At 73.3% G+C, this 55,018-nt stretch carries 58 protein-coding genes and 2 pseudogenes (1 of these 60 only partly in view); 34 read left to right on the top strand and 26 right to left on the bottom strand.

Going from position 1 to position 55,018, the window contains the following annotated elements:
- The 4 genes in view from IE245_RS15495 to IE245_RS15480 are tightly spaced (at most 48 nt apart) and all read left to right on the top strand, a layout consistent with a single transcriptional unit that may run on beyond the window.
- A protein-coding gene (locus IE245_RS15495; protein ID WP_189947716.1) for a universal stress protein crosses the window boundary here: on the top strand, window positions 1-743 show its 3' portion. The gene continues 157 nt to the left of window position 1, outside the view; the window shows 743 of its 900 coding nt (coding positions 158-900); the start codon falls outside the window, past its left edge; the stop codon is at window positions 741-743.
- Entirely contained in the window at window positions 740-1,600 is an 861-nt protein-coding gene (locus IE245_RS15490) for a universal stress protein (RefSeq protein ID WP_189947714.1), read from the top strand. The genes IE245_RS15495 and IE245_RS15490 overlap by 4 nt, the downstream gene beginning before the upstream one ends.
- A 9-nt stretch (window positions 1,601-1,609) precedes the next feature.
- Window positions 1,610-4,228, top strand: a complete 2,619-nt coding sequence (locus tag IE245_RS15485; protein ID WP_189947711.1) for a cation-translocating P-type ATPase — start codon at window positions 1,610-1,612, stop codon at window positions 4,226-4,228.
- 48 nt (window positions 4,229-4,276) lie between these two features.
- Window positions 4,277-6,022: a sensor histidine kinase gene (locus IE245_RS15480; protein ID WP_189947709.1), complete on the top strand. Its 1,746-nt coding sequence runs from the start codon at window positions 4,277-4,279 to the stop codon at window positions 6,020-6,022.
- Here IE245_RS15480 and IE245_RS15475 read toward each other — a convergent pair.
- On the bottom strand, window positions 6,019-6,708 hold the full coding sequence (locus IE245_RS15475) for a response regulator (RefSeq protein WP_189947707.1): 690 nt from the start codon (window positions 6,706-6,708) through the stop codon (window positions 6,019-6,021). The genes IE245_RS15480 and IE245_RS15475 overlap by 4 nt on opposite strands.
- A 64-nt stretch (window positions 6,709-6,772) precedes the next feature.
- Window positions 6,773-6,910, bottom strand: a pseudogene (locus IE245_RS38055) (BON domain-containing protein); the annotation flags it as partial.
- A 642-nt stretch (window positions 6,911-7,552) separates the two neighbouring features.
- Between IE245_RS38055 and IE245_RS38050 the strand changes: the two are divergent.
- The 3 genes from IE245_RS38050 to IE245_RS15460 all read left to right on the top strand — a co-directional run bounded on the left by IE245_RS38050 (window position 7,553) and on the right by IE245_RS15460 (window position 8,826).
- Window positions 7,553-7,951 carry an STAS domain-containing protein gene (locus tag IE245_RS38050; protein ID WP_189947705.1) on the top strand — a complete coding sequence of 133 codons (399 nt, stop codon included), beginning with the start codon at window positions 7,553-7,555 and terminating at the stop codon, window positions 7,949-7,951.
- 140 nt (window positions 7,952-8,091) lie between these two features.
- The gene (locus tag IE245_RS15465) at window positions 8,092-8,367 is read left to right on the top strand and encodes an isoamylase early set domain-containing protein (protein WP_189947703.1); all 276 of its coding nucleotides are present in this window, start codon (window positions 8,092-8,094) and stop codon (window positions 8,365-8,367) included.
- 246 nt (window positions 8,368-8,613) lie between these two features.
- Complete coding sequence (locus IE245_RS15460) at window positions 8,614-8,826, top strand: hypothetical protein (protein ID WP_189947701.1); 213 nt, start codon at window positions 8,614-8,616, stop codon at window positions 8,824-8,826.
- Window positions 8,827-8,942: 116 nt separating this feature from the next.
- On the opposite strand, the gene IE245_RS15455 is transcribed toward IE245_RS15460, so the two are convergent.
- Window positions 8,943-9,320 (bottom strand): STAS domain-containing protein, encoded by a 378-nt coding sequence (locus tag IE245_RS15455; protein ID WP_229851318.1) that lies wholly within the window; start codon window positions 9,318-9,320, stop codon window positions 8,943-8,945.
- Window positions 9,321-9,740: 420 nt separating this feature from the next.
- Between IE245_RS15455 and IE245_RS15450 the strand changes: the two genes are divergently transcribed.
- Genes IE245_RS15450 through IE245_RS15440 form a run of 3 tightly spaced genes read left to right on the top strand, consistent with a single transcriptional unit; the run spans window position 9,741 to window position 11,648 of the window.
- Window positions 9,741-10,424: a DUF4142 domain-containing protein gene (locus IE245_RS15450; RefSeq protein ID WP_229851302.1), complete on the top strand. Its 684-nt coding sequence runs from the start codon at window positions 9,741-9,743 to the stop codon at window positions 10,422-10,424.
- Between the two features lie 5 nt (window positions 10,425-10,429).
- Entirely contained in the window at window positions 10,430-11,038 is a 609-nt protein-coding gene (locus IE245_RS15445; protein ID WP_189947697.1) for a class F sortase, read from the top strand.
- Window positions 11,039-11,084: 46 nt separating this feature from the next.
- Entirely contained in the window at window positions 11,085-11,648 is a 564-nt protein-coding gene (locus IE245_RS15440) for a hemerythrin domain-containing protein (RefSeq protein WP_189947694.1), read from the top strand.
- Between the two features lie 279 nt (window positions 11,649-11,927).
- On the opposite strand, the gene IE245_RS15435 is transcribed toward IE245_RS15440, so the two are convergent.
- Window positions 11,928-12,338, bottom strand: coding sequence for a four-helix bundle copper-binding protein (locus tag IE245_RS15435; RefSeq protein WP_189947692.1), 411 nt, complete (start codon window positions 12,336-12,338; stop codon window positions 11,928-11,930).
- 268 nt (window positions 12,339-12,606) lie between these two features.
- On the opposite strand from IE245_RS15435, the gene IE245_RS15430 reads away from it, so the two are divergent.
- The 5 genes from IE245_RS15430 (at window position 12,607) to IE245_RS15410 (ending at window position 17,680) form a co-directional block, all read left to right on the top strand.
- Window positions 12,607-12,909: a PadR family transcriptional regulator gene (locus IE245_RS15430; RefSeq protein WP_308436612.1), complete on the top strand. Its 303-nt coding sequence runs from the start codon at window positions 12,607-12,609 to the stop codon at window positions 12,907-12,909.
- Window positions 12,910-13,587: 678 nt separating this feature from the next.
- Window positions 13,588-13,959: a hypothetical protein gene (locus IE245_RS15425; RefSeq protein WP_189947690.1), complete on the top strand. Its 372-nt coding sequence runs from the start codon at window positions 13,588-13,590 to the stop codon at window positions 13,957-13,959.
- A 70-nt stretch (window positions 13,960-14,029) separates the two neighbouring features.
- Window positions 14,030-16,537, top strand: coding sequence for a molybdopterin oxidoreductase family protein (locus tag IE245_RS15420; protein ID WP_189947688.1), 2,508 nt, complete (start codon window positions 14,030-14,032; stop codon window positions 16,535-16,537).
- Window positions 16,534-17,025, top strand: a complete 492-nt coding sequence (locus IE245_RS15415) for a hypothetical protein (RefSeq protein WP_189947686.1) — start codon at window positions 16,534-16,536, stop codon at window positions 17,023-17,025. Before IE245_RS15420 ends, IE245_RS15415 begins: the two co-directional genes overlap by 4 nt.
- A 349-nt stretch (window positions 17,026-17,374) precedes the next feature.
- Window positions 17,375-17,680 (top strand): hypothetical protein, encoded by a 306-nt coding sequence (locus tag IE245_RS15410; protein ID WP_189947684.1) that lies wholly within the window; start codon window positions 17,375-17,377, stop codon window positions 17,678-17,680.
- 596 nt (window positions 17,681-18,276) lie between these two features.
- Here IE245_RS15410 and IE245_RS15405 read toward each other — a convergent pair.
- The 4 genes and pseudogenes from IE245_RS15405 to IE245_RS15390 all read right to left on the bottom strand — a co-directional run.
- Complete coding sequence (locus IE245_RS15405; protein WP_189947682.1) at window positions 18,277-18,753, bottom strand: DUF5709 domain-containing protein; 477 nt, start codon at window positions 18,751-18,753, stop codon at window positions 18,277-18,279.
- A gap of 50 nt (window positions 18,754-18,803) precedes the next feature.
- On the bottom strand, window positions 18,804-19,055 hold the full coding sequence (locus tag IE245_RS15400) for a hypothetical protein (protein WP_189947680.1): 252 nt from the start codon (window positions 19,053-19,055) through the stop codon (window positions 18,804-18,806).
- Window positions 19,056-19,069: 14 nt separating this feature from the next.
- Window positions 19,070-19,321, bottom strand: a complete 252-nt coding sequence (locus IE245_RS15395) for a hypothetical protein (RefSeq protein WP_189947678.1) — start codon at window positions 19,319-19,321, stop codon at window positions 19,070-19,072.
- Between the two features lie 145 nt (window positions 19,322-19,466).
- Window positions 19,467-19,811 (bottom strand): annotated as a pseudogene (locus IE245_RS15390) (hemerythrin domain-containing protein); the annotation flags it as partial.
- Window positions 19,812-19,972: 161 nt separating this feature from the next.
- On the opposite strand from IE245_RS15390, the gene IE245_RS15385 reads away from it, so the two are divergent.
- Window positions 19,973-20,455, top strand: coding sequence for a hypothetical protein (locus tag IE245_RS15385; RefSeq protein ID WP_189947674.1), 483 nt, complete (start codon window positions 19,973-19,975; stop codon window positions 20,453-20,455).
- Window positions 20,456-20,829: 374 nt separating this feature from the next.
- On the opposite strand, the gene IE245_RS15380 is transcribed toward IE245_RS15385, so the two are convergent.
- From IE245_RS15380 to IE245_RS15370, 3 genes are all read right to left on the bottom strand, one after another.
- Window positions 20,830-21,012, bottom strand: coding sequence for a hypothetical protein (locus IE245_RS15380; RefSeq protein WP_189947672.1), 183 nt, complete (start codon window positions 21,010-21,012; stop codon window positions 20,830-20,832).
- A 138-nt stretch (window positions 21,013-21,150) separates the two neighbouring features.
- Window positions 21,151-22,248: a glycosyltransferase family 9 protein gene (locus IE245_RS15375; protein WP_373305332.1), complete on the bottom strand. Its 1,098-nt coding sequence runs from the start codon at window positions 22,246-22,248 to the stop codon at window positions 21,151-21,153.
- An 86-nt stretch (window positions 22,249-22,334) separates the two neighbouring features.
- Complete coding sequence (locus tag IE245_RS15370; protein WP_189947669.1) at window positions 22,335-23,081, bottom strand: SDR family oxidoreductase; 747 nt, start codon at window positions 23,079-23,081, stop codon at window positions 22,335-22,337.
- Window positions 23,082-23,527: 446 nt separating this feature from the next.
- Between IE245_RS15370 and IE245_RS15365 the strand changes: the two genes are divergently transcribed.
- Complete coding sequence (locus tag IE245_RS15365) at window positions 23,528-24,790, top strand: MFS transporter (protein ID WP_229851316.1); 1,263 nt, start codon at window positions 23,528-23,530, stop codon at window positions 24,788-24,790.
- 85 nt (window positions 24,791-24,875) lie between these two features.
- Here IE245_RS15365 and rfaE2 read toward each other — a convergent pair whose 3' ends face one another.
- The 9 genes from rfaE2 to IE245_RS15320 all read right to left on the bottom strand — a co-directional run bounded on the left by rfaE2 (window position 24,876) and on the right by IE245_RS15320 (window position 34,961).
- Entirely contained in the window at window positions 24,876-26,273 is a 1,398-nt protein-coding gene (gene rfaE2, locus IE245_RS15360) for a D-glycero-beta-D-manno-heptose 1-phosphate adenylyltransferase (RefSeq protein ID WP_229851300.1), read from the bottom strand.
- Window positions 26,270-26,929, bottom strand: a complete 660-nt coding sequence (locus tag IE245_RS15355) for a D-sedoheptulose-7-phosphate isomerase (RefSeq protein WP_189947665.1) — start codon at window positions 26,927-26,929, stop codon at window positions 26,270-26,272. Before IE245_RS15355 ends, rfaE2 begins: the two co-directional genes overlap by 4 nt.
- Window positions 26,930-27,047: 118 nt before the next feature.
- The gene (locus IE245_RS15350) at window positions 27,048-28,319 is read right to left on the bottom strand and encodes a glycosyltransferase (RefSeq protein ID WP_189947663.1); all 1,272 of its coding nucleotides are present in this window, start codon (window positions 28,317-28,319) and stop codon (window positions 27,048-27,050) included.
- Window positions 28,316-29,278 (bottom strand): glycosyltransferase, encoded by a 963-nt coding sequence (locus IE245_RS15345; protein WP_189947661.1) that lies wholly within the window; start codon window positions 29,276-29,278, stop codon window positions 28,316-28,318. Before IE245_RS15345 ends, IE245_RS15350 begins: the two co-directional genes overlap by 4 nt.
- The gene (locus IE245_RS15340) at window positions 29,275-30,441 is read right to left on the bottom strand and encodes a glycosyltransferase family 9 protein (protein ID WP_189947659.1); all 1,167 of its coding nucleotides are present in this window, start codon (window positions 30,439-30,441) and stop codon (window positions 29,275-29,277) included. The genes IE245_RS15345 and IE245_RS15340 overlap by 4 nt, the downstream gene beginning before the upstream one ends.
- On the bottom strand, window positions 30,438-31,103 hold the full coding sequence (locus tag IE245_RS15335) for a D-glycero-alpha-D-manno-heptose-1,7-bisphosphate 7-phosphatase (protein ID WP_189947657.1): 666 nt from the start codon (window positions 31,101-31,103) through the stop codon (window positions 30,438-30,440). The genes IE245_RS15340 and IE245_RS15335 overlap by 4 nt, the downstream gene beginning before the upstream one ends.
- Window positions 31,100-32,194 carry a glycosyltransferase family 2 protein gene (locus tag IE245_RS15330; protein ID WP_229851299.1) on the bottom strand — a complete coding sequence of 365 codons (1,095 nt, stop codon included), beginning with the start codon at window positions 32,192-32,194 and terminating at the stop codon, window positions 31,100-31,102. The genes IE245_RS15335 and IE245_RS15330 overlap by 4 nt, the downstream gene beginning before the upstream one ends.
- Before the next feature lie 4 nt (window positions 32,195-32,198).
- Window positions 32,199-33,854 (bottom strand): carbamoyltransferase family protein, encoded by a 1,656-nt coding sequence (locus IE245_RS15325; RefSeq protein ID WP_189947655.1) that lies wholly within the window; start codon window positions 33,852-33,854, stop codon window positions 32,199-32,201.
- Window positions 33,855-33,998: 144 nt separating this feature from the next.
- Window positions 33,999-34,961 carry an NAD-dependent epimerase/dehydratase family protein gene (locus IE245_RS15320; RefSeq protein ID WP_189947653.1) on the bottom strand — a complete coding sequence of 321 codons (963 nt, stop codon included), beginning with the start codon at window positions 34,959-34,961 and terminating at the stop codon, window positions 33,999-34,001.
- A gap of 342 nt (window positions 34,962-35,303) precedes the next feature.
- On the opposite strand from IE245_RS15320, the gene IE245_RS15315 reads away from it, so the two are divergent.
- From IE245_RS15315 to IE245_RS15285, 7 genes are all read left to right on the top strand, one after another.
- Window positions 35,304-35,549, top strand: coding sequence for a hypothetical protein (locus IE245_RS15315; RefSeq protein ID WP_189947651.1), 246 nt, complete (start codon window positions 35,304-35,306; stop codon window positions 35,547-35,549).
- 7 nt (window positions 35,550-35,556) lie between these two features.
- Window positions 35,557-36,855, top strand: coding sequence for a zinc-dependent alcohol dehydrogenase (locus IE245_RS15310; RefSeq protein WP_189947649.1), 1,299 nt, complete (start codon window positions 35,557-35,559; stop codon window positions 36,853-36,855).
- A 111-nt stretch (window positions 36,856-36,966) separates the two neighbouring features.
- Entirely contained in the window at window positions 36,967-37,167 is a 201-nt protein-coding gene (locus IE245_RS15305; protein ID WP_189947641.1) for a hypothetical protein, read from the top strand.
- 178 nt (window positions 37,168-37,345) lie between these two features.
- Window positions 37,346-38,503 (top strand): baeRF2 domain-containing protein, encoded by a 1,158-nt coding sequence (locus tag IE245_RS15300; protein ID WP_189947639.1) that lies wholly within the window; start codon window positions 37,346-37,348, stop codon window positions 38,501-38,503.
- Between the two features lie 19 nt (window positions 38,504-38,522).
- Window positions 38,523-38,873 (top strand): DUF2795 domain-containing protein, encoded by a 351-nt coding sequence (locus tag IE245_RS15295; protein WP_189947637.1) that lies wholly within the window; start codon window positions 38,523-38,525, stop codon window positions 38,871-38,873.
- A 21-nt stretch (window positions 38,874-38,894) separates the two neighbouring features.
- Entirely contained in the window at window positions 38,895-39,242 is a 348-nt protein-coding gene (locus IE245_RS15290; protein ID WP_189947635.1) for a DUF3140 domain-containing protein, read from the top strand.
- A gap of 280 nt (window positions 39,243-39,522) precedes the next feature.
- Entirely contained in the window at window positions 39,523-39,801 is a 279-nt protein-coding gene (locus IE245_RS15285; RefSeq protein WP_189947632.1) for a hypothetical protein, read from the top strand.
- 474 nt (window positions 39,802-40,275) lie between these two features.
- Here the strand turns inward: IE245_RS15285 and IE245_RS15280 are convergent, their stop codons facing one another.
- The gene (locus IE245_RS15280) at window positions 40,276-40,602 is read right to left on the bottom strand and encodes a plasmid stabilization protein (RefSeq protein WP_189947630.1); all 327 of its coding nucleotides are present in this window, start codon (window positions 40,600-40,602) and stop codon (window positions 40,276-40,278) included.
- Window positions 40,603-40,975: 373 nt separating this feature from the next.
- On the opposite strand from IE245_RS15280, the gene IE245_RS15275 reads away from it, so the two are divergent.
- From IE245_RS15275 to IE245_RS15255, 5 genes are all read left to right on the top strand, one after another.
- Complete coding sequence (locus IE245_RS15275) at window positions 40,976-41,431, top strand: DUF6328 family protein (protein ID WP_373305331.1); 456 nt, start codon at window positions 40,976-40,978, stop codon at window positions 41,429-41,431.
- A 257-nt stretch (window positions 41,432-41,688) separates the two neighbouring features.
- A complete protein-coding gene (locus IE245_RS15270; RefSeq protein ID WP_189947628.1) occupies window positions 41,689-42,117 on the top strand; it encodes a hypothetical protein in 429 nt (142 codons plus the stop codon).
- Window positions 42,114-43,343 (top strand): NRAMP family divalent metal transporter, encoded by a 1,230-nt coding sequence (locus IE245_RS15265; protein ID WP_189947626.1) that lies wholly within the window; start codon window positions 42,114-42,116, stop codon window positions 43,341-43,343. Before IE245_RS15270 ends, IE245_RS15265 begins: the two co-directional genes overlap by 4 nt.
- Window positions 43,343-43,789, top strand: coding sequence for a hypothetical protein (locus IE245_RS15260; RefSeq protein ID WP_189947618.1), 447 nt, complete (start codon window positions 43,343-43,345; stop codon window positions 43,787-43,789). Before IE245_RS15265 ends, IE245_RS15260 begins: the two co-directional genes overlap by 1 nt.
- Window positions 43,776-44,183: a hypothetical protein gene (locus IE245_RS15255; protein ID WP_189947616.1), complete on the top strand. Its 408-nt coding sequence runs from the start codon at window positions 43,776-43,778 to the stop codon at window positions 44,181-44,183. The genes IE245_RS15260 and IE245_RS15255 overlap by 14 nt, the downstream gene beginning before the upstream one ends.
- Before the next feature lie 460 nt (window positions 44,184-44,643).
- Here the strand turns inward: IE245_RS15255 and IE245_RS15250 are convergent, their stop codons facing one another.
- Window positions 44,644-44,802 carry a hypothetical protein gene (locus IE245_RS15250; protein WP_189947614.1) on the bottom strand — a complete coding sequence of 53 codons (159 nt, stop codon included), beginning with the start codon at window positions 44,800-44,802 and terminating at the stop codon, window positions 44,644-44,646.
- Window positions 44,803-45,081: 279 nt separating this feature from the next.
- Between IE245_RS15250 and IE245_RS15245 the strand changes: the two genes are divergently transcribed.
- The 4 genes from IE245_RS15245 to IE245_RS15230 all read left to right on the top strand — a co-directional run bounded on the left by IE245_RS15245 (window position 45,082) and on the right by IE245_RS15230 (window position 50,710).
- Window positions 45,082-45,534, top strand: coding sequence for a tyrosine-type recombinase/integrase (locus IE245_RS15245; protein WP_189947612.1), 453 nt, complete (start codon window positions 45,082-45,084; stop codon window positions 45,532-45,534).
- Window positions 45,535-45,952: 418 nt separating this feature from the next.
- Complete coding sequence (locus tag IE245_RS15240; RefSeq protein ID WP_189947610.1) at window positions 45,953-47,338, top strand: MFS transporter; 1,386 nt, start codon at window positions 45,953-45,955, stop codon at window positions 47,336-47,338.
- A gap of 91 nt (window positions 47,339-47,429) precedes the next feature.
- Window positions 47,430-49,430, top strand: a complete 2,001-nt coding sequence (locus tag IE245_RS15235; RefSeq protein ID WP_189947608.1) for a helix-turn-helix domain-containing protein — start codon at window positions 47,430-47,432, stop codon at window positions 49,428-49,430.
- Window positions 49,431-49,549: 119 nt separating this feature from the next.
- A complete protein-coding gene (locus tag IE245_RS15230; protein WP_189947606.1) occupies window positions 49,550-50,710 on the top strand; it encodes a S1 family peptidase in 1,161 nt (386 codons plus the stop codon).
- Between the two features lie 569 nt (window positions 50,711-51,279).
- Here the strand turns inward: IE245_RS15230 and IE245_RS15225 are convergent.
- The 4 genes from IE245_RS15225 to IE245_RS15210 form a co-directional block, all read right to left on the bottom strand.
- Window positions 51,280-51,642, bottom strand: a complete 363-nt coding sequence (locus IE245_RS15225) for a hypothetical protein (RefSeq protein WP_189947604.1) — start codon at window positions 51,640-51,642, stop codon at window positions 51,280-51,282.
- A gap of 56 nt (window positions 51,643-51,698) precedes the next feature.
- Window positions 51,699-51,983, bottom strand: coding sequence for a pyrimidine/purine nucleoside phosphorylase (ppnP, locus tag IE245_RS15220; protein WP_189947602.1), 285 nt, complete (start codon window positions 51,981-51,983; stop codon window positions 51,699-51,701).
- A gap of 78 nt (window positions 51,984-52,061) precedes the next feature.
- The gene (locus IE245_RS37720; RefSeq protein ID WP_189947600.1) at window positions 52,062-52,895 is read right to left on the bottom strand and encodes a tetratricopeptide repeat protein; all 834 of its coding nucleotides are present in this window, start codon (window positions 52,893-52,895) and stop codon (window positions 52,062-52,064) included.
- A 269-nt stretch (window positions 52,896-53,164) separates the two neighbouring features.
- Window positions 53,165-53,725 carry a TetR/AcrR family transcriptional regulator gene (locus IE245_RS15210; protein WP_189947598.1) on the bottom strand — a complete coding sequence of 187 codons (561 nt, stop codon included), beginning with the start codon at window positions 53,723-53,725 and terminating at the stop codon, window positions 53,165-53,167.
- An 82-nt stretch (window positions 53,726-53,807) separates the two neighbouring features.
- Between IE245_RS15210 and IE245_RS15205 the strand changes: the two genes are divergently transcribed.
- Window positions 53,808-54,968 carry an FAD-dependent monooxygenase gene (locus IE245_RS15205; protein ID WP_189947596.1) on the top strand — a complete coding sequence of 387 codons (1,161 nt, stop codon included), beginning with the start codon at window positions 53,808-53,810 and terminating at the stop codon, window positions 54,966-54,968.
- Window positions 54,969-55,018 lie beyond the last annotated feature (50 nt).

Here is a 55,018-nt window from a genome sequence, read left to right as displayed (position 1 = left end):
GGTCCCTCTTCCAGGCCGAGATCGACGAGAGCCGCAGGACCGGTCGCGAACTCCTCGACGTCACGGCTGCGACCGTCTCCGCACGCCACCCCGACGTGCCCGTCGTCAAGGAATTCGGCGACCGGCCGCCCTCCGAGGCGCTGCGGCACACCGCCGCCCTGAGCGGCACGATCGTCGTCGGCCACCGGGGCCGCGGCGGGTTCGCCGCGCTCCTCCTCGGGTCGGTCGGCCTGCGAACGGCGGCGACCGTGGACAGGCCGGTGGTCGTGGTGCGGGGGCACAGCGTGCCCGGACGCCCGGGCGCCGTGCTCGCCGCCGTACGGGACGATCACGACCTCGGCTGCGCGCGGGCGGCCGCCCGCGAGGCCCTGCTGCGACAGCGGACGCTCCGGCTCCTGCACGGGTGGCGAGCCGTCTGGGCACGGCGCGGACGGACCGCCTCGCGCTACCACCCCTGCGACCAGGCCGCCGACCACGTGCTCGCGCGGTCCCGGATGGAGGGCCTCCTCCGTGACGAGTTCCCGGGCCTGAAGACCGAGATCGAGGGCGTGAGGAATCCCAGCGTGGCCGGAGCCCTCGTCGAAGCGAGCCGCGACGCCTGTCTCCTGGTCGTCGGCGGCCACCGGGGCCCCGGATGCCTGGGGCCGACACCGGGCCGGACCACGCTCGCCCTGCTGCAACACGCCCGCTGCCCGGTGGAGCTCATCCCCCGGCACGGACCCGGACACGGGAGTACGTCATGACCACCACCCCGGGACGGCGCGAACTCGTCGTCGGCATCGACCCCGTCCGCGAAGGACACCTCGCCCTGGCCTGGGCGGCCGACGAGGCCCACCGCCGAGGGCTCGCCCTCCGCCTCGTCGTCGCCGTACCACCCGCGCACGACACCCAGCACGTCGACGACACGCCCCGGCACCAGGCCCGGACGCAGCGGGGCAAGGACGCCCTGCGCGCGGCGGCCGACTGGGCCCGGACCCGCCGGCCGGACGTGCCCGTCACCGCCACCCTGGCCGAGGGTCCCCCCGCCGCCGTGATGGCCGGCCTCGCCCAGGAGGCCGTCATGACCGTCCTCGGCTCCCGCCACCTGAGCCGCACCGAGGAGTTCCTCAGCGCCGGTTCCCTCGTCGTGCCCGTCACCGCGCGGGCCCGCTGCCCCGTCGTCGTGGTCGGCGACGCCGAGCACACCACCCAGGACCCGGCGTACCTCGTCGTCGGCGTCGACGGCAGCGAGTCCTCCCGGGCGGCCCTCGCCTTCGCCTTCGAGGAGGCCGACCTCAGGCACTGCGCCCTGCGGGCCGTCGCGGTCTGGCAGCCACCTGTCTTCACCCTCCACACCGGGGACACCCTGTTCCACGCCGAGCGCCGCCTGCTCTCGGAGACCACCGCGGGCTGGGCGGAGAAGTACCCGGACGTACGCCTCACCCACGAAGTGCTCATCGGCTCGCCCGTCGAACTGCTCGCGGACGCCGCCGAGCACGCTCTGGCCGTCGTCGTCGGCCGCCGGGGCCGGGGTGGCTACACCGGCATGCGGGTCGGCTCGGTCGTCCACGGGCTCCTGCACCGCGCCCACTGCCCCGTGATCACCGTCCCCACGGGGTGAGCACGCGCCATGACGACACCGACCGACGCCCGGGCCGCCCCGACCGCCCGGGCGGCAGGACTCACCGCGACGGAGGCGGCCGGCCGCCTCGCCGCCGACGGGCCCAACGAGGTGGCCGCCCGCCGACCCGTACGGCTGCACAGCCGGGTCCTCGCCCAGCTGCGCGACCCACTGATCATGGTGCTGCTCGGCGCCGTCGCGCTGACCCTGGCCATCGGCGACCATCCCGACAGCATCGTCATCGCCCTGGTCATCGTCGTGAACACCACCGTCGGCGTCGTCCAGGAAGTCCGCGCCGACAACGCCGTCGCCGCCCTCTCGGCCCTCAGTGCCCCGCACGCGCGCGTGCGGCGGGAGGGTGCCGTCCGCGACCTCCCGGCCGCGGAGGTCGTCACCGGGGACGTCCTGGTGCTCGGAGAGGGCGACATCGTCGCCGCCGACGCCCGCCTCGACGAGGCGTCCGCCCTCCTCCTGGACGAATCCATGCTCACCGGGGAATCCGTGCCGGTGGACAAGGACGCCGACGGCACCCTGAGCGCGGGCACGGTCGTCGTACGGGGCCGGGCCGTCGCCACCGTCACCGCGACCGGCCCGAGGAGCGCCCTCGGCCGCATCGCCGCCCTTCTCGACGACCGGCGCGAGGCGACCCCGCTCCAGCGCCGGCTCGCGGCACTGGGCCGGGTCCTCGCCGCGGTGACGCTGACCCTGTGCGTGCTGGTCTTCGCCCTGGGCCTCGTACGCGGTCTTCCGCCCGGGACGATGGCGGTGACCGCGATCAGCCTGGCGGTGGCGGCGGTCCCGGAGTCCCTGCCGGCCGTGGTCACCCTCGCCCTCGCCCTCGGGGCGCGGCGCATGGCCGCCCGGCACGCGCTGGTGCGCCGGCTGCCCGCGGTGGAGACGCTCGGTTCGGTGTCCGTCCTCGCCACCGACAAGACGGGCACCCTCACGGAGGGACGCATGGTCGTGCGGGAGGTCTGGACGCCCGAGGCGGGCGTCCAGCTCACGGGCGTCGGCTACGAGCCGGTGGGTGAGGTCCTGGCAGGCGGGAGACCCCCCGCGCCGGAGGAGCTCGCCCCGGTGCGGGAGCTGCTGACGGTGACCGCCCTCTGCAACGACGCCGCCCTGCGCCCGCCGGACGAGACGGACCCGGACGGCCGCTGGACGGCGGTGGGCGACCCCATGGAAGCCGCCCTCCTCGCCGCGGCGGCCAAGGCGGGATGCCCCTCGGAGCGGGAACCGGACGCCCGTCGCCCCCGGATCGCCGAAGCACCGTTCGACAGCCTCCGCAAGCGCATGACCACCCTGCACGAGACCGCTGGCGGACGGGTTCTCGTATGCCTGAAAGGAGCACCCGAGGAAGTCCTCACCCCGGAGGTGCTACGGGCGGACGCGGAGACCCTCGCGCGGGCCGGGGAGGCGGCGGCGCACCTCGCCGAGCGGGGTCACCGGGTGCTCGCGGTGGCCTCAGGCGTACGCCAGGACGTCCCGGTCCCGGTGGCGGCGGCCGAGTCGGGGCTGCGGCTCCTCGGCCTGGTGGCGCTGAGCGACCCGCCGAAGCCCCATGCGACCGGGACGCTGGCCGCCTGCCGTGCGGCGGGCATCACCCCCGTCCTCATCACGGGCGACCACCCGGCGACCGCACGGGCCGTCGCGGACTCCGTCGGGCTCGCCGGCGAAACCGACGGACGGGAACTCCGCGTCGCCACCGGCGAGGACGTCACCGAGGGCCTGATCGACGACCTCACGTCCGTACGGGTCTTCGCCCGCACCGATCCCCAGCAGAAGCTCGACATCGTGGCCGCCTGGCGATCCAAGGGCGCGGTCACCGCCATGACCGGCGACGGCGTCAACGACGGACCCGCTCTGCACCGGGCCGACATCGGCGTCGCCATGGGTGCCCGCGGCACCGAGGTCGCACGCCAGGCCGCGGATCTCGTGCTCACGGACGACGAGCTGTCGACCGTCGTGGCGGCCGTGGAGGAAGGCAGGCGCGTCTACGACAACATCCGCCGTTTCCTCGTCTACGGGATGGCCGGCGGGGCCGCGGAGATCCTGGTGATGCTCGTCGGCCCGCTGCTCGGCCTGCCCCTGCCGCTGCGAGCGGGACAGATCCTCTGGATCAACCTCCTCACCCACGGTCTCACCGGGGTCGCCATGGGCGCCGAGCCGGCATCGCCGGGGACGATGCGCCGCCCTCCGCGCCCTTCGGACCAGCACATCCTCGGCGGCGGCGCCTGGCAGCGCCTGCTCGTCCTCGCCGCCGTCGTCACCGCGGCGTCCCTCGGCGCGGGCCTGGCCGCACGGTCGCTCGGCCTGGCGTGGCAGAGCGTGCTCTTCCTCGCCCTGCTCGCCGCCCAGCTCGGCGTCGTCCTCGGGCTGCGGTCCCGGCCGCTGACCCGGAAGAACCCGTTCCTTCCCCTCTCGGTCCTCACTTCCGCGCTGCTGGCCCTGGCGGCGCTCTACGTGCCCTTCCTCCGTACGGCCCTCGACACCGATCCGCTCGGAGGAGCCGGACTGGGCCTGGCCGCGGCCTGCGCGCCCGCCGGGTTCCTCGCGGCACGAGCCGTCCGCACGGCCTTCCGGGGAACGGGCTCGACAGGAACGACCGGGCCCGCCGGGCTACCGTGAAGACGGGTACGGCAGACGTCGTGCCTCCCGGGCGCGACCGGAGGTCTGATGGACCGGGAAGACGCCGGGCCGGCGGACACCAGGCTGCCGAAGCTCCGGCTGGACGACCTGCTGGACGAGCTGCAGGCGCGCATCGACGACGTGCGCGGCACGAGAGACCGCCTCACGGGCCTCCTCGAAGCCGTCATCTCGGTGGGCCGCGAACTCGACCTCCCCCAGGTGCTGCGGGGCATCGTCGAGGCAGCCGTCTCCCTGGTCGACGCCGAGTACGGCGCCCTGGGCGTCATCGGCGAGGACCAGCGGCTGTCCGAGTTCCTTCCCATCGGCATCGACGACGACCTGCGCGCGCGGATCGGCGCCCTCCCGTCCGGGCACGGCATCCTCGGCGAGCTGATCCGCCATCCGGAGCCGCTGCGCCTGACCGAGCTGTCCGAGCACCCCGCCTCGTACGGCTTCCCGGCCCACCACCCGCCCATGCACTCCTTCCTCGGCGTCCCCATCCGGGTCCGCGACGAGGTCTTCGGCAACCTCTACCTCACCGAGAAGCGCGGGGGTGCCGACTTCGACGCCGAGGACGAGGCGGTCGTGACCACCCTTGCCGTCGCCGCGGGCATCGCCATCGAGAACGCACGGCTCTACGAGGAGGGCAGGCGCCGGCAGCGCTGGCTCGCCGCGAGCTCCGACTTCACCAGCGCCCTGCTCTCCGGCACGGGGGAGGCGGAGGTCCTGGGCGGGATGCTGGAGCAGGCCGTGGACATCGCCGACGCGGACATGGGGGTCTTCTACCTCGTCGGCTCGGAGGGCGAGCTGCGGGGCTCACTGGCCCACGGTGACGGGGCCGAAACCCATCGCGGAGTCGTCCTGCCCAGCAGCGAGGGCACCCTGGCGGCCGCCGCCCTCGGCGAGACCGACGGGCTCGTCACCGTCGCGGACGTGTCCGGCGACGCGCGGGTGACGGTCCAGCCAGAACGCTGGCAGGGCTTCGGCCCGGCCGTGGCCGTCACCGTGGGGACCAAGGAACGGCTCAGCGGCGTCCTGATCCTCGCCCGGCGCAGCGGCCGCCCCCCGTTCCTGAGCTCCGAGACCGCCGCCCTCCCGGGCTTCGCCGGGCAGGCGGCCCTGGCGCTCGAACTGGCCGACCGCCGCCGCGACGCCGAGCAGGTGACCCTCCTGGAGGACCGGGACCGGATCGCCCGCGACCTCCACGACCTCGCCATCCAGCGCCTCTTCGCCACCGGCATGACGCTGCAGAGCGCCCGGCGCTTCGTCGAGCATCCCGGGGCGGCGGACCGCCTGACCCGGGCGATCGACGATCTCGACGCCACCATCAAGATCATCCGCTCGACCATCTTCGGCCTCCGCGAACACGACGCCCCCGGCACCGCGCCCCGGCTCAGGAGCCGGATCGTCACGGCCGTCGACGCGGCCGCGGAGACCCTCGGCTTCGCCCCCGCGCTCCGCATGGAGGGCCTGCTGGACACCGACGTGCCCCCCGACATCGCGGACGCCGTCGTCGCCGTCATCGGCGAATCCCTCACCAACGTCGCCCGGCACGCCCACGCCCACAGGACCGAGATCGCCGTCCTCGTGGACGACGGCGTCCTGGAGGTGGAGGTCACGGACGACGGCACCGGCCTGCCACCGGACCGGGTGGACAGGGGGCTGCGCAACCTCGAGGAACGGGCCGAGCGCCTCGACGGCCGACTGAGCGTCCACTCCCCGACGCGACCCGATGGGGGAACCCGCCTCAGCTGGCGCGTCCCCCTGCCCCCCGACACCTCACAGGAGAATTAACCGTTCCCCGTCGCCTCGTGCTCGTGGGTCTGCGCGGCGATCACGGCCGCCTGCACCCGCCGTTCGACGCCGAGCTTGCCGAGCAACCGGGAGATGTGGTTCTTGACCGTCTTCTCCGACAGATAGAGCCGCTTCGCGATCTGCCGGTTGGTGAGCCCCTCGCCGATCAGCTCCAACACGGACCGCTCACGTTCGGACAGTGCCGCGAGCCGCTCGTCCTCGGGCGGCCGGGCGGTCTCCGGGGAGCGGAGCGACCGCATCAGACGGGCGGTGGTCGCCGGGTCGAGCATCGACTGCCCCGTCGCCACGGTCCGCACCGCCGACACGAGGTCGGACCCCTTGATCTGCTTGAGGACGTACCCCGCCGCCCCTGCCATGATCGCGTCGAGCAGCGCGTCCTCGTCGTCGAACGACGTCAGCATCAGGCACGCCAGCTCCGGCATCCGCGACCGCAGCTCCCGGCACACGGCGATGCCGTCGCCGTCGGGCAGCCGGACGTCGAGCACGGCCACGTCCGGGCGCAGCGCGGGCCCCCGGGCCAGGGCCTGGTCCGCCGTGGACGCCTCCCCGACGACCCGCATGTCGGGTTCGTCGTCGATCAGGTCCCGCAGTCCCCTGCGGACGACCTCGTGATCGTCCACCAGGAAGACCCGGACGGATTCCTCGGCTGCCGGAAGCTCGGTCATGGCGACCCCTGTGCTCGGTGGGCATCTGCCCGCCCCCAGGAGAATTGTCCGTCACAGAGCGCCTTCACGCGGCCCCGAGCTCCATCCGGACGTCGACGACCCCCTCCACAGCGCGGGTGGCACGGGCCGGCAGCGGCACGAGAGCACGGTCCGCGAGCGTCCCCCGCAACGTGGCCACGCCTTCGGTCACCGTGACGTCCACCAGCCTGGCTCGTCCGGTGGAGCCCGTCCGAGCCCGGCTGGTGCGCGGAACTGTCCACTCGGCGGAGGAATCGGCGTTTGTACCGGCCGGAGCGGGACAGACGCCTTGTGTGCCGCGGCGCCTGCTGCGGCACACCAACCGCCGTCCAGGCCGTGCGTACCATCGCCTGCGCGGTCCTGATTCCTGCGGAGGTGCCAGTCATGGCTAAGTGGGGAGGCTCCTTCATTTCTGCTCCAGAGCGGGACGCGCACGGCGGTGGTCCGGCCGGCCACTACGGGGCGGGGGCCGTGGGTGGCCGACCGCTCTCCGGACCACGAGCAGTGTCTGCTAGCGGAGGTCGAGCGCGAGCCCCGGCGGCGAGGACGCGATGCTCGAACGGCGGCTTCGTGCCGTGCGCTGGGCATCTGGGTGGCGTGGCAACCTGATGGTGGTGGCCGGGCTGGTGACTGGGTCCCTGTGACTCCTTGTCGTCGCCGCTTCCACGTCTTCGCCTCCCCTGATCCGGGCGTTCTCCGCCACCTGGGCCTCGACACCGGTGTACGCCCTGCGCCCGCTGTGCCGACGGGTGCCTACGAGAAACCAGGGACAGGACCTCATCGCTTTCGGGCTGAGTAGCTGTCCTGCGGGTTTGGAGGTGTCTAGATGACACCGCGACTACGGACTGCCGTGAACTGGTTTCGGGGCGGGCGCCACTGCGGTGACCTGAGCGTGTCGGTGGAGCGGGCTCCGGCGCGAGGATCTTTGATCACTGTCGAGGGCGAGGCGTGCGCCGGGCGTGCTGCGGACCTTTACAACGTGCTGACCGCCGCGATGGACAGCAGGCCCGGTCCGGTCGAACTCGATCTGTCGAGTGTCACCTCCTGCGATCTTGCGACGTTGCGGGCCCTTCTGCGAGCCCGCCGACGCGCCGCGGGGGAACACCGGGTCCTGCGCGTGCGCCTGAGTCCCGGCCTGGCCCGCGTCGGGGCTTTGACCGGCTCCGGCTCCCTGGGCTCCCTCACGCCGTGCCCCAGGCCCCGTCACCGCACCACCGATCCGTGAACCTCTGCCGCAAACGGCCGAACGCGGAAAGAGGAGGGGTGAAACACGCCCGCCCTGGGCGCCGCCTACCGGCTCAGGGCGGCGCGTGGGTACCACGATGGGCGGGCCGAAGCACCCCATCCCGAGTGAGGAGCCGTCCCGTGCTCGAACGCACACCGCGCAAGGACCGTACCGAGATCACCTTCGTGCTGCCCGCCGACAACCCGCCCGGCCCCGTCAGCGTCGTCGGCGACTTCAACGACTGGCAGCCCGGTACCCACACTCTCACCGCCCGCAAGGACGGCATGCGGGCCGTCACCGTCTCCCTGGCGGGCCGGAACAGCCACTCCTTCCGCTATCTTGCGGCCGGCGACTACTGGTTCAACGAGGACCAGGCCGATGGGGCCGAAGGACCTAACAGCCTTCTGCACACCTGACCGCCCGGTCCCGGTGACGGCATTCACGGGCGGCGTGCCGGCGAGGCCGCCCCCCCGTGATCACTTGAGCCCGTACGAGGCAAGGCCGCGCGGCTCGGGGCCCGGAGTTGCGGCCCGGGGACGAGCGGGAGGAGGGCCGAAGAGGCCACCGGCCGCCTGGGGTGGTGTGCGACAAGCTGCTGAGGCGAAGGCGAGACCTCATGCGAGGCGACTTTTTAGGTCGGCATCCAACGCTACGGTCCGACCGTGCACCTCATCCCCATGGGAGAGCTGGACTGGGATACCGGGCCCGCCCTCGACGACGTCAGCGCCGCTCTCGGTGACGACATGCGCCATCTGCCGTTCGCCGATGTCATCGGTACGCACCGCCTGCTGGCCTGCCCCATCTCATCGAGGGCCGGGGCATCGCCTTCTACGCCTGCAACCGGCAACGCCAGCCTCAGCGTCTTCTGGGTCTGATCGACGACCTCGAACAGCGCCGGGGTCGGGGCGCGCGCATTGCGCCTACCCGCCCGCCCGCCGCGCCGGGGGCCGTGGGCGGCCGCGTGAACCGACCGTGTCGACCTCGGCCGACGTCAGCTGTACTGGGTGAGGTCGCTTTCCCGCTGGGCGCGGTCCTCGATCAGGCGGCGGAAACCCGCCAGCGCATAACGTTCTGACGCCGGTGAGCCGGGCCCTGGCATCCCGGCGACGCGGGCCATGACCTGCTGAGGCTGAGGCTGCCAGCCGACCACCAGGACGCGCAGGCCCAGACATTCCGCGCGTCGGTGCAGGTCCAGGAGGTGCAGCAGGCCGGCGGAGTCCATGAACGCGACACCATGCAGATCGATCATGAGGACCCGGTCATCGGCGGTGACCCGGTCCAGGGCCTGCTGAAGGACCGGCGCGGCCGCCATGTCGAGTTCTCCGCTGGCGCCGATCAGGACCGTGTTGCCGCACCGCTGCGCCTTCACCGTGATCAATGAGGGCTTCCTCCTGCCGCCGTCCCGAGCTGTCTGGCCTGAAGAGCCCATCTTGGCCCCTGTGCGCTTTCAGCCGGTCCTGGGCGCGCCAGATTGCGGCCGTCTTCTTCCCGGCGACCCAATGGACGCGGGTATCCGGATGACGCAGCCCAGCTGCGGCGCCGTGGTGTCGACGTCGAGAGCCGACAGGGGTGTACGCATGGACGGTGGTGGGCCGCCTCGTCGGGCGAAGGCCGCGGCGGCCCGCCCCTACGCGCCATCGGCCGGCCGGGTGAGTGGCGCGTGCGCCGCGGTAGGGCTGGGCGCACGGGTGGCATCGATGCGTGCGGGGCGCTGTGCCATGCGTCTTACGTTCCGATTCCCCGGTGGTGCCGGCGTTGCCGCCCTGCCGGTCCGAAGGGAGCAGCACCCATGCGTAGACGACTGCTGGCTACGGCTGCGGCGGCGGTGGCTCTGTGCGGTATATCCGCACCCCAGGCGCTGGCCGACGCCGGCGTGAGCGGCCAGGACGAGATGTTCTTGATGCGGGCCCATCAAGGGAACCTCGCCGAGATCGCGGCCGGGCACGATGCCCGGAAGCATGCAATGAGCACGTGTGTGAAGCACGTGGGTGCGGCCTTGGTGCGGGATCACACCAAGCTCGACGCGGATCTGAAGATGCTGGCGGACAAGCTGGACGTGACACTGCCGGCGTCCCCGTCCGCGGAGCAGAAGAAGGAGCTCGCCGCCGTGCAGGCGAAGGCCGGCGGCCCGGCGTACGACGCGGCATGGCTCACCACCCAGGACGCCGCGCACCGCAGGACACTCGCGCTGATCGACCAGGAGATCAAGGGCGGGAAGCACCCGCAGGTCGTTGCAGCCGCCCGCACCGCGCGCCCGGTGGTCGCCATGCATCTGGACATGGTCCGAGGCGGCACCTGTCACGCCGCCAAGGACGCCGGAGTGGTCCATGCAGGAAGTGCCGGTCACCTGGCTACGGCCGACGACTCCTCCACCACCGTCGTCGGCATGGCCGGCATGATCGGTGGTGGGCTGCTCACCGTCGGCGGAGCCGTCTGGCTGCTGCGCGCACGCCGCCCGGTCCGCAAGGGCTGAAACACGTGGCATTCCACCGGCTCGCCGCCGCTCTCATGACCGCGTGCGGGCTGAGCGCGGCGGCCACCGGCTGGCTGATCTCCTTGCCGCAGCCGCGCACCGGCGACACCGGCGCCCTGCCCACAGGCGTACACCGTGCCGTCGCCGGCGGCCACGAGGAGCCATCGCCGCCTGTCCGCGTCCAAGGTCCCGCTGGTCTCGATGCCGCCGTCGTACCAGTCGCCGCTCGGCCCGACGGTGCTTTGAACCTGCCGCAGGACTCCCGTACAAGCGGATGGTGGGCTCTTGGAGCTCCGGCGGGCGCGGCTGCGGGCACGGTCCTGATCGCAGGGCACGTCGACACCAAGCAGGGGCTGGGCCCCTTCGCCGCACTGCACGAGACACGTGTAGGAGCCCGCATCGCGGTGACCGGAGCCGACGCCGAAGTGCGCTTCTACCAGGTCACCGCCCGCCGCACCTACTCGCAGCAGAAGCTGCCGCCTGACCTCTTCACTCGCACCGGCCCGTATCGGCTGGTTCTCATCACCTGCGCCGGCCCCTACGACCGCGCGTCGGGTGACTACGAGAAGAACCTTGTCCTGTACGCCGCGCCAACCGGCGCGCCCATCACGTAAGCGGCCGACCCGGTCCGCTTCCACCAGCAGAAGGGAGTGCCCGCGCATGGGGCACGGAGGAAACGTCATCAAGGAACTGACCGCCGACCATCGCGAGGTCGACGCGCTGTTCGCCCAGATCGAAACCCGCGCCGCGGCAGATCCCGAGCGCCGCCGGTTGGCCGACCAGCTCACCATGGAGCTGGTCCGGCACGCGGTGGCCGAGGAGGAGCACCTGTACCCGGCGGTCCGTCGGCATGTCGACGGCGGGGACGACCTCGCCGACAAGGAGATCGCCGACCACAGTGAAGTCGAGCGGCTGCTGAAGGACTTGGAAGGCTGCGAGCCCGGTGACGCCGAGTTCGACACCATGATCACGCGGCTGAAGTCGACCGTGACCGCGCATGTGCGTGACGAGGAGGACCGGCTCTTCCCCCTCCTGGCCGAGGTGTGCCCGCCTGAGGCCCTCGACGAGCTCGGCGAGAAGATCCGCCGGGCCAAGGAGACCGCCCCGACCCGCCCCCACCCCGCGGCCCCGGACACCCCACCGATGAACAAGCTCCTCGCTCCCGGCACCGGCATGGTCGACCGCGTCCGCGACATGCTCACCGGCCGCGGCAAACAGGGCTGACCAGCCGCCACCTCGTGGCGGCTCCAGCGGTTGCCGCCGGCTCGAATCCGTCCTCGGCAGGGACGACGGCCCGGTTCCCCGGATTCTGCTCAGGGGAACCGGACCGTGTCCGCCCGAACCGTGGCGGCACCGTCTGGACGCCCCACACCGTGCGCAATGAGTGCTGGGTGCTCCTCAGGGTCACGGAATGGTCGACGACGCATGCACCCGTGCCGACGGCCCGAAACGTCCTCCCGGTGTGCGGTCCAGGGCCGCCAGCCGAACAGGGCGGCTGATGGGTCAGCCCAGAGAGCTGATGAGGTCGTTGCATGCCTGTTCGCAGCGGCGGCAGGCTTCGGCGCAGACGCGGCAGTGTCCGTGCTGGTCCGCGTGGCGCCCGCACTCGTCGGCGCAGGCTTTGCAGACGGTGGCGCACGCCTGGAGGATCGCGCGGGTGACGTTGGCGTCGTAGCCGGTGTGGCGCGAGAGGACAGCGGCGGTGGCGTTGCAGATGTCGGCGCAGTCGGCGTTGGTGCGGATGCACTTGGTCAGGTCACCCACCATCTCCTCGGACAGGCAGGAGTCCGCGCAGGCGGTACACGCCTGCGCGCAGGCGATGCACTCCTCGATACAGCGGGCGAGTTTGTCGCGGTCTACGCCGCCCAGGTCGGCGGGGTAGGTGTCGAGCATGTTCTTGACCGCGGTGGTCATCAATGCCTCCTGGCACAGGGGTCGTCCTACGCGGCGGGTTGCCGCCCTGAGACGTGTAACACCGGGTGCGGTTCGGGAAACCGGCTGCGTGACCGGCCATCGGTTCGCGGGCGCAGACGCTCAGCCGTACGCCAGATCCGGCAGGTCGGAACTCGCTGCGGTGCGGAGCCCCGCTTCGGGAGCGAAGAGCGCCCCCGACGTCGTGGCCTGAGCGGCCAGGGCCGGGATCCGATATCGGTTTCGTCACTTCCGGAGGCGAGCCAAGGATGTGGGAGTTCCAGCGTGGCGCCGTTCGGCTGCATATCCTGCATCACGCTGCAGAGGAAGAGATCCACGGCGCGTGGATGACCGAGGAGCCGGCCTCCCACGGTTACCGGATCAGCCCGGCACGCTATACCCGACGCCGCACCGGCTGGAGGCGGACGGCCTGCTGACCTCGGAGCGCCGGGTGGGCGGCGGTCGCACCCGGCGCGTCTACAACGCGACCGAGGCCGGGAAGCAGGCCCTGGCCGAGGACCGCAAGGGCCTGGCCGAACCGGCACGCGAGGTCCTCGGCGACGACGTCCCCTGATCAGCCGCGTACCGCTGCTCCGACCACGGCGGAGAGGCGGGTGAGGCGGGCATCGAGGGAACAGACGCCGGGTGCCGAGGAGGAGCAGTAACAGGTTGCCGCAAAGCTGCGGGAGGTCGGTGCGCAATTCGTGGGCGAAGCCCCACCAGCCGGGCTTCGCTTCGAACACCTGAGCGCCCCCTCGCGGGCCTGCGGCTATTGATCAGCAGGGCGCCGAAGCGTGTAGGAGCGCTTCCTGAAGCACCGCCTGGCACCTGCGGCCACGATCATCCAGCTCGAATGCACCCGCGACTGGCGCACCCGCGAAGTGGGTGAGCGAACCTCCTTCCGGTTCGGCTGCCTGGGAGGCGTACCGGAGGGGTACCACGCGAGTGGCGAACGCATCTCCCGCTATCTCCGCTCACCGTACGACCGCTGGGAGCCCCCCCGGAGGCCGACGCCCGCCGCCCGGAGGCGGAGTGGGGCTTCGACCCGGCCCCCGCCGCCGACATCCAGCGACCGGCAGACGACAACGGCCACGCACTACGCCGCCTCGCCGTCCACGAGCCACAGGACCTCAGCCCGTTCGCCGCCGACCTCCACCGCTGGTGGTGCCGGCAGCGGGGGCTCACGGGCAACCAGCTCCTCGCCAAGTCCTACGTCCGGCGGGACCCTCTTTGGGCCCTGCGGCTCGGCGCCGTGCCGTTCTGGCTGCGGTTCGACATGGAGTCCTCGTACGACTCGCTGGAAACCCATCTGGACGCGACCGAACCCTACGCACCCATCCACCTCAACCTCTTCTTCCAGGGGCTGGGGTCTCCGGGCATCGTCCTGCTCGAACGGCGGCAGGCCCTCACCACCTCCCGCGCCACACGCACCGGTCAGATCGTCGGCGTGGCCCGGCACGCCTGTCCCGCCGACCCCGGCAGCACCCTGCGCTACCGGCCGGCCTTCGCACCGCTGCCACCACGCCATCCCCTGCCCGCCCCGCTGCCGGCCGACGCGGTGGGCGTCTTCCTCCGACAGACAGCCGCGCATCACCGGGTGAGCTGGACGCGACCCGGACGTTAGACGTCGGAAGCAAGGGGTACCGATGACGCGCGGTGTGTCAGGGGCAGCAGGTGGACGTTGGGAGGCAGGCATGGAGGCATCGGTGGACCGGATCGCGCAGCCATGGGGCGCCCGTACCCCCTACGGACGGCACGAGCCGTGGCCCGCGCGCGTGGACACCTACCTGGAGGAGGGAGTCGACCCCGAACGAGTGGAGCGCTGGGTGCAGGCCTCGTCGATCCTCCACTCCGACGGGGACGCGATGGACATCGCTGTTGCGGGCGGGCGCATGGTCGGAGTGCGCGGCCGGGCGCAGGACCGGGTGAACCACGGCAGGCTCGGGCCGAAGGACCTCTTCGCCTGGCAGGCCAACGCCTCCCCCGACCGGCTCACCCGGCCGCTGGTCCGCCGGGAGGGGCGCCTGGTGGAGTGCGACTGGGCCACCGCGATGGAGCGGATCGTCGCCCGCTCGCGCGACCTGCTGGGAGAGCGCGGGCCCGGGTCGATCGGCTTCTACACGACCGGGCAGCTGTTCCTGGAGGAGTACTACACGCTCGCGGTGCTGGCCCGCGCGGGGATCGGCACCAACCACCTGGACGGCAACACCCGTCTGTGCACCTCGACCGCCGCCGAGGCGCTGAAGGAGTCCTTCGGCTGCGACGGCCAGCCCGGCAGCTACGACGACGTCGACCACGCCGACGTCATCGCGCTGTACGGCCACAACATCGCCGAGACCCAGCCCGTGCAGTGGATGCGGATCCTCGACCGGCTGGCGGGCGGCGACCCGCCCCGCCTGGTGTGCGTCGACCCGCGCCCCACCCAGGTGGCACGCAAGGCCGCCGTGCACCTGGCCCCACGCCTCGGGACGAACGTGGCCCTGCTCAACGCGCTCCTGCACGAAATCATCCGTACCGACCGCGTGAACCACGACTACATCGCGGCCCACACGGTGGGCTTCGAGGAGCTGGCCGCCCGGGTGGAGGAGTGCACCCCGGCGTGGGCGGCCGGGATCTGTGACGTACCGGCCGCCAGGATCGGCGAAGCCGCAGAGCTCCTCGGCACGGCCGACCGGCTGCTGTCCACCGTGCTGCAGGGCGTCTACCAGGCCCATCAGGCCACCGCCGCAGCCGTACAGATCAACAACCTGCACCTGATCCGCGGCATGCTCGGCCGACCCGGCGCCGGCGTGCTGCAGATGAACGGCCAGCCCACCGCCCAGAACACCCGCGAATGCGGCGCCAACGGCGACCTGCCCGGTTTCCGGAACTGGCAGAACGACAGCCACGTCGCCGACCTGGCACGGGTATGGAACGTCGATCCGAAGACCATCCCGCACTACGCCCCGCCCACCCACGCGATGCAGATGTTCCGCTACGCCGAACAGGGCTCGATCCGCATGCTGTGGATCAGCGGAACCAACCCGGCGGTCTCCCTGCCGGAGCTGTCCCGCATCCGCTCCATCCTGGCCCAGGACCGCCTCTTCGTCGTCGTACAGGACCTGTTCCTCACGGAGACCGCCCAACTGGCCGATGTGGTACTGCCGGCGGCGACGTGGGGCGAGAAGACCGGTACGTTCACCAACGCCGACCGCACGGTCCACCTGTCCGACAAGGCCGTCGAACCGCCCGGCGAAGCCCGGCCGGACCTCGACATCTTCCTGGACTACGCCGCCCGCATGGACTTCCGCGACAAGGACGGCGGACCCCTCATCACATGGCACGACCCGGAGTCCGCGTTCGAGGCGTGGAAACGGTGCAGCGCCGGCCGGCCATGCGACTACACCGGACTCACCTACGGCAAGCTGCGCGGCGCCAGCGGCATCCAGTGGCCCTGCAACGACCAGGCCCCGGACGGTACGGACCGCCTCTACACCGACGGCATCAGCTGGGCGCATCCGGACGTGTGCGAGACCTACGGCAAGGACCTGGCGACCGGCGCGGCCGACGACGTCGTCGAGTACCGCTCCCTCAACCCCGACGGCAAGGCCATGCTCAAGGCGGCCGCCTACCTCCGGCCCCACGAGGAACCCACCGACGAGTACCCTTTCCAGCTGACCACAGGCCGGACCGTCTACCACTTCCACACCCGTACGAAGACGGCTCGTGCGCCCCAGCTCAACGCGGCCGCCCCCGATGTCTGGGTGGAAGCCTCCGTCTCCGACGCGGCCACGCTCCGGCTCGGCGAAGGCGACCTGGTGGAGGTCAGCACGCCACGCGGGGCCGTACAAGGCCGGCTGCGGGTCACCGACATCCGCCCCGGACTCCTCTTCGTGCCCTTCCACTACGGCTATTGGGACACCGAAGCCGGGCACGCCCCCGAAGGCAGCACCCCGGGACGCGCCGCGAACGAGACGACCGTCACCGACTGGGACCCGGTCTCCAAACAGCCGCTGTTCAAGACCGCCGCGGCCGCGCTACGCCTCGTGGAACGCGGCGACGGCAGCAGTGCCCCCGCCCCGACAACCACCGCGTCCGCCCCCGCGCCCGCCTCCGGGACCGATGCCGTACCGCCCGTACCGCCCACGACCGGAGGCCCGTCCGCCCTCGTCACCCAGTCGGCCGACGCCACCTGGGACAGCTCCGAGGAGGAGACCCGGTGAACGGCGTCACCCTCACCCTGCGAGTCCTTCACCACGGCGAGAAGCACCTGGCGAGGCAACTGACGGCGGTGGCCGAACGCCACCGTACGGAGCACGAAGTGCACCACGTGGCCACGGACCTCGCCGACTGGTCCCGCACGCACGTCCAGCGCCTGGCCGCCACCGCCGACCGCCACGGCCTCGACCTCGGCGATTCCGCCGACACGCGCCTTCCGGGCCTGCTGTCCACGCTCAGGGAGAAGGCGTCCCAGGCGGTGGTCCACCGCCCCGAGCCGGGCCTGCTGCTCCTGCGCGATCTGCGAGAGCTCCACCTCGGCGCCACGGAGAACTCCCTTCACTGGGAGATGCTCGCCCAGGCCGCGCAGGCAACGAAGGACGACGGCCTTCTCGACCTGGCCTCCGCATGCCACCCGGCGACCCTGCGGCAGATGCGCTGGACCAACACCATGATCAAGAACCTGTCCCCACAGATCCTGACCAGCCTGTGAGGGACCTGTCCCAGGGCGGCGTCGACGTGGACGTCGGTCCGCCAAGGGATGAGGCGCCGGGCGCGCGCTGGGACCGGGCTGTATCGCCCCTTGGTCGGTCGGCGGAAAGCGGCAGTCGTGACGGACCGGGGCGCGAGCTCTTGGCACATGGTCGTCGGGCCGCCGGCCGAGGGCCATGTGACGCCCTTCGAACCGCTGCCCTCGCGCGTCGCCGGATACTCCGGCGTTGATGGGGTTTTCCAGATTCCAGGAGCCCTATCAGGGTCGCTGGCCTCAGCGACGCACGGATCCTCCCGGGCCGCGGGCGGCGCTGCGCGCCCGCGTAGAACTCGGCTGCTCCTTGGCCGGGGTGAACCTCGCGCTGCGCCATATGCGCGACCCCGGCCAGGACCGGGCGATGATCGTCCGCTTCGCGTACTTTCGCTCCAAGCGGCTCTGTTCGGGCGCGGAGCTTGAGCGTTTCCTCAAGCAGCGGCTCACCCCCGCGGAGACGATCTTCATCGTCGGCTGTGCCCTATGGCCGATGTCGGGACTGGGTGACGGGCACCGCTTCCGGTTCGGCGCCCTCGGAGGGATGGCGGCGGACGAGTACGTCACCGGCGGAGACCGGGCCGCCCGGCCCCTCGCCGCACGGAGCGTGGCGGTACGCCAGTAGGACGCGCCTCGGGCCGGCGTGCGGTACGCCGAGGCCCAGTCGGGTGACGGCGCCTCACCCCGGACATTCTGGCGCTGGCGAAGCGATGCGGGCATCGGGTGCGTCGTATTACTGTCGCCGAACCGGAAGACCTCGGCTCGTTCCCTGCCGGGTCCTACCGCTGATGCCGTTACCGCCGCGGCCTGCCAGGGGACGGCGATTGCTCACGGCGGTGTTCCGCCTGTCCGGATGGGCGGGGCCGTTCAACAGGGGCGTCATGCGGTCGCGCGGCCAGGCGCCGACGGGGCGGCCCTGAGGGCCGCCTTTGGGCGTAGCACGGCCGGCCCCTGCCCGGGGCGCCTTGTCCGGTGTCCCACACGATCGGAATCTTCGGGCCGCCCGGCTTCCACTTGCTCACGGCAACCAGCCGCTCGACGGCCCTGCAAACCTGCACAGTGCCAACGGCAGCCTCGACGCCGATCTCCAAGTGGATATCACCCTGCACCGCGGCCCAGCGCACGCGGCCGGTCCCCAGCGCGGCCGCCCCGAGCACGGCTGGCCGGACGGCATTCGGTGCTTGCCCTCGCCCCGGGCGAACGGGTGGCAGAGAGGACCGGTCAGGCGCCTGAGCCTGGTTCCTCGTCCTCGATGACGTGCACGGCCGCTTCCTCGGCGCTCGCCGCGCCTCCGTCGATGCCTTCGTCCCGGGCGATCAGTTCCTTGGTGGTGTCGGTACGGACGCCCTCGTCCGGCGCCCTCAGCCGCCCGGCGCGGTCGGCACCCACCTCGGCGTCGATCAGTTCCCCCTGTCCGCCGGGCAGGTCCCCGAGACCGTCCCCCTCGGGCTCCGCCACGTCCGGGACCTCCTGGGACAGCCTTTCGTCCAGAGTCTCGCCGGCGTTCTGCTCCTCCGCGGTGATGCCGTACTTGGTGACGCCCAACGGCTTCTCGGGAGGGGAGTAGCCCTCGTCCAGCATGTCGTCGTAGGTGCGCTCGTCCACGGCGTTCTCGAGATCCAGGGCAGCCGCGTCCTCCTGCTCCTCGTTCGTTCCCGTGAGTTGGTAGGCGTCGTCCGCCATCTGGTTCTCGCTCATGGGGCCTCCTTTCGCCGTGGTCGTGAGGACCGCGGCCGAGGGTGCGGTGATCATGCGCCGAGGTGTGTGATCGCGGTCTCCAGCCGCAACGCCAAGGCGTCCATGTCCTGCTCGGTCGGCGGGCCGGGCGGCAGCGTCGTGGCCAGATCGCGGCCGGAGACGATTTCGACGGCTCCGTCATACGGTTCCGATGCCAGCCGGTCCGAGGGGACAACCTCCACACGTCCTTCCAGTAACACGAGCGAGTTGTTCTCGCCCGACCGGTCAAGGAGGGCGCGGACCTGTGCGCGCGTGACCGCCATGGCCCTGCCCCTTCTCATCGGCTTCCGGTGCCGGAGTCGGTTCCCTCGGGGCTCCCGGTTTCCTCCTCGGATGTGGCCTCGACACCCGCCAGGGGCTCCCCGCTACCGGTGCCGGCCTGGTGGTAACCCTCTCGGGCGCTCGCCGTGCCGGGCACGACGCGCTCCCGAGCCCGGCTCTCCGAGCCGGAGTGGGCTCCTGGTTCCTCGCTGCTCCGGGCGCGCTCGTAGTCGTTCTGCGGCGCGTCGTCCGGTGTGCGCTCGGTCATCTCACTGTCCTTCTGACTCGATGATCCTCTGCGGCGCCTGCCCGCAGGAGGGCGGGTGAAACAGCCGTGAGCGTCAGGCCGGCGGCACCTGTCCCGCAGGTGCCGCCGGCCTGACGGAAAAGGAAGTGCCGGCGCTCTCAGGGAGGTTCTTTGCCCGTCCGCTCATCGCGTCACGCAGAGGGTCGACGAGTCCGCCCCCTGGGCCCGGAAGCTTGTCGGCGGGTGGCTTGTCGGGGGCGGACGGGTGCGGACGTGCGGGCGCCGTCTTCTCGGCCTGGCGCACCTTGTCGCCGAGCTTCTCGAGCGTTTCCGCGAAACGCCCTTGCCGCAGGCAAGGGAACAGATTGTTCTCCTCGTCGTTCACGTGGCTGCGGATCTGCGTCATCAGCTTCATGACGAGCTCGTCGAACCGGGGATGATCGCCGCCGCACCCCTCGAGTTCCTTCATGATGCGTTCCGCTGCCGCGTGATCTTCCAGTCCCTCGTCGGCCGCGCTCGCGTCGAAAGGATTGTGACCTGCGTCATTTCTCGGACGCCCGCGAAGCGATACGGTCCCCTTTTCTTTTTCACCCCCTCCCTTACTTCGAATTGGTCACCGTGCCGACAGAACCCTCTCTCTCCTCACTCATAGCGGCGACGACCCAATGGATCATGCACGCCTATCCCTCCGGCGGCGGGGTTTTGCAGCACGGCCTCGCCGAGGCCCAGGCGCGCCAGGCCGTCACCGTCGCAGCGTGGCTGCGGTATCCCACGGAGCTGGACACCCAGCTGATGGACCTGACGGGGCCCGGCGGCTCCGCACGGCTCGACCGGGTCACAGGCGCGGAGGCCGACGAGGGCGCGTGGGCCCCTGAGCCGCACGCGTGGCGCACGTGGGTGGACGAGGTCGTCGCGAGCTGGGCCGCCTGCCTGCTCGGCACGCCGGCCTTGGTCACCGCGGCGCTCACCGCTCTCGCCGGGTCGACGCGGGCGGCAGGCGAAACGGTCGGTTTCCGGCGCCTGAGTCACCCGAACCAGAACGACCGGCAAGCAGCCGCGCTGCTGCGGCACCCGGACCTCCTCGCTCCTGTGGCCGAGCTCCACCGCGCGCAGCTTGAGGACCTCCTGGAAAGCAGCGTGCCCTCCTCGTCCTGACCACGACTTCCCCTCCCCGGGAAGCAGTGCCGCAGTCGTCGGTCCCGGCGGTGTCCATCTTTACGAGTACGGAATTCTTGTCGCGCTCGAGGGCGAGGTCGCCGCTGGGGGCGATGCCGACGGAATGCCCGCCCTCCGAACGGGGCGCCTTTCAATGTGCGGGTGCACGCCGGGTCGACGGGTCGCCGACGACCTCGCCGACAACGCGGCGGCATGGCCGGAGGCGTTTTCGAAGCCGGCGAGGTTTATCTGGGCGGTGTGTCTTCCTTCCCTCGCGGTTCTATGGCTCTCAGCCGTGGCCGACCCTTCCTGACGGGCGTGCGTGCCGCGGCGAGCAGGTGCTCGCTCGGCGGCGCCCTTCGGGGAGCGGTCCGTCACGGGTGGTCGGGGCGCTGCTCCGGCGGCGTGGGGCCGCCCGTGCGGGCCCTGCCCTTCTTGTCGCCCTCGCCCTCCGGCTGCTTGCCGGTCTGCTGGGCGGCCTTGAGGTGCCTGCTGTCCTGCGGTGTGGCAGCGCCCTTTCCGCTACGGCGCGCTTCCGGTTGCTGAACGTCACCCATGGTCTGGTCTCCTTCGCGCCGGGCCGGCCGGGGCCGTTTCCGCGGGCCTCCCCGCTGCCGTGCCCTCCCGTTCCGTTTCGGTGCGCGGCTACCCGCACGGGACCGGCTCACACGGGGTGCCACGCGGGGCCGTGCAGGTCAGCGGTGCGGCGCCGCCGGGGCGGGCCACGCGTCCGCAGCGGGGCGTGCCGCCGACCGCACCGCTTCCAGTACCTCCTCCGCCTGGATTCGCAGGAGCCGGGCGTCGGGGGCCGGGCCGTGGGCGTCACCCGGGCGCAGGGGGTCCTCGCCTGGGCGCGGATGCCACAGGACCCGGTGCCGCACGTCGTCGGGCGGTCCCCACAGGCGCGGGGCCACCGGGCCGAAGAGGACGACCGACGGGGTGCCGAGGGCCGTGGCCAGGTGGGCGAGTCCGGTGTCCCCGACCACCACACAGCGCGCCGCGGCCACCAGGGAACAGAGCCTGGCGAACGGAACGTCCTCGGCGCCGCCCCACACCGCCTCCGACGGCAGGCCCGCTTCCGCCGCCACGCGCCGGGCGAGCGGGCCCTCCCCGGCCCCCGCGGTGACGACGACGCGGTGCCCGGCCCGGTCCAGCGCCCGCGCCACGGCCGCGAACCGTTCCGGCGGCCAGCGGCGGGCGGCGGAATCCGCGCCCGGATGGATCACGATCGCCCCGGGAGCGGGGGAAGGCTCGGCGGGGTGCGGGACGCGCACGTCCGCCGGGTCGGCCTCGATCCCGTACCACCGCAGCAGCCGGCACCAGCGGTCACGCTCGTGCTCGTCCTCCCGCCACACGGGTCCCGCGATGTCCGGCGTGTGCGGGTGCCGGAAGGCGAGGAGACGCTCCGGACGCAGGTGCTGGAGGAGCCGGTGGCTGACGGGGCCGTTCCCGTGCAGGTCCACCGCCATCTCCGGCGGAGGGCCGGTCCAGGCGAGCGCGGTGGGAACGGCGCGGCCGGGTGCGGCCGCGGGCAGCAGCCGGTGCACGAGGCCGGTGGCCGCGGCGGCGGCCGCCAGGCGGGAGGGGGCCGCCAGCACGAGGTCGTGCCCCGGCAGGGCCCGGCGCAGCGCCCGCAGGCACGGCACCACGGCCAGCAGGTCGCCGAGCCCCAGGGCTCGCAGGACCAGTATGCGCGGGCGCGCTTCGCGAACGTCCCCGGCCCGCACGGGAACCGGTCGGCCGTCACCCGCCGGTGGAGCACCGGTGGCCTGCGCCGGACGTTCCTCGGGCAACGGCGCGCCCCCTGCCCGGGCCGGGCGTACGTCGGGCGGCGGCGTCCCGGCTGGGCGCGCCGGGCGGGGGGCGTGGGGGGCGCGGTTCACGGCCAGGACGGTTCCCGGCGCGGGACGACGACGAGTTCTCCGACGGCGCTGCCGGCCGGCACGGACAGTGCGTAGAGCACCGTGTCGGCGACGATCTCCGGGCTCTGCAGCATGGCGGTGTCGGCGTCGGGGAACCGCTCCATGATGAAGGCGGTCTCCATGCCGCCGGCGATGATCCCCGTCACCCCGATGCCCTCGCAGTCGCGCTGGGCCTCCTTGAACAGGGTGTGGGTGAACGCGCGGAGTCCCGACTTGCTCGCCGCGTAGGGGCCGGCTTCCGTCCAGGTGCGGTTGGCGGCGGTCGAGAGGATGTTGACGATGTGGCCGCCACCCCGGGCCACCATGCGGCGGTACCCCTCCAGGCACAGGTACATCGGGCCGAGGAGGTTGGTGGTCACCACGCGGGAGACCTCCTCGGCGGTGAGGTGCTCGGCCGACTTCGACACGTCCACGGCGGCGTTGTTGACGAGGACGTCGACGCGCTCCCCGGCCTCGTCGAGGTCCCGGAAGACGTCGGCGACCGCGCCCGCGTCGCAGACGTCGAGGCCGACGGAGCGGGCGCGCCCGCCCTGGGCCGTGAGCTCCTCGCACAGTTCCTTGGCCAGGTCCTGCCGCACGTCCGCCACGACGACGGAGGCGCCGGCCGCCGCCAGCCGCCGGGAGATGGCCGCTCCCAGCCCTCTGGCCCCGCCGGTGACCAGCGCCTGCCTGCCGCTGAGATCCGAGTACACCGCGCCGCTCATCCGGATGCCCTTCGTCGTGTGACCCGTGCCGCCCGGGCGGTCCCGCCCGCCACGACCCTACGGGTCCACTGTCGCCAACCGGAGCCGCCCGGGCACCCTGGGTTAGCCCGCGGGGCGGCACGTGTGTGCCGCGCGCCACGCCCGGTCGGAGGCGGGACGGCCCGCGGGCGCGTGTGAGCAACCCCACGACGGGGCCCGGACCCCGGGCGGGCCAAGGGATGCGGCCGCCGGACCGGTGCCGGCCGGCCGGACGGCCACCCCGGTGGTGCCGGCCGGTCTGCCACGATGGTCCGGGACCGATCCCCTCCCTCGCCGGGCGCCGCGCGCTCCGCCGGTGCGGGTGGTCCTCTCCCTTCCGTCCTGCCGTCCTCGCGCCCCGGGGTGACTCCGTCGTGCCTTCCTCCGTTCCGTCCCGCTCGCCGTGGCGGTCCCTGCGCTACCGCAGCATGCGGTGGTGGGCCGTCGCCAACTTCGTGTCCAACGCGGGTACGTGGATGCAGCTGACGGTGCAGAACCTGCTCGTGCTCCAGATCACCGGCTCCGCCGCCGCGACGGGCCTGTCGGTCTCCGTGCAGGCGGCGCCCGGGCTGCTGTTCGGCCTCATGGGCGGTGCGGTCGTCGACCGCTGGCCGCGCCGGCTCACCGCGGCGGTGGGACAGGCGCTGCTGGGCGCGGTGGCCCTCGTGACGGCGGTCCTGGTCGCCCTCGACGGGCTCAGCCTGCCGGTGCTGCTGGTCCTGGCGGCGGTCACCGGCCTGATCGCGACCGTCGACGGCCCGGCCTGCGCCCTCCTGGGCAACGACCTGGTCTCCCGCGACGACGTGCCGTCCGCGATCGGGGTGGGCTCGCTCGTCCACAGCGCCGGCCGACTGGTAGGCGCCGCGCTCGCAGGCGTGGCCGTCGGGTTCCTCGGCACCTCGGCGGCCTACGCGGCCAACGGCCTGTCCTTCCTCTTCGTCGCCTGCGTCATCCCGTTCCTCAAGGCGGCGGATCCGGCCGCCGGGCGGGCGCCGGACGACGAGGCGGCCAAGGAGGCGGCCGCCGCCGAGCAGACCGCGGGAGCCGGCGCGCGGGAGGGCCTGGCCTTCTTCATGCGGCGTCCCCGGCTCGTCGCGCTCGCCGCGCTCAACGGGATCAGTGCGATGTTCGGCCGCAACTACTCGCTGACGCTGGTCGTCCTGGTCACCGGGCCGCTCGCCGGGGACGCCGGGGCCTTCAGCAAGGTGTCCACGGTCCTCGCCGTCGGCGGCATCATCGGCGCCGTCCTCGGGGCGCGGCTGCGCAGGCCCGGCGTACGGCTCGTGGGTCTCCTCACGGTCGCCGGCGCGCTGCTCCAGGTACTGGCCGGCCTCTCTCCGTCGCTGGCCGTGCTCCTCGTCCTCGTCCTTCCCATGGCGGTGGCGGAATCCGTCGGGGACACCGCCCAGTCCACGGTGCTGCAGACCGACCCTCCGCCGCACATGCGAGGCCGCGTCCTGGGTGCCTGGTCCAGCATCCGCACCGTGTGGGGGCTCGCCGCGCCGCCCGCGCTGGGGCTGATGATGGAGCTGGCCGGCGTACGGACCGCCCTGGTGGCGGGCGGCCTGGTCGTGACCGCGGCAGTGGCGGCGGGGTACCTCCTGCGCGGCCGGGAGCCCCGGGTGGCTCCGGCCGCGCGGACCCCGGAGGCCGCCGCGCCCGCCCTCGCCGCACTGGAGAAGGCGGCCTGAGAAGCCGGCCGGAAACGGCGGCCCGGCACCCCGCGGTCCCGGTCACTCCCGGTACGTCACCCGGCCGCCTCCCCTCGCCACGCCGTCAGCGCGGTGCCCGGGCGCCGGTGGCGGCGCGGGCGGCGCGGTCGGCGATGCGGGTGGTGGAGCGGCCGTCGAGATACGGCAGGACGACGGTCTGCCCGCCCCAGCTCCGCAGCACCTCGGCCTCCGGCAGGGCGTCGGCCGAGTAGTCGCCGCCCTTGACCCACACGTCGGGCCGCAGCGCGGCGAGCAGTGCCTGCGGGGTGTCCTCCTCGAAGGCGACGACGGCGTCGACGCTGCCGAGCGCCGCCAGCACCCGCATGCGGTCCTCCAAGGGCGTGAGCGGGCGGCCAGGCCCCTTCAGCCGCCGCAGCGACTCGTCCGAGTTCACGCAGACGATCAGGCAGTCGCCGATGCGGCGCGCGCTGTCGAGCAGGCCCACGTGGCCGGCGTGCAGCAGGTCGAAGCAGCCTCCCGTGGCCACCACGCTGCCGCCCGCGGCCCGCACGCTGTCGGCGAGCGCGAACGCGTCGCCCGTCGCGGGCCGCGCGGGCCCGTCCCGGCGCGCCTCCTGCCAGAGCGCGGGGGCGGAGGCGCCGCCGGCCGCGACGAACGCGGCGGCCCCGGAGACCGCGCGCTGCACCGCTTCCTCGGGGAGGGCGCCGTCGGCGAGCGCGACGGTGGCGTGGGCGGCGAAGCAGTCCCCGGCCCCGCACGGGTCGCCCGTCGCCGGGTAGGGCACCGGGACGAGCATGGGCGCCGCGGATCGCGGGCGGGTGAGCAGCGCGCCGCGGTCCCCGAGCGTCACCGCCACGCAGACCGCGTCCCACCGCTCGGCGAGTTCGGCGCCGCGTCGGGCGTGCTCGCCCAGGGCGTCGCCCTCACCGGGCGAGAGCGCGGCCGCCTCGGCGGCGTTCGGGGTGACGAGCCGGGCGCCGGGGACGGGCGCGCGGCCCCGGGGATGGGGGTCCCACACGAGGGGCACGTGCCGGGCCGCGTCGGCGAGGAGCGGCCGCACGGCGTCGGCCGCGCCCCTGCCGTAGTCGGCCACGAGGACGGCGCGGGCCCCGAGGAGGACGTCCCGGACGGCCGCCGGGGCCGGTCCGACCTCGCCGCCGCCCCGGTCGACGCGGATCAGGGGCCGGCCGCCGGCCAGGACGCGGGTCTTCACCGGCAGCGTGCCGTCGAGCGGCAGCTCCACCAGCCGGACCCGCCCCCGCAGCATGTCGCGGACGGTGTCGCTGGCCCGGTCCTCGCCGAGAGCGGTGACCAGCACGACGTCCCGGCCGGACCGGGCGGCGAGGACGGCCGCCAGTCCGGCGCCGCCGGGGCGGGAGAGCTCCGTCGTGACGTCGACGACGGGCACCGGGGCGTCGGGCGCCATCCGGTCGACGACGCCCTGGACGTCACGGTCGAGCAGGACGTCGCCGACGACGACGAGCGGACCGGGGGCGGTCACGGCGCCCCCTTGAGGGCCTCGACCCCGTTGGGGGGTCTCCGCACGCCGGCGGCCCGGCGGGCGGTGGCGGCGGAGGCGGCGAGCGCGGCGTCGAACGACTCGCAGAGGAGGTGCACCGCGACCAGGTGGGCCTCCTGCACCGTCGCCGTGGCCGCCGCGTCGATGCACAGGACCTGGTCGGCCGCTTCGGCGAGCGGGTTCGGGGAGGCGCCGGTCAGCGCCCAGACCTCGACCCCGGTCGCCCGTGCCGTCATCGCGGCGGAGAGCAGGTTGCCGCTCCGCCCCGACGTGGAGAGGAGGACCAGGACGTCACCTGGCCGGCCGTGCGCCGCCACCTGACGGGCGAAGACGTTCTCGAACCCGTAGTCGTTCCCGATCGCGGTCACGCTCGACGTCTCGGCGTGCAGGGCGATGGCCGAGTAGGCGGCTCGTTCCTCCCGGTAGCGTCCGACCAGTTCGGCGGTCAGGTGCTGGGCCTGCGCGGCGCTGCCGCCGTTGCCGGCGGCGAGCAGCCGCCCGCCGGCGGGCAGCACGTCGGCGAGCCGGTGGCCCCAGTGGGCGAGCCGGTCCAGGCCCTGGGCGCGCAGGCGTTGCAGGGCGGTCTGGAGCGACTGGCAGTGGCGGTGCGCTTCCGCGTGCGAGGGTGTCTGGCTCATGGCGTCGGGCCGGCCGCTCGCGCGAGCGGCCGCCCCACCTCCTTCGGGTGTCGAAGCTGTGCCGGGGGGACGGCGGGGGCGGCCCGGGCGTACGGGGCGTACGGGGCCGCCTGAGGCGTCATGGCGTCCGGGCGGCGGCGAGGTGCGGGGCGAGCGCCGCGTGGTAGGCCCGCTCCGTGGCCGCCGCGACCCGGTCCCAGCCGTACCGGCTGGTCACCCGGCGCCGCCCGGCCGCGCCCTGCGCGGCCCGCACGTCCGGGTCGGCCAGCAGCCCGGCCACGGCGTCCGCCAGGGCCCGGGGGTCTCCGGGCGGCACCAGCCGTCCGGTCTCCCCGTCCGCCACGGTGTCGAGCTGTCCTCCGACGGCGCTCGCCACGACGGGCCGGCCGCAGGCCATGGCCTCCAGGGGCACGATGCCGAAGGGCTCGTAGTCGGCGGGGCACAGGACGACGTCGGCGCTGCGCATCAGGGCGGGCACGTCGGCGCAGGGGATGGCGCCGAGGAAGCGCACCCGGTCGGCGACTCCGGCGGCCCGGGCGAGGTCGCGCAGGCGCCTCACCTCGGGGTCGTCGTCGAGCCACGCGGGATCGGGGCCGCCGGCGATCACGAGTTCGGTGTCGGGCAGGCGGGTGAGCGCGGCCACGGAGACCGCGGCGCCCTTGCGGGGCACGAGGCGGCCTATCTGGAGGAGCCGGTGGGCGTACCGGGTGTCGCGCCCGGCGACCGGGCCGTCCGGGCGGAACCGCTCGGCGTCCACTCCGCACGGGACGACGTCGGCCTTCTCCGCGGGGACGCCCATCCGTTCGAGTTCGGCGACCTCGTCCCGGCAGGTGGCCACGATCCGGTCGCAGCCCAGGCCGATCTCCCGCTCCGTGCCGATGCGCGAAGGCGGGCTGGTGTCCGCGCCGCCCTGGTGCCGCTTCTTGACGGTGCCGAGCGCGTGGTAGGTGTGCAGCAGCGGCAGCCGCAGTTCGCGTGCGGCCGTGAGCGAGGCGAGGCCCGACATCCAGAAGTGCGAGTGGATCAGGTCGGGGCGTCTGCCGTGCTGCCACTGCGCGGTGAGGTGGTGGGCGAACTCCCGCATGTGGGGGAGGAGTTCGTCCTTCGGAAGGTGTTCGGCCGGGCCGGCCGGGACGTGGTGCACCGTCACTCCGGGGCGCAGGCTCGTCCGCTCGGGCAGGTTCCGGCTGTCGCGCCGGGTGTAGACCGCCACGCGGTGGCCGAGGTCGGCGAGGGACCCGGCCAGACACGCCACGTGCACGTTCTGGCCGCCCGCGTCGACTCCGCCGAGGGTCGCGAGCGGGCTCGCGTGCTCGGAGACCAGCGCGACGAAGAGCGGTCTCCGGGACCGGCGGGCCGGGACGGTGGTGCTCGGCGGGGACGAGGTCATGACCGTACCTCCGTCATCAGGCGCTCCCAGTCGTCCAGGAAGCGTTTGAGGCCGTAGCGTTCGAGGGCCGCCTGGCGCGCCCGGGCGCCGTCCTCGGCCGCGGCCTCCGGTTCGTCGAGGTAGTGGCGTACGGCGCGGGCCAGCACCTCGGGCCGGGTGGAGAGGACTCCGGTGCCGGGCCGGACCGCCTCCACGGCCTCCGTGGCGGCCAGCGCCACCACCGGCATCCCCAGGTGCATGGCCTCCAGCAGGGACAGTCCCAGCGACGTCCAGCGGACCGGGTGCAGGTAGACGCGGCGTTCCGCGAGCGCGGCGTGCAGGTCCCGCTGGGGCAGTTCGTAGGAGCGGCACCGCCCGGGAGGCAGGCCCAGGTGGCCGGCGAGTCCTTCGGTGCGCATCCCGAAGACGTCCAGTGGCGCGGACTCCGCCAGCTCCGGCAGCAGGTCGGTGCCGGTGTACCGGCCGCGGCGGACCGGCTCGTTGACGACCACCGCGGCGCGGGCCAGGGAGCCCGTGTAGAGGTGCCCCGGGTCGACGATGCCGTGCTCGATCACCTCGGCGCGGGTGGTGCCGTTGTCCCAGTAGAGCCGGTTGAAGTGGGTGACGTGCACCAGGGTCAGGTCGTCGCGGTCCGCGCACGGGTGGCGGGTGTCCGGGACGTCGCCGTCGGGCGCGTTGTGCTCCAGGTACACGGCGGGGACGTCCCGGCCGGGCCGGCGCCGGAGCCAGCGCTCGGCGAGTTCCGCCTCGTGGGGTCGTTGCAGCACCACGAGGTCCACCGGGGTCTCGGCGAGTTCGGCGGGCGTGACCTCGCGGACGGAGTCCGGCCAGACGAAGGTCCTGGCCCGTCCCAGGCCGTCGGGTCCCCGGTCGGGGGTGACCGGTACGAGATAGGTGTGGGGCCCCTGGACGAACGCCGTGGTCCAGGAGCCGTGGACGTGCCACAGCAGGATGTTCATGCGTGTCCTCCTCGGTCGGTCTTCCCGGAGGCCCGGGCCGGGTCCGGGCTCCCCGGCCCGGGCGCGGTCTGGTCCGGATCCCCCGGCTCGCGCCCGGCCCGCCGACCGGGGTTTCCCGGCTCGGGCCCGGCCTGGTCCGGGTTCCCCGGCTCCGGCGTCAGGAGGCCGGCCACGGCGGCCAGCACCTCGTCGTCGCCGACGCCGTCCAGACAGGGGTGCCCGGCCACCGGGCATGCGCGTGCCCTGCTGCCGGCGCAGGCCGCCTCCTGGTCGCCGAGCAGGACGTGGGGCACCCGGTACGGGCGCCACCGTCCGGCCGGCACCACGGGGGCGAAGGCGCAGACGACCGGGGTCCCCACGGCGCAGGCCAGGTGCATGGGGCCGGTGTTGCCGGTCACGACGACCCGGGCGCCCGCGAGGACGCCCGCCAGTTCGTGGAGGTCGCCCGTGGCGCCGCCCAGGTCGAGTCCGTGGCGGCCCGCGACCTCGGCGGTCAGGTCCTTCTCCGCCCGGCTGCCGGTGACGACCACCCGGTGTCCGGCTCCGTGCAGGGCGGCGACGGCGCGCGCGGCCCGGTCGGCGCTCCACCTGCGGGAGGCCACCGCGGCCCCCGGGTGCAGCACCACGTAGGGCTCGGGTCCGGTGAGCCGCGTCGTGTCGGGCGGCGGCTGGACGCGCAGGGCCCCGTCGTCCCCCGGCGGCAGGGAGTAGCCGAAGGCGCGGACGAGGTCGAGCGCGGCCTCGGCCTCGTGGCGGCCGGGCCGGCGGTGGTGCCTGAGGGCGAGCAGGGAGCCGGGGTACTCCTCGCAGTCCGCGGCGACCCGCTCCACGCCCGCGAGGGCGAGCAGCAGGGCGGTGGGCAGCGGGCTCTGGTGGTACGAGACCAGGACCACTCCTTGGTCGAAGCGGCCCGCGGACAGGGCGTCCACCAGCAGCTCGCACTCCTCGCGGGAGGTACGGCCCGGTTCGAGCCCGACCCAGGGGGCCTCGTAGACCAGGACCTGGTCCACCCCGGGCAGCAGCCGGGCCGCCGGGACCCCCTGCGGTCCGCAGAGCAGCGTGGTGTGCGAGGAACCGGCGGCGACCGCGCGCACGGCGGGCCCGGCCAGCAGGACGTCCCCGGCGCTGTCGAGGCGGACGACGAGGCTGCGCGGGGCGGTCACCGGACGGCTCCCGGGGCGCGCACGGGTCCGCCGGACGTCAGGACGAGCCGGACGGCCGCATGGAGGTCGGGCGCGGTCTCCGCGGCGGCGGCGACCTCCTGGGACAGGGTCACGGGGGTCGGCACCAGGACGCCTCGCGCTCCGGCGGCCTCGGCGGCTCCCATGTCGGCGCCGATGTCACCGATGACGACGGTGCGCTCCGGGGACGCTCCGAGCCGTTCGCACGCGGCGAGGACCAGGCCCGGTGCCGGCTTGCGGCAGTCGCAGCCGCGGGCGGGGCCGTGCGGGCACACCGCCCACACCGCGAACGGGCCGAACAGGGCGTCCACGCGCCGGCGTACGGACTCCACCTGCCGCCGCGTCAGCAGGCCGCGGGCGACGCCCGACTGGTTGCTGACGACGCCGACCGGTATTCCGCGCTCGCGGAGGGTCGCTATCGCGGCGCGGGCGGCGGGCATCGGGATCACGCGGTCCGGGTCGCCGTTGTAGGGGACGTCGACGACGAGGGTTCCGTCGCGGTCGAAGAGGACCGCGTCCGGGAGCCGGTCGGCGACCGGTGGTCGGGGTGGGGAGGCGGGGCCCTTGGCGGGGGCGTCCCACAGCCAGGGGCCGTCGGGAAGCGGGTCGTCGGGGAGGGCGGGCCCGAGGGGCGAGGGCTTCATGTCCGCACCCTTCCGCGCGGGGTGCGCCGTGGATCGACCGCGTCTCCGCCCGGCGGGCGCGCGGGTCCGAGGGGGCGGGCCGTCCGGTGCGCGGCGTGGCCGCGCAGCCAGTGCCAGGTGGCCACGGGCGGGATGAGGGCGCTGGTCACCAGCATGGTGGTGACCTCGGCACCGCTCCTGGGTCCGGGTGCGATGCGGGCCGCCGCGAACTCCGCGGTGCCCGCCAGCCAGCCGGCCGCGCACGCCGCGGCGGCGCCGTACCTGCCCGCCAGGGCGCAGCCGACGGCCGCGGCGGCCGCCCCGCTGACGGCGAGGTGGCGCCTCAACCGCCCGCGGGGGGCCGAGGCACGCTCCCACCAGGCGCGTCCGTGGAGGCGGGTCATCAGCACGTCGTCGGCGTTTCCCGCCTGGACGCGCACGGACACCCAGCGGTCGACGGGCCGTACCGGATGCGTCGTACGGCGGGTGCCGGGGGCCAGGTGCCAGCCGCCGTCGAGAAGGCGCAGGGCCAGGTCCGCGTCCTCGCGGAAGGCGCGCGGGAAGCGTTCGTCGAAGCCGCCCGCCGCTTCCAGCGCCTCGCGCCTGAAGGCCATGTCGGCGGTGATCCAGCGGGCGGTCGCCAGCCCCGCCGTGTTGCGTTCCCAGTCGGTGGGCCTGCGGTCCGGCGGAAGCGGTACGTCGATGCGCGCGGTGACGGCCGCGGTGTCCCGGGAGGCCGAGGCCAGGTCCCGGGCCAGGGCGCGGCCCCAGCCGGGCCCGGGCACGACGTCGTCGTCCAGGAAGACGATCCAGGGGACGCGGCCGGCCGCGCGGGCACCGGTGTTACGGGCGGCGGCGGGGCCCCGCCCCGCGCCTGCCACGACGGTGGTCACCGGCCGCAGCGCCGGCGGCACGTCCAGGACGGGCGGCCGGGCGTCGGGGCCCGGGCGGTCGTGGACGAGGACGACGGCCGTCGGTCCGGTGCCGTCGGCCGTAGCGGAGGCCAGGGCCTCCAGACAGACCTGGAGGCTGGGCCTGCCGAGGGTGGGGACGACCACGGCGTACGGTGCGCGGGTCGACTGCGGGCCCATCCCGTCACGCTCCCTGTCCATCTCGTCACCCTCCCTGTCCGTCGTGGTACAGCGGGCCCCGTCGCACGGCGAAGGGCCCGATGGCCAGCAGGTCCACGGGGGACGAGCCGAAGCACTCCAGCGCGTCCCTGGGGTCGTCCACCATGGGCCGGCCCGCCGTGTTCAGGCTGGTGTTGACGACCACCGGCAGTCCGGTACGCCGCTCGAACTCGGTGAGCATGCGCGCCACCAGCGGTTCCCGTTCCGCGTCGACGGTCTGGATGCGGGCCGTGCCGTCGACGTGGACGACGGCCGGGATCCGCTCGCGCCAGTCGGGGGCCACGTCGTGGACGAAGAGCATGTACGGGCTGGGCAGGGGGCCGTCGAAGATCTCGGCCGCCCGCTCGGCGAGCACCATGGGCGCGACGGGCCGGAACTGCTCCCGGCCCTTGACGTCGTTGAGCCGTTCCAGGTTGCCCGCGTGGCCGGGGTGGGCCAGGAGCGACCGGTGCCCCAGGGCCCGCGGCCCGTACTCGGAGCGCCCCTGGAACCAGGCGACGACGGCGTTGTCGGCGAGGGCCTCGGCGACGGTCGCGGCGATGTCCGCCGGGCGTTCGAAGGGGACTCCGGCCGTCTTGAGCCAGGCGCCGATCTCCGCGTCGGACCAGTCGCGGCCGAGGTCGGCGCCGGTCATCGGTTCCGGCTCGTCCCCCGCTCCGGCGGCGAGGAGCAGCGCCGAGCCGAGGGCCGTACCGGCGTCGCCGGCCGCGGGCTGCACCCAGACCCGCGCGAACGGGCCTTCGCGGGCGATGCGGGAGTTGGCGACGCAGTTGAGGGCGACGCCTCCGGCCAGGGTGAGGACGGAGTCGTGGGTGCGTCCGTGCAGCCAGCGCGCGAGGTCGAGCAGCGTCTCCTCCAGTACGGCCTGGGCGCTGGCGGCGACGTCCGCGTGCGCGGCGGTCCACGGCTCGTCCGCGCCCCGGGGCGGGCAGAACTCGTGCCAGGGGACGCCGGTCGCACGGAAGCCTCCGTCACCGGTCGGGTGCACGTACCGCCTCAGTTCGGCCAGCATGCGCGGGGTGCCGTGCGAGGCCAGGGCCATCACCTTGAACTCGTCCGACGACCTCAGGAAGCCGAGGTGGTCGGTGAGTTCCTCGTACACGAGCCCCAGCGAGTGCGGGAGGTCCTGCGCGTACAGCGGTTCGAGGCGGCTGCCGGTGCGACGCGCCGCCAGGTGGGAGGCGCGCTCGCCGCGCCCGTCGAGGACCAGGACGGAGCTGCTGTCCGCGCCGTCGGCGGCGAAGGCGCCCGAGGCCGCGTGCGCCATGTGGTGGGGCACGAACCGCACGAGGGCCGGGTCGAGACCGGGGAGGGCCGTGGCGAGGAAACCCGGTGCCTCGCGGGCGTACGTCTGCCGCAGGTGGTCCCACGGGTCGTGGAGGCCCAGCTCGTCGGCGGGCAGGGCGAGTGCCGGATCGTAGGAGTACGCGACGGCGTCCAGGTCCTGCGGGCGCAGACCCGCGCGGCGCAGGCACCAGGCGGCGGCCTGCTCGGGGAGCTCCCAGGCGGAGAAGGGGACGGGCCGCTTTCCGTGCTTGCGGCGCGAGAACCGTTCCTCCTCCGCGGCGGCGACGGTACGGCCGTCGACGACGAGCGCGGCGGAGGGATCGTGGAAGAGCGCGTTGATGCCGAGAATACGCATGGCGGTACGGGCCTTTCGGCGGGGACGGGCAGGGTCGTCGACGGCGGTGCGCGGACGTGCGCGGCCCGCTTCGGCGGCGGTCGGAGACGGACGCGGCGACGGTCGGAGACGGCTCACGGGACCGGCGGCCGGCTTGTCCCGGGGTCAGTTGCCGGGGTGGGCGCGGAACCAGTCGATGGTGCGGCGCAGTCCTTCCTCGGCCGCCACCTGCGGCTCCCACTGGAGCTTGTCCCGGGCCAGGGTGATGTCGGGACAGCGCACGGCGGGGTCGTCCGTCGGACGCTCCACGAAACCGATCTCCGAGTCGGAGCCGGTCAGTTCGATGATCCACCGGGCGAGGTCCAGCATGGTCAGCTCGGCGGGGTTGCCGAGGTTCACCGGCCCCGGCATGCCGTGCGCGGCGGCCGCGAGGATGCCCGCGACCGTGTCGTCGACGTAGCAGAGCGACCGGGTCTGCAGCCCGTCGCCCGTGACGGTGAGCGGGTCGCCCGCCAGGGCCTGCCGGATGAAGGTCGGCACGGCTCGCCCGTCGTGCCCCCTCATGCGCGGACCGTACGTGTTGAACAGCCGCACCACACAGGTGTCGGTGCCGAGTGCCGTGCCGTGGGCCGTGGTGAACGCCTCACCGAAGCGCTTCGCCTCGTCGTAGACGCTCCTCGGACCGACGGGGTTGACGTGGCCCCAGTACCGCTCGTTCTGCGGATGCTCCTGCGGGTCGCCGTACACCTCGGAGGTGGAGGCGAGGAGGAACCGGGCCTCGCTGCGGTGTGCGAGCTCCAGCGCGTTGCGGGTGCCGAGGCTGCCGGCCTCCAGCGTGTGCAGGGGGAGCCGGAGGTAGTCGGCCGGGGAGGCGGGCGAGGCGAGGTGGAGGACGAGGTCGGGCGGCCGTTCCACGGTGAAGGGCCGCGAGACGTTCGCCTCCTGGAGGGTGAAACCGGGCCGGCCCACCAGGTGCTCCACGTTCGCGGGCCGCCCGGTGCTGAAGTCGTCGACGCAGGTGACCGCGGTGCCGGCCGCGATCAGGGCGGAGCACAGGTGCGAGCCGACGAAGCCGGAGCCCCCGGTGACGACGGCGTGCTCCCAGGTTCGTGACGCGAGAGGGCCCATGGTGATCTCCTCACAGAGGGGAGGGAAGGCGCGGGGCACAGGGCGGGGGCCGGTGCTTCCCACCGCGTCGCCTCGCACCTGGGGACAGCCCGCAGGATGCCCTCAGCCTGCCGAAGGGCACGCCACGACGCTCGAGCGGGAGGGCATCCGGGTGAACACGCGGAGTGACCTCGCGGTCCCGGACGCGGTCCGGACCGGCTGTGGCCGTGACGGGGGCGGCGTCGGCGCGAATCTCCGCATACGGGGCGGAACGTCGGGTACCGGCCAGCCATGGGCCCGGTACACCGGCCCAGGGCGCGGGCCGCCCCGGCGGCCCCGAGACGGAACGACCGAGGAGGCACCATGGCGGACGGAACGGCCGGCGGCACCGAGTCCGGCGGGATCACCGGCACCAAGGACAAGGACTACAACCTCATCTGGTACGTCGAGAGCTGTCTGGCCAACGCCCTGCGGCTGGAGACGTACATCCAGGACGCGGAACGCGAGAACGACGACGAGGTCGCCGAACTCTTCCGCAAGGCCCAGGCCGACAGCCGCAAGGGCGCCGAACTCGGCAAGCGGCTCCTGAGCGCCCGCATGGGAGGCTGACGTCCCCATGAAGGCAGTCGTGTGGCACGGCATCGGCGACATACGCCTGGACGATGTGCCGGAGCCCAGGATCCAGGACCCGTACGACGCGATCGTGCGCATCACCACCTCCGCGATCTGCGGAACCGACCTCCACTTCGTCCGCGGCACGATGCCCGGCATGAAGGAGGGCCGGATCCTCGGCCACGAGGCCGTAGGCGTCGTCGAGGAGGTGGGGCCCGGAGTGCGCAACCTCCGGGCCGGCGACCGCGTGGTCGTGCCGTCGACGGTGGCGTGCGGCGTGTGCAGTTACTGCCGCGCCGGCTACCACGCGCAGTGCGACAACGCCCATCCGGGCGGCCGGCGGGCGGGCACCGTCTTCTTCGGCGGCCCGGAAGCGGCCGGCGGCCTGGACGGACTCCAGGCCGAGTACGCCCGGGTGCCCTTCGCGCAGGTGGGACTCGTCCCCCTGCCCGACACCGTGGACGACAACCAGGCCGTCCTCCTGTCCGATATCTACCCGACGGCCTGGTTCGGCGCTGAGCTCGCCGAGGTGGGGGACGGCGACACGGTCGTGATCGTGGGAGCCGGGCCCGTGGGTCAGGCGGCCATCGCCTGCGCCCGGCTGCAGGGTGCGGGCCGGATCATCGTGGTCGACGGGGTCGCCGACCGGCTGGACCTGGCCCGGTACCAGCACGCGGAGACCGTGGACTTCAACGGTGAGGACCCGGTCGAAGCCGTGCTCGACCTCACCGGGGGCATCGGCGCGGACCGCGTGATCGACGCGGTGGGCGTGGACGCCCAGCGCCCTTCGCGCGGCCCGGCGGCCGAGGCACTGGGCGACCAGGCGGAGCAGTTCGCCCACGAACGCGCCGAGGCGGCGCCGGAGCAGAACCCCGACGGGGACGCCTGGGTGGTCGGGGACGCGCCGTCCCTCGCGGCCCGCTGGTCGGTGCAGATGGCCGCCAAGGCCGGAACGGTCGGCACGGTCGGGGTCTATCCGCCGCAGGTCCAGCACTACCCGTTCGGCGAGGCGTTCATGAAGAACCTCACGCTGAAGGCGGGCAACTGCCACCACCGCCGCTACCTGCCCCACCTCGTCTCCCTGGTCGGCTCCGGCGCCCTCGACCCGACCCCCCTCGTCACCCGCTGGTCCGGCCCCGAGGACGCCATCGCCGCGTACCGGGCCTTCGACCGCAGGGAAGCGGGCTGGACCAAGGTCGCTCTCGGTTTCGACGATCGGGGGGCCGTCGCACCGGGCATGGGCGAGGAGGCCGGCACCGGAGCCGCCACCACCGCCGGCTCCCACGAGGGGACCAGCGGCTGACTCCTCACCCTGCCCGAGCCAGAAAAGCATGTATGTCCTGTTTTGCCCCAAGGGTGTCGGGCACGCGCCAGGCGACGGCAAGCGATGACGAGCTGATGGGAGTGACCTGCGATGCCCGAGCCGGGAAGCAAGAAGTACGACACCCGACGCGCCAGGTCGCGCAAGGACGCCGAAGACGCGGGCGTACCGGACGCGAAGGCGAACGACCGGGCCAACGAGTCGCTGCAGGAGGACCCGCGGTGGCGGAGCGGGGGTCCACGGACCGAGCGCGGCCTGGGGCCGAAGGGCGAGAGGCCGAAGAAGGCCGAATGACCCGAGGCACGGCCGGCCGCGAGCCGTGAGGAGAGGCCGGGTGTCGTCGGCAGGCACGCCGATGGGGAGGAAGCCTTCGGGCGCGGGCCTGTCGGCCGCCGACGGGCCCCGCGCGGTGACGGAACGGCCGACGGCACCGGGGCGCCCCAACCACTGTGAGTACAAGGAGTGAGGCATCGTGAAACTGGACTTCCTGGAACCTGTGACCACCGGGAAGGGGCCTTGGGCGAGCGTGTACGTCACCATGGGCTCGGCCGACGAGGCGAGCGCGACGCGCCGGGAACTGTCCTGGCGGGAGCTGTGCCGGTCCCTCGAGGAGCAGGGCGCCGACGACGGGACGGTGGACGCGGTACGGACGGCCCTCGAGCGCTCGTCACCCGACGCCGAGCACCGGTCTCTGGCGCTCTTCGCCTCGGAGGGGCGCGTCGTCCTGGAGTGCCCGCTCACCCACGAACCCGGGCGCCCCGACGCCACGTGGTCCGCCCTGCCGCACCTGTCCCCCCTGCTGGAACTCTCCGGGCAGGAACCCGCCTGCCTCGTCGCACGCGTCGACCGGTCGGGCGCCGACCTCGAACTGCACGACGTCGGCCGGGGCAGGGACCTGGGCGAGGTGGAGGGCCGCGACTGGCCGCTGCACCGCGCCTCGGCCGGCGACTGGTCGGTGAAGCATTTCGACGCGTCGGTCGAGAACACCTGGGAAGAGAACGCGGCGCTCGTCGCCGAGGAGATCGCCCGCACCTGCGGATCGGTCGGCGCCGAGGTGATCGTGCTGGCCGGCGGAGCACGGGAGTGCCACGCCGTACGCGATGCGCTGCCCGCCGAATTGCGCGACGTCACGACGATCAGCGAGCACGGCGGCCGGGCGGCGGGAGCGGACAGTGCCCACCTGATGGCCGACGTCCAGGCGGCGCGCATGGACCACGCCGCACGGCGGACCGAGGCCGTCCTCGACAGGTTCCGCGCCGGCCGCAACGCCTCCGGCCGCCCGGACGCGGCCGTCGAAGGTGTACCCGCCGTCGTCGAGGCAGCTCAGGAGCACCGCATCGACACCCTCCTGCTCCTGGGCACCGGCCCGGACCTGAACCGCGAGGTCTGGGTGGGAGACGGGCCCGACCAGATGGCCGTACGACGCTCCGAGGCGCAGCTGCTCGGCGCCGGCGACCCCCGCACGGCGAGGGCGGACGACGCTTTGCTGCTCAGCACGGCGGCCGCCGGCGGGGAAGCGGTCGTCCTCCCGGGCGACGGCGAGGGGGACGGCACGCCGGCGGGCGGAGTGGGCGCGCTGCTCCGGTGGCCCCGGAGCGACGAGGAGAAGGCAGCGGCGGAACGGCGTTGACGAGAAAGGTTCAAGGATCATGCAGCGTGGCAGCAATGCGGCGGGCCCCCGCCGCGACGAGGAAATGAAGCACGAACTCCAGGGTTATCTCGCGTCGGGCCAGTCGACCCACGCGGAGGACTTCCACGACCCCGAGCCGCCGGCCGACGATGACCCGGCGGCCGCGGGAGCGTCCGGCAGCCTCCAGGCCGAGATCGCGCGTCACACCCAGCGCTCGGCCTTCCCCACCGACGCGCGGAGCCTGCTCACCGCGCTGGAGGAGGAGCACGCCCCCGGAGAGCTGGTGGACGCGGTGCGACGGCTCCCGCAGGACGGCCGGTACGAGACGCCCGCCGAGGTGGCTCGCGCCCTCGACGACCTCGCCGCGTAAGCGAGGAGGGAGGAGACCCCGATGACATCGGCGGTTACCGAAGAGACGTGGAACGAGTTTCACTCCGTCGTCAACATGACGTCACGTGAACTGGGGGACTGGCTGCGGACCCAGGCGGCGGACGAGAACACCGAACAGCCGCCACCGCACGCCGGGCATGAGACCGGCCGCCGCGTACTCGCCATCCTCGCCAAACGCCCCGGCGACCTCACCGAAGCGGACGTCGAGGTGATGCAGGAGGTCATCGATACCGTCCGGGCGCAGCGCAAGCCCGAGCTGGAGCCGGAGGCGGGCGATGGGCCATGGCGGCACGCCCTCATGGACATCGGCCACGATCCGCTCAAGCCGCCCTCGGAATCGACCACCTGAGAGCCTGACGGCGACGTCGCGCCTCCGCCGCTTGAGCGAAATTCCGGGGAGAGGGACATGCATCATGCTGCGGTCGATCTCGGGGGCGTATGGAGGATGACAACGCGCGTGTGAGGCAGTCAGTCTTTGTTCGAATTGGACTGGTGCGAGGCGTTCCAGCGCCGAGTGACGGTGATGCCGCTTGCATGGAAAGACCTGCTTGCCTCGGCGGTTTTTCAGGAGGCCCGTAGGGCATGTTCATGCCGATGAGGCGCGGTTCCGAAGGGGGAAGGCGGTCGGCATGATCATCAGGCACTCAGTTGAAGGCCGCGTTCTGCATCTGTCGTTCCCGCATGACCTTGGTGTCGCCGACCGTGCGGCCGCCGCCCTGCAGATCGAGGCACTCCTGCTCGAGCGGCGGCCGCAGCGGGTACAGGTGCAGCTAGCGGTAGTCGATCCCTCGCCTGCCTCATTCAGCGTCATCGCTCGTACTCGGCGACTGTGCGAATACCTTGATGCGCCCCTGTCCGTTGTCGGCCCTGCGTCCGTCGCCTCGCCGGTCACACCCGCAGCGGCATGATCGGCAGCGGGTTCGTCCTCCACCGGCCTGCTCGGACACAAGCTCACGGACGCGCAGAGCGGCGAAGCGGTGCCAGCGCTGGATCCGGTCTGGCGCAGCCGGCCTGACGCCCCCTCCCGGCCTGAGGCCAAGGCACGCGCGTTCCTCGAGCAGGCGGCGGAAGCCGGCCAGTGTCCAGCGCTCGCCGGTGAGCGAGTCCTGCCCGGGCATCCTGACGGCCTGTGCCATGAGCTGCTGCGGTTGTGTCCGCCAGTCGACTGCCAGTGCCCGCAGGCCAGGCACTCTGCGCGTCGACGCAGGTCCGAAAGGCGCAGCAGGCCGCTGAAGTCCATGAGCACGACACCGTGCATATCGATCAGAAGGAAGCGCTCATGAGCGGTGACCCGTCCAGCGTCCGCTGGAGTACCGGGCCGACCGCCGCGTCGAGGTCTCCGTCAGCGCCGATCAGGACCGTGGTTCCACGTCGCTCGGAACTCAGCGGCCCAAGGCCTTCTTGAGCTCCTGCTTGTTCATGGACGAGCGGCCCTCGACCCCGCGCTTCTTCGCCTCGGCGTAGAGCTGGTCCTTCGTCGGTCCCTGGGAGCCGCTGTGCGAGCGCTCTCCGCCGCGCTGCGATGCGGACTTCTTGTCCCGTGTGGAGGTCTTGCTCGCGGTGGCGGACTCGCCGGAACGGGCTCGTTCCTTGTTCACGGTTCGCGCGGCGAGTTCCTTCGCCCGCTTCTCGGAGGCACCGCGCTTTTCGGCGCCTTCCTTGATGTGCTCGTACTGGCGCTCGCGCTTCGCGTTCGATCCTGCCGGCATCATGCTTCCTTTTCCGAGGGGAGCGCGGCCCGTTCGGCCGCATGTGCCTGTCCGGCTACCCGGCGGCCGGCGCCTCATTCGGCACCACTCCCATCCCATGTGAAGTCCCCGAGTCGCGCGAACGGACGGCGACCGAACGAGGAGCGGGGGACGTTCTTCTCAGGACCTGTGAGGCCGCTGACCCGCGGCTTTCGCCGAAACCCGCCGAGCAAGCGGTAGCGGTGAACTTCTTGTCGCGAACATGAAAAGCCGGGGGCGGGGCACGGCGCCCATAGAAACGGACAGCGACGAGGAAAAGCCCCTCCGGGCGAACCGCGACAGGCCGATGGCGGGGCGTGGCCAGGACGTGAGGCCGGACGGGCGGGACGAAACCGTGGACGAGCGGGCGGACCGCCGCTGGGGCGAGCTCCTACAGGAGTTGCGGGTGGCCCAGACGGGGATGCAGATCCTGTTCGGTTTCCTGCCGGCCGTGGTCTTCCAGCTCCGTTTCGCCGAGCTGAACGACATCGACCACGCGATCTTCGCGATCACGGTGGGATTCGGCGCGGCCACGGTCGGCGCCCTGGTGGGCCCCGTCTCGCTGCACCGCCTGGTCTCCGGCAAGGACTTCAAGCCGCAGACCGTCACCATCGCCTCCCGCATGACCCTCGTCGGGCTGTTGTTGCTCTTCTGCACCATGGTGATGGTCTTTCTGCTCATCCTGCGGGTGGCGTTGCACGACACCCTGGCGTTCTGGCTGGTCGGCGTTATGGCGATGTGGGTCGCGGTCTGGTGGTTCGGCATACCACTGTGGGCGCGACACCGTGCCCATCGCATGTCCCGGCGCTGAGCCGGCGCTGTCCCGTACCGGTGGCGTCGGTCCTCGGGGCCGGGGCGCGGCGGATGCCGACACGTTTACCTCCCCACGTACGGGTACGAGATCAGCTCCTTTGTCTATGGTGGGGTGGGTTCTGTGAACCAGGGTCTGGTACTCCTCGCGGCATGGGCGCAGCTCGGGCTGTTGCTCGCCGTGGGCGCCTACTTCGTGCTGAGGGGCCGGTGAACCGGCCGGTGCGCCTACGAGGGCGGCGGCCGACGGCCGCCGGGGTGATGGCGCTCGTGGCCGTGGCGGCGGTGGCCGGGTGCGCGGGACCCTCCCGTACGGACGAGGACTACCGGCGCAAGGCGGCCAACACCGCCGAGGCGGCGGCCTCTGCAGTTTCCACCGCCCGGCTGGCGGTGGAAGCGGCGAGAAGGGGCCGGCTGACCGGCCCGTACGTGTCGGTGCTGCTCGGCGAGGCGGAGACCGACCTGCTGGCCGCCCAGGGGACGTTCGAGTCCCGGCAGCCGCCGGGCGAGACGGCCGACACCGTGCGCGAACGCCTCGGCCCCCTCCTCGACGAAGCGGCGGACGCGTTGGCGGAGGTACGGATCCGGGCCCGCCGCGGCGAGGTCCGCGAACTGGCGGAGCACACCGGGGACCTGCGCGAGGCAGCCGAGCGGCTGGAAGGGTTCGAGGAGGAGATGTCGTCGTGAAACGCCTCCTGGCCGTCACCCTCGGCATCCTGACTGCGATCGGCGGCTTCGTGGACATCGGCGACCTCGTCGCCGCTTCCCTCGTGGGCGCCCGGTTCGGCTTCTCCCTGGTCTGGGTGCTCCTCGTCGGCGTGGTCGGCATCTGCGTATACGCGGAGATGGCCGGCCGGGTCGCCGCCGTCGCCGGGCGCCCCACCTTCGACCTGGTCCGCGAGCGGCTGGGGCCGCGGACGGCCCTGGCCAACCTGGTGGGCTCGCTCCTCGTCACGGGGCTGACCCTGGCGGCGGAACTCGCCGGTGTGGCGCTCGCCATCGAGCTGATCAGCTCCGTGGCCCACCTGCTGTGGGTCCCGCTGGTGGGCTTCGCGGTCTGGCTGGTGATCTGGCGGACCCGGTTCGAGACCATGGAACGGGTCTTCGGCCTGGCCGGTCTCGCCCTGGTGGTCTTCGTGGTCGCCGTCTACCGGCTCGACCCGGCCTGGGGCTCGGTGCTCGAACGGGTCACGCACCCCGAGGTGCCCGGCGGCGAGGGCCTGCCGACGTACTTCTACTACGCCATCGCCCTGTTCGCGAGCGCCATGACCCCGTACGAGGTGTTCTTCTTCTCCTCCGGCGGCATCGAGGAGAAGTGGAAGCGCAAGGACCTGATCACGGCCCGGATCAACGTCTTCCTCGGCTTTCCCCTCGGCGGGTTCCTCGCCCTGTCGATCATGGCGGCGGCGGCGCTGCTGCTGCATCCGGCGGGGATCGCGGTGGAGCACCTGTCCCAGGTGGTGCTCCCGGTGGGGTACGCGCTGGGCAAGCTCGGGCTCGGGCTCGTGCTGATCGGCGTCTTCGCGGCGACGTTCGGCGCGGCGCTGGAGACGGCGCTCTCCTCGGGCTACACGGTGGCGCAGTACTTCGGCTGGACCTGGGGCAAGACCGCCGCTCCGCGGACGGCGTCGCGGTTCCACGCCGTGGTGATCGTGGCCCTGCTGGCGGGCATGACGCTGGTCCTCACCGGGGTCGATCCGGTCATGGTCACCGAGTACTCCCTGGTCTTCGCGGCGGTCGCGCTGCCGCTGACCTATCTGCCCATCCTCGTGGTGGCGAACGACCCCGAGTACATGGGCGAGGCGAGGAACGGCAGGTTCGCCAACCTCATGGGCGGCCTGTACCTCGTCGTCGTCCTGATGGCGGCGGTGGCCGCCATCCCGCTGATGATCGCGACGAAGGCAGGTCTGTGATGCCGGACGAAGAGGCGGACGCGCGCGAGGAGACCCGGACCGGGCCGGAGGCACGGTGGGCGGGACGCGCGTACAGCGCCCGTTTCCACCTCCTGGACCGGCAGGTCGTCGACGGGGACGACCGGCCGGTGTGCAAGGTCGACGACCTGGAACTGGAACTGGACCCCGACGGCCCTCCGCGGGTCACCGCCGTGTTCGTCGGGCCGGCCGCGCTCGCGCCGCGTCTGGGCGGGAAGACGGCCCGGTGGCTCGCGGCGGTGCAGCGGCGCCTGAGCGTCGGCGAGGGCGAGGGCCCGGCCCGGCTGGACTTCGGCCGTGTCACCGGCATCGGTGCGGTGGTCCGCGTCGACCTGCCCGAGGAGAACGTCGGGGTGCACGCGCTGGAGGACTGGACGCGCGAGAACGTCATCGGACGACTTCCGGGGGCCGACCATGCGTCTGGCTGATCTGATGGGAGCCCGCGTACGGGACCGCGACGGCCGGGAGATCGGGCACGTCAGCGACGTACGGCTGCGCGAGCACCCGGCCCCGGACGGGGCTTCGGCGGATACCGTGCTGAAGGTCGAGGGCCTCGTCGTGGCCACCCGCGTCCGTGCCCGGCTGATCGCCTACGACCACCGGCCCGTCGACGGGCCCTGGCCGCTGGCGCGCCTGGCCCGCAGGGCCGCCCGCGGCGCCCGCTGGGCGCCCTGGCCGGTCGTGGCCGCTCATGAGCCGCCCGACCGGCTCGGCGACCTGGGAACCGTACTGCTGGTCGTGCCGGGTGCGGAACTGGTCCCGCTGACAGACGTCCATCATGGCTGGAACACCACGCCATCGCCCGGTTCAGGAGCCGGATGACCGCGTCGTGCCTTTGACCGGAGAAGGTGCCTTCAAGGTTTTCGTCAAGCCGTTGCCGGGGTGGGCGGTTGGTAAGAGGCGCCGCCCCGGAGCATGGCGAAGAGGAGCCGATGCGACCCCGGGGCAGGGCGATGAGGGCGGCGATGTGATGTTTTCCCTCGCGGCGTTTGCGGCCGTAGTAGGTGCGTGACTTACGAGCTGGTGCGTGACTGGGGCGGAGGCGTGTAGACGGGGCAGATTGGCTGCGTGGACCTGGACGATCCAGCGCGAGAGTCGATCGGCGCCTGAGAGTACTGCGCCAGCACCAGGGCCAGCTCGTCGTAACGGGCGTCGATCTCGCCCTGGCCCGGGTGATCTCTGGCTCCACCGTCCCGGTCCCACGGCATTCGTTCCGCCTGGCGAAGGTCGCCCACTGCTCGCGCTCCAGCTCCACCGTGGCGTCGCTCGCGGGTCAGACGCGTTACTCGTCGGCCTCATCCCAGTCGTCGCCCTGGAAGTAGTGCGGCTTGCCGTCGATATCCCCAAGGCCGGCGTGCGGCCCGCTGTACCACGTCAACTCGTCGTACACGCGCTCGAAGCCGTCCGCGATCAGCTGCACTTCGTCCCAGGTCTCAGCCACACGCGCAGGCTACCGATGAGCGGTCTTGGTATCCATGATCACGATCTACGGCTGGAGTATGAGAAGCTGTTGGTGTGGCTGATGGTCGGCTGCGGGTTGCGTATCGGTGAGGCGAGTGCCGTGACGCTGCAGCAGTTCGACTTCGAGGCGGGCATGCTCTATGTGGACCGGCAGGTCACCCAGGACGGCGAGAACGAGAAGCCGAAGACCGCCCGGTAGAAGGCGATCACCAAGGGGCGGGGGCGGGCCCACTGTGTCCGGCACCTGAAATGGCGCGACATGGACGAAGGCCGCGCCGTCCCGCTGCCCGCCTCCATCGCCGCCAAGGTGAAGAAACACGTCAGGGTGTACGGCACCTTCCGTGTGGAGGAGGGGTCGAACCGGCTCAGGGGTGATGACGTGTTCTCCGACGTCGGGCGCACGAACATCCTCATGTGCTCGCTCGTCGACCGTCTCTGGCGTGGCGCCAGGAAGGCCGCCGGCATCACCAGGAAGATCACGCCGCACTGGCTGCGGCACTTCTTCGCCTCGGCCGGTCTTTCCGAGGGTGTGCCCGTGTCGGACATGGCCGAGTGGCTGGGGCACCGTGACCCTCGCATCACGTTCGAGACGTACGCGCACGTCATGCCCGACGCGCCGGAGCGGCTGAGGAACCTCATGGACGCTGTCTTCACCCGGGAGGCCGAACTGACTCTGCCTCTGGAGTTCGACGCGCTCGTCCCGGCCGCCTGATGAGACGTGAGGCCGACAGTCCTCGACGAGGACTGTCGGCCTCACGTGTCTGCTCACCCCTCGCCACCCGATCCGTGGCCGAATGCCCGAGTTCAACGCTCCGTAGTCAGCACCGAACCAGCACGGGAGAGGTGCGCAGGGGTGCTGACGTGGGGTTTCAGGTCAGCACCAAACCAGCACCGTAGTGAGAACCCCGTCGTCAAACTGAGGCAGAAACAGCCATATCTGACGCCCTCCTGTGGCGTGTGCAAACCCCTATCCGGAATGTGTTCGACCGTCTCGGAGGGCCTCCGCATGGTGGCCGCCCGCACCTTCGGCCGCCGAACTATGGTGTGCAGCCACATACACGCGTGACCAGCCGGTTTCTACGGTGTGGCGACACGAACACGTCCCCATCACCTGCTCGGAAGTGGTGCACATGGCCGCCGCAACACACGCTCCCACGCCGCCTGGATCCATCAAGCGGATCGTCGCCGCCAGCCTGATCGGCACCACCATCGAGTGGTACGACTTCTTTCTCTACGGCTCGGCCGCCGCCCTCGTCTTCAACACCCTGTTCTTCCCCAGCGCCGACCCGCTCGTGGGCACCCTGATCGCCTTCGTCACGTACGCCATCGGGTTCGCCGCCCGCCCGCTCGGCGGCATCGTCTTCGGCCACTTCGGCGACAAGATCGGCCGCAAGAAGCTGCTGGTGCTCAGCCTCCTGATGATGGGCGGCGCGACCTTCGCGATGGGCCTGCTGCCTACGTACGAGACGATCGGCGTGTGGGCGCCGATCCTGCTGACGCTGCTGCGGCTCGTCCAGGGCTTCGCCCTCGGCGGCGAGTGGGGCGGAGCCGTCCTGATCGTCTCCGAGCACGGCGGCGACAAGAACCGCGGCTTCTGGGCGTCCTGGCCGCAGGCCGGCGCCCCCGGCGGCAACCTGCTCGCCACCGGCGTCCTGTCCCTGCTGGCCGCCGTCCAGTCGGACGCCGCCTTCCAGTCCTGGGGCTGGCGCATCCCGTTCCTGCTCTCCGGACTGCTCGTCATGATCGGCCTGTGGATCCGCGTCTCGGTCTCCGAGTCCCCCGTGTTCCTGGAGGCGCAGGCCAAGGCGGAGGCGGCGGCCGCGGCGGGCGCCAAGGAGGAGGCACCGGTCGTCGAGGTCTTCCGGCGCAGCTGGCGCGAGGTACTGTCGGCCATCGGCACCCGCTTCGGCGAGAACATCTCGTACTACATCCTCACCTCCTTCCTCCTCGTGTACGTCACCGTCCACCTGGAGCTGCCGAAGAGCACCGCCCTGAACGCCGTCCTGATCGGCTCGGCCGTCCACTTCGTCACCATCCCGCTGTGGGGCGCGCTCTCCGACCGCCTCGGCCGGCGCCCGGTCACGCTGATCGGCTCGGGAGGCATGGCGATCTGGGCGTTCGTCTTCTTCGGCCTCGTCGACTCGAAGTCGTTCCTCGTCATCACCCTGGCCGTCACGGCCGGTCTGCTGCTGCACGGCGCGATGTACGGGCCGCAGGCCGCCTTCATCTCCGAGATGTTCGACACCAAGGTCCGCTACTCGGGCGCCTCCATGGGCTCCCAGCTGGCATCGATCCTCGCCGGAGCCCTCGCCCCCATCATCGCGGTCGAACTCCTCAAGGACTACGGCAGCTCCACGCCCATCAGCGTCTACCTCTGCGCGGCCGCCGTGATCACCACCATCACCGTCGCCGTCACCCGCGAGACGCTCGGACGCGACCTCACCCGCAACCACCGGGACGAACCGGCCGCGGCGGCCCCCGCGACCACCGCCACCGCTGTCGGTGACCGCGCGTAGCGCCCGCGCCGCCCCGGCCGCCGTCATCTCGCGCTGATGACGGCGGCCGGGCCTGTCCGTCCCCTCACCCACCCGGCCGCGAGGAGGCCCCATGACCGCCGGCCGGCGCATCGAGCCCCGTACGCCGTCTTCCGCCGAGTCCCGTACGCCGTCTCCTCCCGGGTCCCGTACGCCGTCGCCCACCGAAGCGGCCGCCCGTCGCCTCCTCGACCTCCTGGCGGCCGGTGCGCCCGGCGAGGAGCTCGCCGCGCAGGCCGCCGGGGCACGGGCCGCCGGGGCCGCTCCGGAGGACGTGGCGTGGATCGAGGAGACCACCGGGGCCGCGCTCGCGGTGCGGCGGGTGCTCGACCAGTACCGGCGCAGGGAAGCCGAGTTGGTCGCCCTGTACGACACGGCCGGCGACCTGGCGGGCCTGCGGGACCTCGACGCGGTGCTGCGGGCCATCGTCCGGCGGGCCCGTACGCTGCTCGGCTCGGACGTCGCCTATCTGACGCTGAACGACCCGGCCGCCCACGACACGTTCATGCGGGTCACCGAAGGGTCCGTCTCGGCCGCCTTCCAGCAGCTGCGGCTCGGCATGGGGGAGGGCCTGGGCGGTCTCGTCGCGCAGACCGCCCGGCCGTACGCGAGCACCGACTACCGCACCGACCACCGCTACCGGCACACCGGGCCGATCGACGACGGAGTCGCCGAGGAGGGCCTCCGCGGCATCCTCGGCGTCCCGCTCCGGCTGGGCGAGGAGATCATCGGGGTCCTCTTCGCGGCCGACCGCTCCCCGCGCGAGTTCACCCCGGACGCCATCGCCCTCCTCGCCTCGCTCGCCGACCACGCCGCCGTCGCCATCGACAGCGCCCGCCGCCTGGAGGAGACCCGCACCGCCCTCGCCCGGCTCGAAGCCGCCAACGCGACCGCCCGCGCCCACGGCGAGGCCCTCCACCTGGCGTCCGACGCCCACGACCGGCTCTCCAAGCTGGTGCTGCGCGGCGCCGGCACCGACGAGGTGGCCGCCGAGATCGCCGTGCTGCTCGGCGGGGGAGTGGCGGTCCACGACACCGACGGCAGCGAACTCGCCCGGATCGGCACCGAGCCGGTGACGCCCGCCGCCGCGAGCCTGGCGGCCTCGCGCACGGAAGGCCGGGCGGTACGCGCCGGCGGCGTCTGGACCTGCGCCGTCCTCGCCGGCGCCGAACCCCTCGGCAGCATCGTGCTGACCGGGCGCGAGGACCTCTCCGAGGCGGACCGGCGACTGTTCGAACGGTCGGCGCTCGTCACGGCGATGCTGCTGCTGGTCCGCCGCTCGGTCGCCGAGACCGAGGACCGGGTACGCGGCGAACTCCTCGACGACCTGCTCGCGGGTCCCGCCTCCTCGGCCCACTGGGACCCGGGCAGCCTCGCCCTGCGCGCCCGGCGCCTCGGCGTGGACCTCGCCCGCCCCCACGCCGTCGCGGTCGTCGACTGCGAACCCGCGCTGCGTTCCCGGCTCGCCGCGGAGGCCGGCCGCGCGGCGCGCCGGCTCGGCGGCCTGGCGGGCAGCCGCCGGGGCCGCACCGTCCTGCTCGTCCCGTGCGACGAGGCCGGGCCCCTCGCCGACGCGCTCGCCGCGGGCCTCGCCCGGGGCGTCGGCGCGCCCGTCACCGTGGGCACGGCGGGCCCCGGCACCGGCCCGGACCGCCACGCGGTCCTCCACGCCGAGGCCCTCCGCTGCCTCACCGCGCTCCACGCCCTCGGCCGCACCGGGGAGGGCGCCGACGCCGCCGCCCTCGGCTTCGTCGGCGTCCTGCTCGGCGACCGCGCCGACATCACCGCGTACGTCGACCGCGTCCTCGGCCCGGTCCTCGCCTACGACGCCGAACGCGGCACCGAACTGGTCCGCACCCTGTACGCGTACTACGACCAGGGCGCGAGCCTCGCCCGCGCCAAGGACGCCCTCCACGTCCACGTCAACACGGTCGTGCAGCGCCTCGACCGTGTCGCCCGTCTCCTCGGCCCCGACTGGAACACACCCGACAGCGCCCTGGAGATCCACCTGGCTCTGCGCCTGCACCGACTGTCCCGGGGGACCTCCGGGCCGGTGACCGACGGGCGCGTCTGACGAGGGGCGCCGCCCCGGCCCGCTCCTGGTATGGACCTGACAAATGAAGCCCGCTACCGTAACCGGAGAGCGCTCTGAGAGCGCTCTCAGCGTTTGCTTCCCCCACACCAGGAGGTTCCGTGAAACGCACCACCCCCCTGCGCTCCACCTCCCTCGGCGCCGCCCTCGGCGCCCTGCTCCTGACCGTCGGCCTCGGCGCGGCCTCGGCGACCGCCGCCCCGCACCCGGAGCCCGCCGCGCCGCCGCCGTCGGCGTCCGCCGGGCTCCTCGACGCCATGCGACAGGACCTCGGGCTCACCGCGGCGCAGGCCGAGGAGCGGCTGCGCGCCGAGAAGGCGGCCGCCGAGGTGGAGGGCACCGCCCGGCAGCGCGCGGGCGCCGCCTACGGCGGCTCGTGGTTCGACCCGGCGGCCGGCCGGCTCGTCGTCGCCGTCACCGACCGCGCCAAGGAACCCGCGGTACGGGCGCTGGGCGCCGACACCCGCCTGGTCCGCCACAGCGCCGCCGCCCTCGACCGCGCCAAGGCCCGCCTCGACGGCCTCCGCGCCCCCGCCGGAGTGGCCGGCTGGCACGTCGACCCGAAGGCCAACAGCGTCGTGGTCGACGTCGTCCGCGACGAACGGCACACCCCCGCCGTGCGGGCCTTCCTCGACCGGGCCCGCGCCACCGGCCTCGTGACCGTCGCCGAGACGGCCGAGGCGCCCCGCACCTACGCGGCCGGCACCGTGGGCGGCGACCCGTACTACACCGGCAACGTCCGCTGCTCCATCGGCTTCTCCGTGCACGGGGGCTTCGTGACGGCCGGTCACTGCGGCCGGGCCGGCGCGGCCGTGCGCGGCTGGGACGGCTCCGCCATGGGCACGTTCCAGGGCTCGTCGTTCCCCGGCGACGACTACGCGTACGTCTCGATCCACAGCGGCTGGTGGACCGTACCCGTCGTCCTCGGCTGGGGCACCGTCCCCGACCAGCTCGTACGCGGCTCCGCCGAGGCGCCGGTCGGCGCGTCGATCTGCCGCTCGGGCTCGACCACGCGCTGGCACTGCGGCACCGTCCTGGCCAAGAACCAGACGGTCAACTACAGCCAGGGCGCGGTGCACCAGATGACCAAGACCAGCGTCTGCGCCGAGGGCGGCGACTCCGGCGGCTCGTTCCTGAGCGGTGACCAGGCCCAGGGCGTCACCTCCGGCGGCTGGGGCAACTGCTCCACCGGCGGCGAGACGTGGTTCCAGCCGGTCAACGAGATCCTGGCCCGCTACGGGCTGCGCCTGCACACGGCCTGAGCCCGGCCAAGGCCACCGGGTCAGCTCAAGGCCGTCGAGGACCGTCGGGGCCGGCGAATCCGCCGGCCCCGACGCCGGGTTCGCGGGTCGGTGGTTCGGCCCGCGACCTCGGCCGGACGGCGGCGGACGAGATCGGCGAAGGCGTCGTCGGGGAGGGGTGGTCGGCGGTGAAGCGGGCGGTTCCCTTCGACAGGCCGAAACCGGCAGGCCGTTCCCGTACCGCGTCGACCGCCTCCGGGATGAAGGGGAAGGCGCTCACGTGCTCCCTGCCGGCCCGGAACCTGAGGAGCGGTTCGCCGCCGTGCCGCAGGGCCGCCGTGCCGTGGCTCCGTCCGTCCTCCGCGCCCGGCGCGATCGCCCGGATCCGCCGGAAGGCGTCCCGCGAGGCCGCGTCCGGACCGTCGAAGCACTCCTCGACCTCGGTCGTCCCCGCGCTCCCCTCCCGCGAACCGGCCGAACCGGCAGAACGCGTCGCACCACCCCAGCCATCCGGAGCGGAAGCTTCCCACGCCACCGACGGCACCACGGGTACCGACGCCCCCGCCTGCACCGCCGTGTCGACGCCCCGCCTACGGCTCCGGGCGCGAGCGCTCCGCTTCGAGGGCGTCCGCGCGCACCGTGAGGTCCGCCGCGATGTCGTCCCAGTCCGGCCCGTGCAGCCACAGGTTCTCGGCCGCCTCCCGCAGGAGCGCCGGCTCGTCCGGCCGTTGCAGGAGCAACAGCCGGTAGGCGAGGTTCCGGACCCAGACGGGCAGGCGGCCGTCGACGACGTGGGGGCAGAGCTCGCGCAGCATGGCGTGGATCTCGTCGGCGCCGGCGAAGGTCAGCCGTTCGACGAAGAGGAACTCCCGGTGGTCGCGGTCGCACTCGGGGGCGGGGGAGTACTCGTCGCCGTACAGGCACCGGGCGTGCCCCGTCAGCGTGCTGTGCATGACGGGCACCCTACGCGCCGTTCCCGCTTCGGTGCCGGGCGGTTCCTGGTCGCGTCCTAGTCGCGGTACTCGCAGAGGTAGGCGGTCTCCTCGGCGACCTTGAGCTGGAACGTGCTGTCGGCGGGGACGTCGAACTTCTCGCCGGCGCCGAAGGTCCGCCAGTCGTCGGAGCCGGGCAGCTTCACGGTCAGGGCGCCGCTGACGACGTGCATGATCTCCCGCTTGCCGGTGCCGAATTCGTAGTCGCCAGGTGCCATGACGCCGACCGTCGCCGGTCCCTCGGCGCCCGTGAAGGCGAGGGACTTGACCGTCCCGTCGAAGTACTCGTTGACCTTGAACATGGGCGTCCTCCAGGAAGCCGAGCAGGGCTGGACACCGGCTGAACGCGCCGGCCGCTGCAGCCTAGCGGCCCCTTCGCGTCACTCCTGACCTGGGCCTGACACGTCCTCCGCCGAGAGAACCCGGGGCAGGAACGGCAGCAGGCTCCCGGCCGCCGCCGGGTCCCCGGCCAGCCGGCCGGCCGTACGGACGCCTTCCTCGTCCAGTGCGCCCCCGCGTACGAGCCCGATGGCCTCGTGGACGCCGTCCCCGTTCCCGTACGCGAGCATCGCGAGGAACCAGCGGACCGCCTGCACCGGGTCCGGCGCGGTGCCGAAGCCGTCGCGGTACCAGCAGGCGGCGGCGTTCATGGCGCCGGTGTGGCCGCGCTCGGCGGCCCACACGTACCAGTGGAGGGCCTCCTCGTCCCGGTCCAGGGAGGACAGCCGGTCGGCGAGGACCGCGCCGGCGACGTCGATGCCCTGCTGCGCGGCCGTGCGCAGCAGGGCCAGGGACTCGTCGACGTCGTCGGAGAGCCGGCCGAGGTTCAACGCCGCGTACGGGTCGCCGGCCTCCGCCGCCGCCCGGAACAGCCTCTCGGCGCCGTCCAGGTCCTCCGGGACCCCGAGGCCGCTCGCCAGCAGGTGGCCATACGTGCGCTGTCCGGCCGGGTGGCCCGCCTCGGCCGCCGCGCGGGCACGCGCCACGGCCGCGGGCAGCGCGGACTCGTCCGCGTACTCCAGGAGGATCCCGGCGAGCAGCGCCGCCGCGTCCGCCGAGCCCGCGTCGGCGAGCCGGGCGAGTTCGCCCGTCACTCCCATGGCGAGTTCGGCTCCCTCCTCGCTGCCGTCCATCGCCGCCCGCACGAAGGCGTGCCCGGCGGCCGTCCAGTCACCCGCCGCGGCCGCGTTCCGCCCGACGTCCAGATCTCCCATGCTCGGAAGGCTATAGGGGAGCACCGCCCCGCCCCCCCAGCGGCCCCGAGACGGCAGGGCGGGCACATCCGGTCGCGCGGGACGCGGCACGACGGCCTTCCGAACGCCTAGGCCGTTTCTTTCGGATCACGCCGGGCTCGCGGCGTCTGGCACGCACGCTCACCGCGTTGTCGTCAGTCGCCGATGCTCCGCATGGACTCCCTCCTCCGCCTTGCGAGCGCACGCACCAGACGCCGCTCCCTGATCCGGCCTGATCCGAAAGAAACGGCCTAGCGGAGGGCCGCGGCGACGAGGCCTTCGAGGGCCTCGCGCGGCACCTCGCCGCCGCCGTTCACCAGGCGGTCGAAGACCAGGCCGTCGACGCAGGTCAGCAGGGTGTGCGTGCGGTTCTCGACGTCGTTCACGCCCCGGTCGGCGAGGAACGTCCGGACGGCCTGGCGGCCGGGGTTCTCCCGGGGGACGAGGATCTCGCGCAGCTCCGGGTCGCGCACGCTCTCGACGGCGCAGGCGTAGCGGGCGAGCGACCGGCGGCGGCCCTCGCCGCCGAGCCGCTGCCGGGTGAGCGTCACCAGGCCGTCCACCAGTTCCTCGGCGGTGCGCAGGGGCGGCAGCCGTTCGGCCGTCGTCCGGAGCTCCTCCTGGTCGAGCCGGACCAGGCGGGTGACGAGGGCGGTGAACAGGGCCGCGCGGGTACGGAAGTACGCCGACGTGGTGCCGGACGGCAGCGCGGCCCGGCGGTCGACGGCCCGATGGGTGAGGCCGCGGATCCCCTCGTCGGCGAGTACGTCGAGTGCCGCGTCCGCGAGGAGGGTGCGCCGGTCCGGAGTCATGCCCCCTTTCTACACCCGTAGAAGCGCGGCGGAAGAGTCGCTAGAGTCTCTTTCTACAGATGTAGAAGACCGGGGAGGCGGCATGGGCGGCACGGCAGTGGTGGTCGGAGGCGGCATCGGCGGGCTCGCCGCCGCGATCGGCCTGCGCCGGATCGGATGGGAGGTACGGGTCGTCGAGCGCGCGCCGGTGCTCCAGGACGCGGGCGCGGGCATCTCCCTGGCCGCCAACGGCATCCGGGCGCTGGACGAACTGGGGGTCGGCGAGGCCGTCAGGAGCGCCGCGCGAGGCCAGTACAGCGGCGGCACCCGCACACCGGCCGGCGGCTGGCTCACGCGGATGGACGGCGCGCTCCTGGAGAAGGCGGTCGGCGCGCCGATCGTGGGCATCCCGCGCGCCACCCTCCATCGGCTGCTGCGCGAGGCCCTGCCCCCGGACGCCCTGCTGATCGGCTTCGACGCCGGCTCGGTCCGGCAGACCGCGCCCGGCACGGTGCGCGTGGAAGACGGCCGGGGGGAGGCATGGGAGGCGGACCTGGTGGTGGCCGCCGACGGCATCGGCAGCAGGATCCGCAGCGGGCTCTTCCCGGCCCACCCGGGCCCGGTCCACAGCGGTTCGACCGTGCTCCGCGCCCTCACGGAGGAAACGGTCGACCTCCGCACCGACTTCGAACTGACCTGGGGGCGAGGGGCCGAATTCGGCCACATCGCCTTCCACGACGGACGGGCCGAATGGCACGCCGTCCTCACCCTTCCCGCCGGCACGCGCTTCCCCGACCCCCTGGCCGAACTGCGCCGACGGTTCCACGACTGGCACGACCCGATCCCCGCGCTGCTCGACGCGACCCGGCCCGACGCGGTGCTCCACCACGACATCGGCGAACTCCGCACGCCGCTCCCCTCGTACGCGGTCGGCCGCATCGCCCTGCTCGGCGACGCGGCCCACGCCATGACCCCCAACCTCGGGCAGGGCGCCTGCCAGGCATTGGAGGACGCGGTCACCCTCGCCGCGGCGCTCGCCACCGCGCCCACCACGGACGCCGCCCTCGCCCGCTACGACGCCGAGCGGCGGCCCCGCAGCCAGGCGGTCGCCCGGGCCGCCCGCCAGGCCGGGCGGATGGGCCAGCAGCTCTCCCACCCCCTGGCCGTCACCCTGCGCAACACGGCGATGCGCCTCACCCCGTCCCGCACCGCGACGCGCATGATCCTGCGCCACCACGCCTGGACACCGCCCCGACTGCACTGACCGCCCCCCGAGGCGGGGGCGCGCTCCGGCACCGAGCCCCGCCTCGACGC

The sequence above is a fragment of the Streptomyces roseolus genome (assembly GCF_014649855.1).
GTDB lineage: Bacteria > Actinomycetota > Actinomycetes > Streptomycetales > Streptomycetaceae > Streptomyces > Streptomyces roseolus.
The sequence above is the reverse complement of the archived record's forward strand: the minus strand, read 5'-3'. Positions and strand labels throughout refer to the sequence as shown.

Coding starts and splice junctions, on each gene's coding strand:
- IE245_RS15490 (WP_189947714.1), top strand. CDS start 740: ATGACCACCACCCCGGGACGGCGCGAACTCGTCGTCGGCATCGACCCC.
- IE245_RS15485 (WP_189947711.1), top strand. CDS start 1,610: ATGACGACACCGACCGACGCCCGGGCCGCCCCGACCGCCCGGGCGGCA.
- IE245_RS15480 (WP_189947709.1), top strand. CDS start 4,277: ATGGACCGGGAAGACGCCGGGCCGGCGGACACCAGGCTGCCGAAGCTC.
- IE245_RS15475 (WP_189947707.1), bottom strand. CDS start 6,708: ATGACCGAGCTTCCGGCAGCCGAGGAATCCGTCCGGGTCTTCCTGGTG.
- IE245_RS38050 (WP_189947705.1), top strand. CDS start 7,553: ATGACACCGCGACTACGGACTGCCGTGAACTGGTTTCGGGGCGGGCGC.
- IE245_RS15450 (WP_229851302.1), top strand. CDS start 9,741: ATGCGTAGACGACTGCTGGCTACGGCTGCGGCGGCGGTGGCTCTGTGC.
- IE245_RS15440 (WP_189947694.1), top strand. CDS start 11,085: ATGGGGCACGGAGGAAACGTCATCAAGGAACTGACCGCCGACCATCGC.
- IE245_RS15435 (WP_189947692.1), bottom strand. CDS start 12,338: ATGACCACCGCGGTCAAGAACATGCTCGACACCTACCCCGCCGACCTG.
- IE245_RS15420 (WP_189947688.1), top strand. CDS start 14,030: ATGGAGGCATCGGTGGACCGGATCGCGCAGCCATGGGGCGCCCGTACC.
- IE245_RS15405 (WP_189947682.1), bottom strand. CDS start 18,753: ATGAGCGAGAACCAGATGGCGGACGACGCCTACCAACTCACGGGAACG.
- IE245_RS15400 (WP_189947680.1), bottom strand. CDS start 19,055: ATGGCGGTCACGCGCGCACAGGTCCGCGCCCTCCTTGACCGGTCGGGC.
- IE245_RS15395 (WP_189947678.1), bottom strand. CDS start 19,321: ATGACCGAGCGCACACCGGACGACGCGCCGCAGAACGACTACGAGCGC.
- IE245_RS15385 (WP_189947674.1), top strand. CDS start 19,973: ATGCACGCCTATCCCTCCGGCGGCGGGGTTTTGCAGCACGGCCTCGCC.
- IE245_RS15380 (WP_189947672.1), bottom strand. CDS start 21,012: ATGGGTGACGTTCAGCAACCGGAAGCGCGCCGTAGCGGAAAGGGCGCT.
- IE245_RS15370 (WP_189947669.1), bottom strand. CDS start 23,081: ATGAGCGGCGCGGTGTACTCGGATCTCAGCGGCAGGCAGGCGCTGGTC.
- IE245_RS15365 (WP_229851316.1), top strand. CDS start 23,528: ATGCGGTGGTGGGCCGTCGCCAACTTCGTGTCCAACGCGGGTACGTGG.
- IE245_RS15355 (WP_189947665.1), bottom strand. CDS start 26,929: ATGAGCCAGACACCCTCGCACGCGGAAGCGCACCGCCACTGCCAGTCG.
- IE245_RS15350 (WP_189947663.1), bottom strand. CDS start 28,319: ATGACCTCGTCCCCGCCGAGCACCACCGTCCCGGCCCGCCGGTCCCGG.
- IE245_RS15345 (WP_189947661.1), bottom strand. CDS start 29,278: ATGAACATCCTGCTGTGGCACGTCCACGGCTCCTGGACCACGGCGTTC.
- IE245_RS15335 (WP_189947657.1), bottom strand. CDS start 31,103: ATGAAGCCCTCGCCCCTCGGGCCCGCCCTCCCCGACGACCCGCTTCCC.
- IE245_RS15330 (WP_229851299.1), bottom strand. CDS start 32,194: ATGGACAGGGAGCGTGACGGGATGGGCCCGCAGTCGACCCGCGCACCG.
- IE245_RS15325 (WP_189947655.1), bottom strand. CDS start 33,854: ATGCGTATTCTCGGCATCAACGCGCTCTTCCACGATCCCTCCGCCGCG.
- IE245_RS15320 (WP_189947653.1), bottom strand. CDS start 34,961: ATGGGCCCTCTCGCGTCACGAACCTGGGAGCACGCCGTCGTCACCGGG.
- IE245_RS15315 (WP_189947651.1), top strand. CDS start 35,304: ATGGCGGACGGAACGGCCGGCGGCACCGAGTCCGGCGGGATCACCGGC.
- IE245_RS15310 (WP_189947649.1), top strand. CDS start 35,557: ATGAAGGCAGTCGTGTGGCACGGCATCGGCGACATACGCCTGGACGAT.
- IE245_RS15305 (WP_189947641.1), top strand. CDS start 36,967: ATGCCCGAGCCGGGAAGCAAGAAGTACGACACCCGACGCGCCAGGTCG.
- IE245_RS15295 (WP_189947637.1), top strand. CDS start 38,523: ATGCAGCGTGGCAGCAATGCGGCGGGCCCCCGCCGCGACGAGGAAATG.
- IE245_RS15290 (WP_189947635.1), top strand. CDS start 38,895: ATGACATCGGCGGTTACCGAAGAGACGTGGAACGAGTTTCACTCCGTC.
- IE245_RS15285 (WP_189947632.1), top strand. CDS start 39,523: ATGATCATCAGGCACTCAGTTGAAGGCCGCGTTCTGCATCTGTCGTTC.
- IE245_RS15280 (WP_189947630.1), bottom strand. CDS start 40,602: ATGCCGGCAGGATCGAACGCGAAGCGCGAGCGCCAGTACGAGCACATC.
- IE245_RS15260 (WP_189947618.1), top strand. CDS start 43,343: ATGCCGGACGAAGAGGCGGACGCGCGCGAGGAGACCCGGACCGGGCCG.
- IE245_RS15255 (WP_189947616.1), top strand. CDS start 43,776: ATGCGTCTGGCTGATCTGATGGGAGCCCGCGTACGGGACCGCGACGGC.
- IE245_RS15245 (WP_189947612.1), top strand. CDS start 45,082: ATGGACGAAGGCCGCGCCGTCCCGCTGCCCGCCTCCATCGCCGCCAAG.
- IE245_RS15240 (WP_189947610.1), top strand. CDS start 45,953: ATGGCCGCCGCAACACACGCTCCCACGCCGCCTGGATCCATCAAGCGG.
- IE245_RS15235 (WP_189947608.1), top strand. CDS start 47,430: ATGACCGCCGGCCGGCGCATCGAGCCCCGTACGCCGTCTTCCGCCGAG.
- IE245_RS15225 (WP_189947604.1), bottom strand. CDS start 51,642: ATGCACAGCACGCTGACGGGGCACGCCCGGTGCCTGTACGGCGACGAG.
- ppnP (WP_189947602.1), bottom strand. CDS start 51,983: ATGTTCAAGGTCAACGAGTACTTCGACGGGACGGTCAAGTCCCTCGCC.
- IE245_RS37720 (WP_189947600.1), bottom strand. CDS start 52,895: ATGGGAGATCTGGACGTCGGGCGGAACGCGGCCGCGGCGGGTGACTGG.
- IE245_RS15210 (WP_189947598.1), bottom strand. CDS start 53,725: ATGACTCCGGACCGGCGCACCCTCCTCGCGGACGCGGCACTCGACGTA.
- IE245_RS15205 (WP_189947596.1), top strand. CDS start 53,808: ATGGGCGGCACGGCAGTGGTGGTCGGAGGCGGCATCGGCGGGCTCGCC.